We start from the raw sequence: 57,671 nt of genomic DNA on the forward strand, positions 1-57,671 counted from the left end.
ATGGTTGAGTGCGGGACTGAATATCAGTGCTGCAAACTCCAAACAGGATTATCCTCAATCTGAAGATACGCAAACATCCAATGTGATTAACTTCAGTCGTATAGTGGCCAATTTTTATCCGGTATACAAGAGAAACGCAGACGGATCATATCTGCTCGACCCGATAACCAATAACAGGGTTCTCGATTACGGAGAATACAGGCCTTCAGCTGCCAGTCCGCGCACCAACCTGGTCGGTACGGTAGGTCTTGACAAATCAGAGATTTCCAAAGATAACCTTTCAGGAAGGGCGTTCCTCGAAGCGACCTTTCTTCCCGAACTGAAGCTGCGTACTACCTACAGCGCTGATTTAACCAATCAGAATGACCACTATTACATCAACCCCTCTTTTGGCGAAGGAGCGGCAACGCAAGGGTCTGTTACAAGGAGTAATTACAGAACCCTCTCTTATACGATCAACAACATCCTGACTTACGATAAGCGGTTTAATGACGACCATCATTTGAATCTATTAGCCGGACAGGAGTTCTATAGCTTCAACAGAAAACAGATCTCCGGATCCCGCGCCAGGTTTGCGTTCCCCGATTTTTATGAACCCGACGCAGCCTCTCAGCTGAACTCCTTCAACGGTTATTCCGATCAGTATGCTTTGCTGAGTTTCCTGGGTCGTGCTGAATACGATTACAAAAACCGCTATTTCTTCTCAGGTTCATTAAGAACCGACGGATCATCACGCTTTTCACCATCAGCGCGCTGGGGTACGTTCTGGTCGCTGGGTGCCTCCTGGAAAGCCTCAGAGGAAGCGTTCCTTAAGAACCAGTCATGGCTTGATCTCCTGACCCTCCGGGCAAGTTACGGTGGCCAGGGTAATGACAATCTGGGTATTTATTACGCATACGAAGGTCTCTACGCCGTATCCAATAATCTGGGTGAAAACGGAGTCGTGACTTCCCGTTTGGCTACTCCTGACCTGAAGTGGGAAACCAACCTGAACCTCAATGTAGGTCTCGATATCTCCGTTCTGAACAACCGCTTGGGTGCAACCTTCGAATTCTTCAGCAGACGCTCGAAAGACTTGCTGTTCAAACAGCCCAAGGCGCCTTCAATCGGCTACAGCTCAATTGATGCCAATATCGGATCGCTTCAAAACAACGGGTTTGAGGTACAATTGAACACGGTTCCGGTTTTGTCCAAGAACTTCAGATGGGGGCTTGATGTAAATCTTACACACTACAAAAATAAGATCACAGCTCTTCCGCAGCAATTTGTCGACAATGGCAACAAGCGCCTTACCGTAGGCGGCTCCATCTACGACTTTTACCTGAAAGAATGGGCGGGCGTCAATCCCGAAACCGGAAGTCCGCAGTGGTACTTTACTGATGCGAATAACAATAAGGTGGTCACCACACAATACGGTATGGCAACCAGCTATATCGGTAAAAGTGCACTTCCCGATTTCTTTGGCGGTATCACCAATACCTTCAGGCTGTTCGATTTTGAACTTTCTGCCCTCCTTGCGTATAGTGTTGGCGGATATGTGCTCGACCGCGATTACGTATTGGTCCTGCACAACGGTAATTCTCCCGGCAGAGCCTGGGGTAAGGAGATGTTGAACCGCTGGACACCGGAAAACCGGAACACCGATGTGCCCGCACTCTCTACGACGGCCAATAACTGGAACTCGCTTTCCACACGATTCCTCTACGACGCTTCCTATGCCAGGCTAAAGAACGTTTCTTTACGCTATCATTTGCCTAAGTCGATTATAGATCGTCTGAACATCAGCGACCTGAGCGTATCACTGATCGGGGAGAACTTGCTTACCTTCTACGGACACCAGGGTATGGATCCTGAGCAGGTAGTAGACGGTACAACTTATTTCAGATACCCGGCAATCAAATCGGTATCCGCAGGCATACAGTTAACATTTTAATATTAGGAATTACAAGATGACAAGGATCTTTAAAAAATACATCGCCCTTTTCTCCATACCCTTTTTCCTCTTCGCATCCTGTGAAAAGGAACTATCCACATCGCCCACATCTTCAGTTTCTGAGGATAAGCTCTTCAGCACCGTAGAAAATATCGAAACAGTATTGAACGGGACCTGGAGCTACATGAACGATACCTATTTCACCTACGCGAATCCGGGATACGGGGCTATCTTGCGCACAAGTGATGCAATGGGCAGCGACGCGGTGATTAACCCCTCGAAATACGGATTTCCCGCAGCATACTCCTTCACCCAGATGCAGATCAATAACGATACACGGGTTTCGGCGTTCTGGACGCTTCTATACAAAGTGATTGATAACTGCAATAATATCATCACCAAAATAGATGCTTCCGTTGGATCTCAGGAAAAGAAGGACCAGATTAAAGGACAAGCCCTGGCCCTGAGAGCCAACAGTTACCTCACGCTCGCCACCTTCTATCAGTTCACCTATCTGAAAGATCCTGAAGCGAAGGCGGTACCGATCTACACGGAGCCTGCAAAGCCAACTTCCGAGGGTAACCCCAAAGCGAGTTTGAAAGAAGTGTATAACCGCATACTGACCGACCTGAAGGAGTCACAAACTCTGTTGTCTAAATACAGCCGTGCTTCTTCAGCGAAATACAAGATCAATACAGATGTCGTCAATGGACTTCTTGCCAGGGCTTATCTGAACACGGGAAACTGGACGGAAGCAGCCCTGCACGCCGCAGAAGCACGCAAAGCATATCCATTGATGAGTGCTTCTGAATACACAGCCGGATTCAACAGCCTCAGTAACAGCGAATGGATCTGGGGTCATGGTCAAACTACTGATCAGAGTAACGCCAGCTATAATTTTCACTTTCTCGATGTGAGTTCGGCCTCTTCTTATTACTACAGCTTTATGGCCGATCCTTACTTTAAAGATCTGTTTGACGCCAATGATATCCGCACTCAGTTGTTTTTATGGGATGGACTCAAAGGTCGCGAAGGCTCTTTGAGATACCAGAAGTTCAAGTTCAGACAAAACCAGACGGCAGATATCGTTCTGATGAGATCCTCTGAAATGGTCCTCATAGAAGCCGAGGCAAAAGCGCGTGGAGGTCTTCTTACAGAAGCCGCGCAGCGTTTAAATGAATTGCGAACCATTCGTAAGGCTTCCCTCCTGGACGTGGCAGGTAAAGGCGCGGCCGATGTTATTGATGCTATCCTGATAGAGCGGCGGAAGGAACTCTGGGGAGAAGGCTTTGCACTATCTGATATCTTGCGTACTCAAGGGAAAGTAACCCGGAAAGCATTTAATACAGGCGGCGCAAACCCCGCGCCGGTTTATGTTACGATTACTACTCCTGAGGGTACTACGGGACAGGTTCCCGGCATCGGACACACTGTCCTGGTGTTCCCGGATAAAACGCCTTTCGTAGCAAATAGTCCTTACTATCTGTTTACGATTCCTCAGCTCGAAGTGATCAATAATCCCAATCTAAACAATTGATATGGCTATAAATATGCAAACGATAAGTAGCAGTATTGCAAAAACTGCTGTGCTGGCCCTGTTTTTAACAAGTGGATCCAGCATGGCACAGGACAAGCTTAGCGCTGTCAGTATCAGCGGGAAAGCGACGGATACGGGTTCCGGGTATGTTTATTTACAGCGTTTTGATGATAAGGTGTTCTTTACTGTCGACTCTGCGAAAATTCAGAATGGACAGTTCCGGCTCAGTACCAACATCAAACTTCCGGAGCTGTATGGACTTACACTCGATAAGGCGCAAAATCCTTTGTATATCTTCATCGATTCAGAACGTGTTTCAGTGGATCTTATCCCCGATGCGAATTACAGCAACTCGAAAGTTACGGGCTCAAAGGCACAAGATCTGTTCAATGAATACAAAAAGCTGGATAATGAAAGCCTGAAGATAGACAGTTTCATCAACGCGAATCCCCGGTCTATTGTATCTGCTTACGTGCTCTACCGCAATTTCTCCTATCGTCTGTCCCCCGATGAAATTGACCGGAACCTCAGCCTTCTTGACCCCTCGCTCCGGCAGACTCAATACGCCAACGAGTTGAGAAAGCTCAGCGATATCCTGCGTACGGTAGAGCCTGGCAAAAAAGCGCCTGACTTTACGTTGAACGATCCGCAGGGCCAACCCGTTAAATTGTCTGATCATAAAGGCAAGTATCTGCTGGTCGACTTCTGGGCGTCCTGGTGCGGTCCATGTCGTCGCGAAAATCCCAACCTGGTGAAGGCATGGCAGAAATATAAAGACAAGGGCTTCGACGTATTCGGTGTTTCTCTTGACCGGAAGAAAGAAAATTGGGTTAAAGCAATAAAGGATGATCAGTTAACCTGGACGCAGGTGTCCGATCTGAAGTTTTGGAATAGTGAGGCTGCAAAATTATACGGTGTCCGTGCTATCCCATCCAACGTCCTGCTGAGTCCCGACGGCACTATTATCGCTAAGAATCTGACAGGGGAGACGCTTCACTCGAAACTGGAACAACTTCTTGGGAGTAAAAACTAGGGAAAAAAAATAAGCACCTGATGGGCAGGTGCTCAAACTAACCAATTATAAACCTATCAATCAATATACAAAGGGCGTGCCAAAGTATCGACTAACTGATAATATGTGCGTTATTTGTGAAATAATATTGTAGAGAGGGCGTGTTTATTCCACAAAACGTGGCATTTCGTGTATATAAAGGCTTATTGCTGCTGTTTTTTCATGGCTCATGCGGGAAACTTCTTCTCGCGTTCTTATACTGGTTTTAACGTGTTTTATACCTGTATTTAAAACATCTTTTCATCTCGGCATCTTAGTGTCTGAGAAGCTATGGAAGAATTTAGAAATGTCATTGTCTTGGGCGCGTCCGCAGGCGGTATAGCTGCCCTTTCCTCACTTATCAGCGGATTGCCCGATGATCTGGACGCTGCTGTACTGGTGGTGCTGCATCTGTCGAGAAAATCTAACGCTGACATCATCATTACAGGCTTTAAGAAGCAGACCACGTTAAATTGTCAGGTCGCTTCCGAGGGGGCAAAGATTAGAAAAAGACATCTCTACCTCGCGCCCCCCGAGCATCATATCATCGTCAGGAACGGTCAGATTCACTTGACGCAGGGACCACATGAAAACAAGTACCGCCCATCCATTGATGTCTTGTTCCGCTCAGCAGCGGTACATTACGGACATCGTACGATCGGTGTTGTTTTAACCGGACTCTTGGATGACGGGACTTCGGGAATGTCGGCCATCAAGAAAGCCGGAGGCATTTGCATCGTGCAGGATCCTTCAGACGCCGAGTATGGCGATATGCCGCAGAGCGTTCTGAATAATACGGAGGTCGATTATAAGGTCAGCCTCGCCATGATCCCCTCTATCATAGAGGTGCTGATGAGCCGGCCTCTTCCTCCTGAGCAGGCCGTTCCGGTAGAACTCCAAATTGAAGCTGACATAACACAAAACCTGATGTCCGATCTAAATCAACTAAAAAAGATCGCTGATCGCAGCGACTTTATATGCCCGGACTGCGGCGGCGGACTCTGGGCTGTTAAAGATGACCCCATTCATCGTTACAGGTGTCATACCGGGCATGTATATACCGAGCGACTGCTGGCTGAAGAACAGGTACAGGGTATCGAAGAATCTTTATGGGTGTCGATTCGCATGCTGGAAGAAAGGCGTAACTTGCTGCTGCTGATGCGTACGCATGACGACCAGGCCGGTAACCTGCAATTGGCAGAAGCTAATCAGGGGAGGGCTATAGAGATCGACCGCCATATAAAAAGGCTGAAGCAGGTTCTCACAAAGCTGGTATCGGACGTCCGGGACTCTGAACAGGAGAATTCCTGAATCAATGTGAAACAATAAGGTTCTTTTGCATATTGACTGTAGTAATCTACAACATCAATCTTTATGAACCAGACAAAAGTAAGAGCCTACGGTACCGAATCAGCCGAAGCGCCATTGAACCAACTGAGCATCAGTCGGCGGGCTGCTACGCCGCACGATGTCGAAATTGAAATAGCCTATTGCGGAGTATGTCACTCGGATCTGCATACGGCGCGGAATGAGTGGCATGGAACGGTTTATCCTTGTGTACCCGGACATGAGATCGTCGGTAAGATTGTCAGTCTGGGCGATCATGTTAGCAAGTTCAAGCTGGGTGACATGGTTGGAGTAGGCTGTATGGTAGACTCCTGTCGCGAATGTCAATACTGTAAAGAAGGGCTGGAGCAGTATTGCGAGCCCGGCGCTACTCAAACGTACAACTCGCCGGATAAGCATCTTGGTACGCAAACTTACGGCGGTTACTCGGAGCGTATAGTCGTGGACGAAAGCTTCGTACTTCGTATTCCTGCAAACCTCGACTTGGCCGCAACTGCACCACTTTTGTGCGCCGGTATAACCACGTATTCTCCTTTAAAGCACTGGAAAGTCGGTCCTGGCATGAAGGTAGGGATTGTAGGTATCGGCGGTCTTGGTCACATGGGAATTAAGATTGCCAGGGCTATGGGCGCGCATGTAGTGGCCTTCACTACTTCCGAATCAAAATTCGCAGAGGCAAAACGTCTGGGTGCCGACGAGGTCGTACTGTCAAAAGACGATAAGCAAATGGCAGCCTTTCATGGCAAACTGCACTTTATCCTCGACGCAGTATCCGCTCAGCACGATATCAACGCGTATCTTGCCTTGCTGAGGGTAGACGGTTCCCTGGCCCTGGTAGGAGCTCCGGAATACCCTTTACCTGTATCCGCATTCAGTCTGATCCCCGGCCGCAAAAGCCTGGCAGGATCCATGATCGGCGGCATCGCCGAGACTCAGGAGATGCTTGACTTCTGCGGAGAGCATAACATCACTTCCGACATCGAAATGATCGACATTGAACAGATCAACGAAGCCTACGAACGCTTACTGAAGGGGGATGTGAGATACCGCTTCGTAATTGATATGAGTGCCTTCAGAAATGAAAAATCCGAAGTGTAATGAAACATCTCCTACGGCAGAATTTACTCCACTAAATCGAAGGCCTCGGCAAACCTGAGTAGCTGTGTGATAGAGCGTATTTCCAGCTTGCTCAGGATATTCTTCCGATGGTTGTTGACGGTGTGGATGGAGATGAAAAGCCTGTCGCTGATCTCATAGCTGCTCAGGCCCCTGGTAATGAGCGTGATTATTTCCTTCTCTCTCTTGCTGAGGCGTGTGAACTTGAGGTAGTTTTTCACCATAAACGAGTTGTCGTCGCAGAGCTTGCAAATCTTTTTTCCGGCAAATCCCATGCTGCTAACGTCTAAAGCAATATTCATCAGGCTTGGGCTGCCTCCCGGCTGATCGGGAGGGCACAGGTGAGATGTCGTGTAATACCACTTATAGTCGGCATCGCAGCCGGGTCTCACCCTCTGAAAAAAGCCATAAACGTCTGTATAGTCCTGGGCTTTGATAAATTTTCCTAATTCCATGCTGAGACAGGCAATTTCCTCTGCTGGAAAGAAATTGCTAAAATACGCGGCACCCATATTCTGGAGCTCTTCTTTGCTGCGCCTCAAAATATCGCAGCCCTGTTTATTCATATACCGGTTAGTCATCAGTAACAGACTTTGCTCCATAACACATCCGGGAATATAGTCGCCGATGTCTTCTAAACTGAACCGGTTATGATTTATCAGGTTCCCCAAATGCAGGAGCGATGCCGCAATGGGCACAGTAGTATGATCAAGGATCGGTACCATGGCGTTTCATAGGTTTACTTATTAAATCTACCGATTAAAACTTGAAGTTTTTGCGCAATTTTATTACGATCTTACGTAGTGTATAAAAACAAATTCCCATGTTAGATATCGTCATCGAATCCCGAAGTGCTATTCTCAGTCCCGCTGTCAAAGTGAAACGTATTCTTCCGTTTCGCCTGCGGAGAATGATCGGGCCTTTTATTTTCATGGATCATGCGGGCCCCATTTCCGCTATGCCGCAGCAGCCCTCGACGCTCGATGTCCTTCCGCACCCGCATATCGGCCTGTCGACGGTTAGCTATCTGTTCGGGGGACAGGTTACTCACCGTGACAGCCTGGGCGTAGAACAGATCATTCGTCCCGGAGAAGTCAACTGGATGACCGCCGGAAGCGGCATCTCCCATTCAGAACGGTTTGAAGACCCCGCTTCTCTTGCCGGGGGACTGGAGATGATCCAGACCTGGGTTGCACTGCCAGAGCGCGACGAAGAAGCTGCGCCCTCCTTTAATAACTATACCCCGGAACAGCTTCCTGTCTATACAGATAAGGGTGTTTGGATGCGACTCATCGCAGGGGATGCGTACGGACTGAAGAATGGTGTCAAGACGAATTCGCCCCTGTTTTACCTCCATGTGGTCCTGCAGAAAGGGGCAGCATTCGGCTTGCCTCGGGAGCATTCAGAAAGAGGCTTTTACATCGTGAAGGGAAGCATGGAAATTTCCGGCATCACCTACACAGCCGGAAAGATGCTGGTGTTCAGCAAAGGCGTCGATCCCTTGCTGATAGCGAAAGAGGATACCACCCTGATGCTTCTCGGCGGTGAGCCCTTAGGCGAACGCTTTATCTGGTGGAACTTTGTCTCTTCCAGGAAAGAACGTATCGAACAGGCCAAAGAAGACTGGAAGCAGGGGAGGATTATCCTGCCCCCAAACGACGATAAGGAGTTTATCCCCCTGCCCGATGATAAATTCAGACCCGCCGGAAGTAGCCCGAGACCCGAGCCGCTTTCCTAACGGCAAAAAAAACACTTCCGGGCAAGGTATTATCTATTAGCACGAATGCTACATTGTTTCATTACATGAAATATCGTTGCTCGCTTTTCGAGAAAAACAGCTCATTTTGGTAATTTCCTACAAAAGATTGGTAAGAAATAGGAGATATTCCTTTTGACAAATCGAAAAATAAGTCAGTATCTTAGATTTATATCCAATTGAGACCGACTCATTCTTTGAGAAAGCGAGCGATTGATAAAGAGTTCGACTGAAAATGAAAACGTTTTCATAAAGCTGATAGCCATTTAAACGTTCAAATCCGGTGCTTACTTAACTAACTACGACAAACCAAATAAACCAAATATGAAGCAGTCTTTACTTACCTCCTTTTATTGTTGTTCCCAATCAACTTATAGGATCTGGCAGATCTCCTGACCGAAGAGCGTTATGGATGCGCTCCCTCAGTCTTTACGTAAAAGCGACTGAATGACTTTCGCAAGCTGAAAGCCTGTGAAGGATTTTTCAATTAACCAGTGATAGAAAATTATGGACTCAACATGTATTAAAAACCGCAGTATGCGGCCGATGGGCTTGCGACTAATTACCAGGGTACTCTCCCTTGCATTAGTAGCAGGACCATTGCAACTAGCAGCTAAAAACCATTTAAAAAAACCCGCCGGCAAAGAGTTACACACTGTAGCTGCTGCTCCCATCAAAGGCATCGTCCGCGATGAACAGAACGAGCCGCTTCCCGGAGCAACAGTTAGATTAAAGGGAGGTTCTGCCTCTGCAATTACCGGTGTGAACGGTGCTTTTACCATCAACGCCAACAGAGGTGATATCCTCGTTATCAGTTTCATAGGATTCGGTGATAAGGAAGTTAAAATTGCAAATGAAACATCCACCCTGAACATTACACTGGAGCCGACTGACCGTACCTTGAATGAAGTAGTGGTAGTCGGTTATGGTACCGTCAAAAGACGTGATCTTACCGGATCTGTTTCATCGGTTAAAGCGGAGGAAATTACCGCTAGACCAGGGCCTAACCCCATGGAGTCGCTCCAGGGAAGGGTAGCGGGTCTGGACATTACGCGATCATCCGGACAGCCGGGGGCTCCTGTCAACCTGCAGCTTCGTGGTACCCGCTCCTTTACCGCAAGCGGCAATCCATTGTTCATTATTAATGGTCTTCCGGGCGACTACGAAACCTTAAACCCCTACGATATCGAATCCATTGAAGTATTGAAAGATGCCTCTTCGACTGCCGTCTATGGTTCGGCAGGTGCGAACGGGGTAATTATCATTACTACGAAAGGTGGAAAAGCTGGTAAAATAAGTGTTGATTTTAACTCGTTCTACGGCTACAATGGCTGGTCTGTCACTCCCGAAGTTCGTAAAGGCGACGATTACTTACAAGCCAAGCGTGATGCCTTCAAGTATGTGTTCGATGCCACCGCTAATAAGTGGACCACTACCGGAGCCCTGTGGCAGTCGCCCGCAGACGACGAAACGATCTTCGGTCCTCAACGATACGAGACCTTTAAGCGAGGCCAATTTGTAGACTGGGCAGATGAATTTCTTCGTGATAATGCAGGCACGCAGAACTATAGCCTGGGTGTATCCGGGGGAACTGACCGGACTAAGGCATATATATCCTTCAATCATGCAGACGAGAAGGGTCAGTACAACGGAGACCAGTATAAGCTGTATTCGACCAGTATGCGCATCGACCATAAAATAAGAGATTGGATCTCCGTGGGAGGTAACCTCCAGGCATCTTATGTCGACAGGGATAAAGCTCAGGACAAACTCGAGAATGCGCTGGTAACCGACCCGCTGGTAAGACCTTACAGGGAAGATGGCACACTGAATCCGGATCTTGGAAACAACGTGTACAACCTTCTTTTGGATTATCAGCCCGGGGTTTACGGAAACGTGGATAACAATTCCAAGATTTTCTTAAATCCATACATTGAGTTAAAGCCGCTGAAGGGGCTTACCTTTCTGACCCGTGCCGGTGTTCATATGAACTATCTGAACACCTATCGCTTTGATGGTGTGGGTTCTGTAAATTATACGTATGTCAACGCAGGTATCGCTAAAGCGCAGGTCACACAAAACCGCGTGCAGGAGCTGCAATGGGAAAATATTCTGACGTACAACTTCAAGGTGGCTAAAGATCATGACTTTACGCTTACCGGTGTGACCTCCTGGATCGATAATCAGAAAACGAATACAGAAATGGTCCAGAATAACGTAGCGTCCAATAACTTCAAATGGTATAAGTTCAGCGGTGATGAGAATACCAGAGCGACGTCAAGTTATGAAATGTATAAGACCCTGGGCTTAATGGCGCGTGTTAATTACTCGTATTTGGGTAAGTACCTATTTTCCGCTTCCATACGTCGCGATGGATCATCGGTGTTGTACACGGAAAACCAATGGGATAACTTCCCTGCATTATCGGCAGGCTGGAGGATCTCCGACGAGAATTTCATGGCCGGAACCAAAGACTGGCTTGACAATTTGAAACTCCGCGCAAGCTGGGGTATTGCAGGAACGGCTAAAATACTTCCCTATAGCTCCGTCTCCATTATGGAAAGCAATAATATGTCGCTGGGGGGTGTAACACAGCCCATCTTCCGTAACTCGCAGTTTCTCACCAATCCCAATCTTGGATGGGAGAAATCCAGAAATCTGAATTTTGGTTTAGATGCCTCCTTCTTCAAGAACCGTATTGATTTGGCATTAGACTATTACACCACGAACACCGACGGCGTAATTTACAGCGTTAACTCACCGGTCATTTACGGATCATACAGACCAGGTGTCCTCTATCAGACTAATATTAATATCGCCGAGACCAGAAATAAAGGTTTTGAGCTTACGCTGAATACCCGCAATATCGTTAGCCGGAACTTTGAATGGACCACTTCAGCGGCGTTCGCAGTAAACAGAGATAAAATCCTGAACTTAACAGGCGGAACAGCGAATAACATCGTGAACGGAAACTATTCCCTTACACTGGGCGAACCAATAAATTCCTTCCGTAACTATAAACTTGACGGCGTATGGCAGATCGGAGAAGAGGTTGATGCCGCAGTCTTTGGCAAACGTCCCGGTGATATAAAGGTTAACGTTCCTGGAATGGAGCAGCTCGCACCGGGTGTATTTACCAAACAAGCTGTGAACGGCACACCAATGTATTATTACACCGACCTTGCAGAAGCTCAAAAATATAATCCGGAATTGACTGCAGCGAATTCACGGTATAATTACAGTGCCAATGACTATCAGATCGTGGGACATAACAATCCCGATTGGTCACTCGGTCTGCAAAATCAGTTTAAATTCAAAGGCTTTGACCTGGGTGTCTATACCTACTTCAGATTCGGACAAACTATTTCCTATAACATGATGGGATGGTATCAGCCTAGTGCTTTCGCCATAAATGCAAGTCCCCCAAGAACATTCCCTACCCATTTCAACTACTGGACGCCTGAAAATCCATCAAACGATTTTCCGGTCATGAATAATCTGGCCTCTCCATCAACCATGACAGGATTCTCAGGTCTGAACTACGTAGACGGTTCGTTCTTTAAAATTAAGAATATCACCCTGGGATATACATTGCCGACAAATATCCTGCAGAAGATCTCCATGCAGAGAGTGCGTTTTTATGGCACGATTACCAATCCTTTGGTTGTCGCCAAGAGCCCGCTGCTGAAACAGTATGACCCGGAGATGAATGGAGAGTTGGATTATCCATTAACCAAGCAGGTAGTACTCGGATTGAACGTCACTTTTTAATCAGGCCAAAAAATTTATACACATGAATACTCAAAATATAAGAAGCATATTATATAAATGTGGGGTCGGTCTGATGATCGCACTAGCTGTGCCATCATGCAAGCTCGACGAATACAATCCCACTTCTTTATCGGAAGAGAATGTCCTGAGGGATTTTAACGGCTGGAAAGCTTTCCAGTCAAACTGTTATACCGGGCTCTGGGGCTCGCTTATCGGGATGCCTTACGGATTGGTTTCAGAAGCCGGTACCGACCTCTGGACCTTCCCGTATAATAACCACAATCAGTTCAGGGACATCCTCGCTTACGAAGAGTTTACCAACAGTTCGGGGGTGGTAAGAAACGTCTGGGATTTTGCATACGGCTCTATAAATGCCTGCAACAAGACGATCCAGTTAGCCACTGAGTTAGAGGATGGCGATGCCAATGATATCAAGGTACTGGTTGCAGAAGCCCAGTTCCTGAGAGCCTATTACTACTCGGTTCTGGTAACCCAGTTCGGTAGTGTTCCGCTGATCATAGTCGATACTCCTGAAAAAAGCCTGACTCCACAGCGCAACCCTGTTCCGGAGATCTATACGCAGATCGTAGCCGATTTAACAGCTGCCTCACAAAACCTGCCGGTACAGCCGTATGAAAATAATGCTCAGCGTGCGACCAAAAAAGCTGCACTCGGACTCCTTGCCCGCGTCTATGCGCAGGGAGCGGGCGAAGGCTTAAGTGAGAACGGCAAAACGTACTGGCAGCGCGCCAAAGAAGTTGCGGATGACCTGATCAACAACCAGGCTCAGTACAATGCTGCGTTGTACACAGATTTCTCGCAGGTTTTCGCTTCCGCCAACAACCGCAATAATGCGGAATCTTTGTTCTCCGCTTACGGAGTTGATCCTTATAACCCATCATACGATGTGTTTACAGGTAATACAAGACCCAATCTGTACCTTCATTTTTATCCTAAATTTGACGATGCTTTCAGCACTTCAGACGTATTTAAAAGAGGCGTAAACTCCAATACCTCCAACGCTTATTACGGGCGTTTAAATCAGCAGTTTTTTGCGCCTACCAAATATCTGATCAATTGCTTCGACGCCCGCTATGATAAACGTTGGGAAAATACGTTTGCTACAGCATTCGCCAATTATTCCGGAGAGCAGGCCAGAGCTAGTTTAGGAACCTCCGTTCCCGCACCGGCAAACGTGGCTTACAGTGCGGCTACCGTTACACTAACGGCGGCTATGTGCACCAAATACGGTATCGATCCTTCACATATCGGGAAAAAGATCTATCCGTATGCCGACGTAAACGCACGTAATGCTTCTCAGAATGCGACCTGGCAGTATATTCCTAAGATATGGAAAAAGGGTGCTTATACAGGTGCGACTTCCGAACTGGAGACCGTAGCCAATGCCAATGTGCATCCTTATCCGCTGGCTGCCGATGAAGACCGGTTTTTCGCCTACCTGAGTAAAGACAGACTGAGCGCCGAAGACAAAAAAGCCCGCGGGTATGTTACAGTGAATATTGACGACCTGTTTGACGCTTCAGACCCTTCGGGCAGCACCTACAAAACGGTTAGTCCGAATAACGGATTAACACCGTCGAGCCTGGCCAACCTGTTCCCTGCGATGATGAAGTTTAACCACAACTTCGACGGTGCATGGTTAGGTTCAAACTTCCAGCAAAAGCTGGGTAATATCATGGTGATGCGTATGGCAGAAGTGTATCTGCTTGCTGCGGAGGCTACTCTGCAGGCCAATGGTAACGGGGCCGCGGCCGCCGGATATCTGAATGAATTACGTAAACGCGCCTGCAGAAATGCCGCTGACTTCAACACCGCAACAGGGATGCAGCTTACATCCGCTACCATGAACGATGTGTTCGATGAGTACGCACGTGAACTTTGCGGCGAGTTTAACCGTTGGGCCCTCTTGAAACGTAATAAGGCGTTTGAAACCAGGCTGCCAACTTACAACAAAACAGCGGCTGCGAATTTCGCACCTGCCAAGCACTATAACCGGCCAATTCCGTTTAACTTCCTCAATACGATCAATAATGCGGATGAATTCGGTAACAACGGTTACTAGAAAATAAAAATTTGATTGCCTTTAGTTTAGCAGGGGCGTACCGCTGAGGTCGTCCCTGCTATCTGCGTAATAAAATATGAAGCCCCTATTTCACAAAGTTTCCTTACAGCTCGAGAGTTCGTACAATATTCGTCACGACAGAAAACCTCATTTTGTCGGTATCTGGCATTATCATCCCGAGCTGGAACTTCACTATGTTATCAAGGGGGAGGGCTTAAGTTTTATCGGCAATACGATCCGGAATTTCTCTCCCGGTGATATCGTTTTGCTGGGCGAGAATCTTCCGCATACCTTCCGTTGTAAGGAAGAATACCATCAGAATAACCCTGACCTCGAGATAGAGGTCATTGTGATGCACTTTTTGCCCGACTGCCTGGGCCCGCAGTTTCTAAGCCTTCCGGATGCCCATCACCTGAATAAACTTTTCGAGAAGGCCAGAAGCGGATTAAGCTTTACCGGTACGACCGCCAAAAAATTGGCCGTACTGATGCGCCAGATATTGCAAGTCTCGGGACTGGAGAGGATCATTACCGTTTTATCAATTTTACGGACGATGGCAGAGAGTGAGGAGTTCGATATCATATCTTCAGGCTCGGGGATCTTCTACCGCTCCAGCGAAGCGGATAATATTAAGTTGAACAAAATCTACAATTACACGCTGGCCAACTATCGCAAAGATCTCACTCTGACGGAGATCGCTTCGGTTAGTAATCTGAGCGTTACCTCATTTTGCAGGTATTTCAAACTCATGACCCGAAAAACCTACTACCACTTCTTAATCGAGATCCGGATCAGCCATGCCTGTCGCGCCCTGGTCGAAGATAAGGCGCCAACCGAACAGATCTGTTCTGATTGTGGCTTCAATAACGTGTCCAATTTCTACCGCCATTTCAAGAGAGTAACCGGAATGACGCCTTTCGATTATAAGCGGAAGTACCTGAACAAGGTAATGGTGCATTGAGAGCGCGGTGGATAACCTATAGTTCAAACCAATCGAAGTTGAATTTGACGCCTAGCAGACCGAATAATTTTCCACGATCGGGATCGTATTGAATATCTAAGGGCAGAGAAATTTCATTGTTTAGCCGAAAGCGGAGGGTACCGTTCAGCGTAAGGAATTCATCCTTTTCATTTGAATAGATCACCTTTGAGCGTTTATTATAAGTGGAGCTTAGCTTTATTTCCAATATCGATTTGTCATTGTTTCTGTCCCGGAAGACGCAGTTTAAACCCCCTTCCAAACTGATAATTCGTCTGTTGAGATCCCGGCCGTTTGAAAGTGAGTCGTCAAGTAAACTATACTGTGCCTTGATGTCAAATTCAAGGCTGCTCTTCCTGCCGATTTTCATAAAGCCGGAGGTGGCTCTTGTACTCAGATTAATATCCTCAATCTCGCCATTGGAAAAGGTGGAAGCTTCTGAACCCACAGTCCATAATAGCTTGTATTTATAACTATCGACAAGCTCCTCGTAGATGTCTTTGACGTTTTGGGCAAAACTAAAGTCCCCGCTGATAGTATCCTGGTTTAAGGGCAGACCGGTAATTAAGTCCTGTGATTCTTGACTGAGAGAACGAAATTTAATATTGGCGTCATTAAGAAAGCCGTTTAGTTCGTTATTCATTTCCTGAAGCTTTTTAATGTCGTGACCATATTGCTCACTCAGGGCTTGTTCTACCGCATTAAAAAAAATCGTTGATCTGTTTAATTTGTGGGATAACAACAGCGAAAAGTCTTTAGCGACTGAGAAGTCGCGTTTGTTAATGATTGCGTAGCGATACCCGAAGCTGGCACCGTTAAATCTGTACTTTTCATCCATCTTCAAGTCAAAATCGAGGTTGGAGTTTCTCCAGAACGACTGGGATTTATACAATGAATCTATATTTAAATCCGGATTGACCTTCAGGCGAAGAGCGAACAGATTGGATGAAAACCGGAACCTCTTCTCCTCGCCGGACAGATCCGTCAGTGCCAGCTGAAAGAAGTCTGTCAAGACATCCCGAAAGTTTCCGCTTCGGATATCCCCATCTGACTTGATAACGGACAGAGTATCCGCCTGGCTGCTTTGACAAAAAGCATGATGAAAGGATACGATAAGTGTGAGGAATATTGCTATTTTTTTCATCCTAAATGATCTCCATAACGTAGCCTTTGTAGATCGGGCCTTCAGGAAAACTGTCAGGGGTAGAGGGATTTGTCGGCTCGCTGATAGTAAACGCAGTCCCCCCGGAGGGCGATACGCCATTTATAGATACTAAATATAGCCCTGCGTCTGTATCCAGTGACTTTACACCTGATCCCTTGACGGCAAACGTGCTGTAAACAAGTCCGTTCCTTCTTAATTTAACTTCAATAAAGCCAAATGTTCCACCTTGAAACTCCGCGGAAAAATTGATTGTTTTCATGTCAGGCTGAATGATGCAATAACTGGCAATGGTTGCTTGTATCCTAAAGAATTTTAGCGATCTCAAAGTGCATTCCGTCTTTTCTTGAGAAATGCCCTCCCCAGTAAAAGCCATGTTTGTTCGCAATGCTCACCAGAGTCCGTACTGAGCCTTTTTGAGTGGTCAGGGCGGGGAGTGTACCAATACCATTCCAGGCAGCATTGATATCAAAGGCAGAACCAAAGGCATGATTGCTTAGGGTTTTGGTACTTCCTCTGACATATCTGGGGACAAAAGATCCGTCCCAGGTAATGATCCTGGACATTAAACCCGCTGTTTCCCATTCCTTCCATAATGCCACAAGCTGGTTCGCGCCCAGCTTATGGAATCTGACCTTTTCGTCTCCCTTGATACGGGTCAATTGCGGGATGGAAAGCGTTTTAATGTTGTTCCTTTCCCAATCGTCTGTAATCACGATGTTTTCCGGATTTCGGGGCAGGGGTTTTGAAATAAATTGGAAATGACCGAAAACGTTTTGGCGATCCAGATTCGATACGAGCGGCCCGAATGGAGGTGGTGGGGGAAAGGAAGCTCCCAGCTCATCCCTGCGTTCGTCTATAGTGCCCTCAAAGCCCAGTCTCATAGCGACGCCATAGGATTTATTGCCTACTATCCCGTCAGGCTCCAGACGGTGCTTGTTCTGAAATTTGATTGTCGCAGCCTTCGTTCTCGGCCCGAAATCTCCGTCTATGAGCCCAAAATAATACCCTTTTCCTCTTAAAAAAGCTTGCCAGAGCTCGACAGAAGGACCGCTACTTCCGATCTGAATTACTTTTAATTCCATGTCTGTATATTATTTTCCGCTATTACTTAATCAAATCCCTTTCCTTCAGATCTTTTATTACATAGTCGAGTGCTTTGTCTGCAATCTTGTCATCGAGAATTTTAGACACAGCGTTGATGGCGACGTCAATAGGCCACCTGCCGTCGATAAGACTATTGATAATCTTTCGGATCCTGGATTTCAGCAGGTCCCGGTAGTCGGCAAAAAAGTGTTCGTCCAGCTTATCCAGTTTGTACAAAGGCAAGGGATTCGGATCTCTATACCGTATGGTCTTCGTTCCATCGGCGTTCTGAGTCTTTTCCAAACGGATAGGTTCTTTAATAGTTATATCAGGAATAATCGGCACCAATGTCCGGCCTTGCTCATCAGTGTATGAATATTTCGCTATTCTGTCCGGATGGTTTTTATAGCCGCGTATGACCGATTCCACACATTTGTAGTTTTCAGAAGAGTCAGGCTCATTCAAGTCAACGACAAAGTATTTTCTTAAAAAACTTTGACAATTGTGGCGCCCGAGAAAAAAGTCGTGGATTCTAAACTCCTTTTTGAAAAAGCCGCCGAAGCCGCCCAAGGACCCGCAGGCTATCGCATGATCAGGCCTGGCGACCCCATCCTTTGAAGGGGCGATGATATGCAGCCCGTAGTTGTTTATATCATACGCTTCGAAGGCGTCTTTTGCGTCAAATATCAGTTGGGAGTTCAGCGCAGAAACAAATTTAGGTATATAGTCAAGCAAGTTAGCTGAGCGATCGTCTGGCACCTTCAAATCGTAATCCAGAGAGGGGAAGGGGTCAATCAGGATGACGGAGCTATCCGTCAACTTTCTTTTTTGGAGGGTTTTTTCCGCGTCATTGCTGTTGTCGAGATCGACGTCGGTTTGTATGTCTTTATAATGCTTGATCCGGATATTCAGAAGCAACTCTTTGCAAAGCTCAATGGGCTCATTGTTAGCCGTACCACCATCACCGTTTACCGTCTTGTAGATATGGTCCTCCTTCGAAATGCCATTTCCAAGATTAATGCTCTCCCGATCGAATTTGCCGTTTTTTTTGAAATAGGGATTGTCCCAAATGTATTTTGCCTCCCGTTCGACGATTCTGGCTTTCAATCCGACAGGAAAGGCGCCCGTAGCCTTTGCTGAATCCAATAAGGCTTGTAGATTTTTCCGGTTCTCCGATGAGATCTCCATTCGTCCGTCGTTCTCATATTTATCCGACCATCGGAAATGCGATATGTCGCGGTGTTCAGAAATAAATTGTTCGGTTGTTGCCGGTGATTTGCTTCTCAATTTGTACTTAATACCGGTAATATTGAAGAGCGTCAAAAAGAGTTCTGCCTCTGCGTTTAAAAAGGTCGGAATAGTTGATTTGGGATTGTTGTTTTGAATATAGCGCTTAAACGTTTCCGCGACTTCGTCAACGAAGCCGGCATTCAAAAGCGAGGGAATGAATCCTTCCTGAATATCCTGTTCTGCGAGAAGCTCATTCAATACGTCCGTTTGGGTCATCTCAACCCATGTTCTCCAATAAATGTTTTGCTCTTTGTCGACGTGATAATCCTTTCCGTCTGGTCCAAGCGAAGCGTGAGGAACGTCGTTCCGGAGACCGAAAAAGGCAAGGGCCGCAGTAATACCGCCGCCTGAAGCCCCGCCCAAAAGATCTATCACCACATCATGATCGGGTACGGAGGGGTTCCCGTTATCTTTCTCCTTCTGCCAGTTTTCGAGAGCCTCGTGTAAATAGTCAATAACTCCTGCTGTGTACGCACCGGCTGATATAGATCCAGCCATACAAAGAGCCAGATGAAATACGTTTTTCTCCATAGTCTCAGTAAAAGTCTGTTATGTCCTTATTAAAGACAATAGCTACTCCTAGCCATTTTTAAGCCCGCTCTTTCAGGCGGAATTGTTACGTAAAGTTTCTTTGGGTTTATTCTATATTTATCGGTTAAGCGGGTTAATCCCGGCGATAAGAAAGAATGAGGTCGAAACTGAAAAGAGCACTGGGGATTTTCTCTCTGGTAGTATTAATATTATTGGTTGCTGTAGCATGGCATGTGAACGATCAGATAGGAGAGCGATACTCCCATGACGAAAGCAAGACGAAGTTCGCAGCAATTCCCTATTATAATTCCGCGCTAAATGAGTTTGTGAGTCCGCAGAAGCTGGTCTATGCAAAGGATAGCACCACGGGCGGAGATCCCGGATTCATGAGATTTTTTAAAAGATCGCCTAACGCACCTCAAACCGCGCTTCCGACAATGCCGCTCAGCAAATCAGACTTTCCGAGAGTTCCTGAGGACCTGGCCTTTTATTGGTTCGGACATTCCACCGTCCTTATTGAGCTGGACGGCCGGCGACTTCTGATAGATCCCGTCTTTGAAAACGCAGGACCTCTGCCTTTTATAGCGCAGCGGTTTGCCAATCCTCCCCTGAAAAGGGAAGACCTGCCCGAAATCGATGTCTTAATGATTACCCACGATCATTACGATCACCTGGAAACCAATACCATCAAATATTTTGCTGATAAGAATGTGAACTTTGTGGTTCCCTTAGGAGTAGGGGCGAGGTTGAAGGGATGGGGAGTGCCGGAAAATAAGATAACCGAACTGGCCTGGCATCAAAGCTATCAACACGACAGCATCGATATCACAGCAACACCTGGGGTGCATTATTCCGGCAGAAGCAATAAGGATAGGAACAAGACGCTTTGGGCGTCCTATGTAATCAAGGGCGGGTACAAGAATATTTTCTGGAGCGGTGACACAGGCTATAGCAACCATTTTAAAGAGATCGGCGCGCAGTACGGTCCATTTGACGTTGCCTTCGTCGAGATCGACGCCTGGAACAAAGGTTGGCCTAATACGCACCTCTTTCCTGAAGAGGTGATAAATGTTATCTCGGATGTAAAGGCTGAATACCTGGTTCCCATTCACCTGGCAACGTTTGATCTGGCATTGCATCCCTGGAAGGAATCCATCCGGATGGTATCTGATCTGGCCGGGAAAACGAATACAAAGATCCTGACGCCTGTCATGGGACAAAAGACAGTGCCGGGAGTTACCAGCACGGGAAAGTGGTGGGAAATGCGCTGATTGACAAATGCTAAACTTTTCCATGGAAGCTTTGTAGACTATAGAAAGTGTCTATGGAAAAACTACTGTTCAAAGATTGGGAAAGTTTATGGCATATTTTATTCTGTGCCGTCATATCGTATCTAAGCCTTTTCCTCTTCATTCGCATATCAGGAAAAAGAACGCTCGCCAAACTAAACGCTTTTGATTTCGTGGTGACGGTTACTCTCGGCTCGACCTTGTCTTCCATGATTCTAGCCAAGGTAACAATCGCGGAAGGCGCTGTTGCCTTGATCGTGATCATCGTTTTACAATATCTCCTGGCATGGCTGGCCAAAGAGTCGCCAATCATGGAAAAAGCGATAAACTCTTCTCCGACGCTTTTATTCTATGACGGAAAATTTCTTGAAGAACCAATGAAGAAAGAGGTTATCACCCGCGAAGAAATTTATGCAGAGATCAGAAAGTTCCGCATAGAGCGCATGGAGGATGTTAAGGCTGTCGTGATGGAACTGAATGGTGAAATTACGGTAGTGAAAAGAACTCCCCCTGGAAGCGATCACACCTCATTGGAAGACCTTGATGTAGAAGAGAAATAATCGTCAACTGAATTTTCGTCAGGGGCAAAAAAAAACCAGATGCCGGCAGCGCATCTGGTTTCAGAACTAAAAACTAACGATTGTATTAGTAGACCCCAATATAACGGTTGCCGGGCTTGTTCGCCAGCTTAGCGCCAACACTCATTTCTCCGGTTTTTCTGTTAAAGATGTAGACGTTTCCATCCTGGCCAACTGGCGTTACCGCAACAAAGACATCGTCTCCATGCGTTGCAATAGACTGAATCTGACCGAAGTCAAGCGTTGCTTCAGACGGTATCGAATATTTGGTGGCGGTTTTGGCATTTAAGTCAACCCGCGCGATATAGCCACCTGCACGTTCGGTTCCTTTTCCGGTGTATTTGCTGTAAACAACAAAGCCTATTCCGTCGCCCGCATATTTCCAGGTCTCGATGTAAGTATCTTTTTCCCCCAGGGCCTGATCCAGACTGAACACGTAGCCATTATCATAATCATTCGTGGCCGAACTCAAACGCAGGATCTTAGACCCCTCGTTACCGGGTCCTTCACCCGAAGTCGCCTGATAGACATGACCGTCAGAACCAATATACTGCATGGTGCTTCTGTATCCGTTGGTATTACCCCTGGTTTGTGTAGAAGTCAGCAGCTTCGGATTTTCAAGAGAAGGATAGTCGAGCACCAGGGTTCTTGCCCAGCTTTTCGGACTCTTATTATCCGCCGCAAATACAGGAATTCCGTCTTCACCGATCTCAAAAGAAGTCGTATTCGTTTTCGACACCTGGACCCCAATGAACACCTTATTGCCAGCTTTATTCACAACAGGAACATCGATACGGCTCACATGGTATCCGGCTGCTATTTCTTCAGCCGACAGGGGTAGCCTGAAGTCAGTAATTTTAGTGATCCTCGGATTGTTCAGGTCAAGTGTGATCACATCCACATCCGCTATTCTTTCCTTGAAAGTAAAATTCGGACTTACCCCTTCGTACACCACGTTGGCTTCTGCTTTCACTGCTACGCCAACACCTTCCGTGGCTTTCAGCCAACGCGGAGAGGCGCTCACATAGGGCTCTGTATCCACTTCCGCGCCATCGGCTCTGAAGTCCTTTCCGCCATGTACACTATATTTATTGAAAATTCCCCCGTCTTCTCCAACATACTGAATGTTGTACAGGAATTTGCCGTCTGCTGAAGCTTGCAGACGCGCAGTACGCTGTGATTTAACATGCATACCCTGGTCAAAAACGTTTATTGTTACCCCCGGATTTTTAACGTCTTCCACCGATAAGCTATACACCATCGTTCCGGCATTACCGTCAGCAACCGTTGTATTGGAAGGGTCGTCCATAGCACCCGACACGGTGATCCAGCGATCAGCTTCACTTATGTTTTCTCCGTTACTGTCGTCTTTCTGGCAACTTGATAATGTAAAGGCAGTTACTGCTGCACCTAACACTATGGTCTTCAATAGATCTGTTTTCATGAGTTATTGTTTGATATATGGTATTAAAAACTGTTGATGGTGTAATTTAACTTGACATAGAATGCCCGTCCGGGCTTCTGCACCCCGAAATTGTCATAGATCTCGGAGTTGAATATATTCTTTGCATCCAGGCTAAGCACAATTTTTCTGTCCGGGAACCTGTAATTCATGCCCAGGTCATGAGAAAACTGGGTAGGCGTAGTGAACCATTCCGACTCAGGCCAAACCGTTCTGAAAGGTGCAACATAACCGAAGTTGTAAAACAGATGAACGATAGACTTTTTCTGAATCAGGTTGTCTAACCGGTACTGCGCATTCCCGTTCATGGTGAAGAATGGTTCGTTGGGAAGCTGCTTATTCTCATACTGCGACAGACGCTGTCCGGTTGCCGAAGCATCTCCCTGTTTAAATACAGAGTTAAACTTCGAGAGCGAGAACATGGTATGCAGGCGGTTATTGTACGAATAGCTCAGTTCTCCTTCAAACCCGATCGATTTGGCGCGGCCCAGGTTCATATAGGGCGAAGTTTCCACCTCCTGGTCCGATAAGGTCGTGTTCACCTGACGTACGATCCTGTCCTTTACATTCCTGGAGAAGAAGTTCCCCGAAACGGAGACCCGGTGCTTCGTTAATTCAAAAGTACCCAGTCTGAATCCCAGGTTGTAATTCTTGCTTACTTCCGGACGAATGGAGAAGTTAGACAGGATATTTTCATTGGGATCTCCCATGATCTCCGTATCGCCGGGCATCCTCACCGCCTGCTCGGCAGAACCGATCAGAACAACCCGTGGAACTGCTGTGAAAGATGCCGCCAGTCCGTAACCCGTAGCGTCGACCTCCGCATCGGCGCGCTCCATGCTCAGCACATTATTTCCACCGACCACGGTTATGATGGGTGTGATGCGGCTTAAGTTCTGCTGGTAGTACTTTACAAAAGCGTTCGTCTTCAGTCTGTTCTCAAATACCTGCGTTTCATAGTTGAAAGCCGTAACGTTCTTGGCCAGGTCACTGATGGTTTTTAAGGAGCCGTTCTCTATAGGTCTCAGAAGATCCGCATCATCACGGTCAACGGTATAATACACATGGTTTACCGAAAGCTTGTGTCCGGAGAAGATCTCATAACTCAGGTTAGAACGCAGCGTGGTAATCTTCCGGGTGATGTCGGTCATCACGTCAAGACCCTGCTGGCCGCGTCCCTCGCGGTACATCGGCCTGTTATAAAAATCCAGGCGGTAGTTTCCGTCCCAGTTATACACATACCCTACGGTATCCTGCAAATAGGTGCTGCGGTTACTGTAAACCCCGTTGAAACTCAGGTCCAGCCCCTTCACAAGAAGATTGCGTTTATTATAGATCAGGTTGAAGACATGTGCCTGCGACTCGCTGGTTCTTCCCACGTAAGGCTTTGACATGACCTGGCCGTGCGGTATTTCATTATCCGTTGCTGAGCCGTTATATCCCAGCAGGAGCGCGTCTGCCCATTTAACGTTCGTAAACCCGGCCTCGAAGCGACCGCCTGCAGACTGGTAAGAATCGTTAAAGCGCTTCGCCCTGTAAAATCGCTCCACCTGTCCGTCGGGAGCAATAAACTTGGAGAACTTTCCCCAGGTTTCATAACTGTTATCCGTATAGGTGTAGAAGCCCGAAGCCTTGGCCGTGAAACCATTCTTTGGATTTCGATACATGCCGCTGCCGTCGGCCTGATAGGTGTTGAAAGAGCCGTAAGACATGGAGGCTGTGACCGTATTCTGAGCGACGTCCTTTTTTAGTATGACGTTGATCGCTCCGCCCATATAATCACCCGAAAGATGCGAAGGCAGAACACCCTTATAAACTTCGATCCGCTCGATCATAGAAGGAGGGATGTTGTTCAGATTAAAGGAAGATCCATAGGTAGATATCTCAATGCCGTCGATGAAGATTCCCACTGATCTGCCCGACATACCGTTCAGATTGTATTCCACAGCTGAACCCAGACCACCATTCTGGCGGATCCTGACCCCAACCGTGCGATCCAGCAGTTCATTCGTTTGTACGTTCCGCAGCGATGCTTCCTTGGTCTCCACCACATTCACCGCGAAGCCCGAGGTTTCGATAAGTCTCTTCTCCGATTTTACTTCCACCGATACCTGATTCAGCATCTTTTCCCCCGAAGCCTTTACTTTTACATTCGCTACCGTCTGCGCATCCTTGATCTGTATGCTGAGGCTTTTCTTTTCGATCAAAATGGAGCTGACGATGAGCGTGAAGTTTCCCGGCCTGACAGCCTTTATTTCATACCTCCCTTTCGGATCGGTCATGGTCGACTGGCCCAATTCTTTCAGCGTCACGGTCGCACCGTCAACAGCCTTGCCCTGCTCATCGCTCACAACACCCGACAGAGATCCTGTCTGAGCATTTGTCGCCTGATGCAAGAGTATGAATAGAACGATCAGTAGAATTTTGTGCATATAATAAGTATATCTATATTCGTGTTCTTTAGAAATGATCTTAATAAGAATAATTTCACGCAAATATAGAAGACACGAATGACGCAATCGGGAGAAGAATTAACGCTAAAGGGAGAAATTAGATCCGTAGAAATCACGTACTCCCGAACTGGTGTTGATCAGGCTGAACCGGAGATGCCGCTTCCTCCATCAGAAAAACCAGGGGGATGGATCTACCAGATGATCTTCGTACTGAAAGGAGAAGCCCTGTTTTTTAAGAGAGGTGCAACAAGCGAATCTGCCCGTATTGGCTCTCAGCTGCATAACCTATGCTGCATAAAACCCGGGTCCCTGACCATGGCTTTGAGCAGTCCGGGGGATGAAATCATCTGCATCAATCTGAGCGCTGCCTTCCTGGACCGGTATCTGTACAACGATCCTGCCTGGCAGAAGATCAGGACAGCATCAAAACGTCCGGCTTTGGTTACGCTTGCAAAATCCAATATGCATATTACCCCCGAGATCAGCGCCGTCCTGCATCGGCTTGACCAGAGCTCCGGCGATCCGGTTTGCGACCGGCTCCTGCTAGAGTCGAAAGTGATGGAACTTCTCGCTTTACAGATCTCGCAACGCGGACAGCTGCAGAACGCATCCCGGTCGCTTAACCTGAAAAAAGAAGAGATGGACAAAATGGTGGCAGCCCGGGATATCCTGATAAATGCTGACGGAGAACAGCTGTCATTAAGGTCATTGGCGCATCTGGTGGGTACCAACGAATTCAATCTGAAGCGCGATTTCAAGATCGCTTTTGGCAGCACCGTCTACAACTATCTGACCCGGCATAAAATGGAACAAGCGAAGAGGATGCTCGAAGAGGAAGACATCAGCGTTGCCGAAGTTGCCTCCAAACTGAATTACAAATATGCCACCCATTTCAGTGTAGCCTTTAAAAAGTATTTCGGCTACCTGCCCAGCCGTCTGAAATCGGCAAAGCCCTAGCCCGCCTGATGTAGCATATTGCAGCCTGCGTACGTATTTGCATGATAACTAGAAATTATGACCAGAAGACTTTACGTTTTGACCCTATTGATTGCCGCGCTCCTTTCTTCATGTAAAAAAAGCGATTTCGAATATGAGAACAGTTTTGAAAAAAGTCATCGCGCCTGGCTCGACTACAAAAAAGCAAGCGATAACTCCTATTCCTATACCGTGACAGGTGGCAGCTGGACAGGTATATCCTGGGAAACTAACCTGCTCGTTTTCAAGGGAGAGGTTATCTCACGCCGCTTTCGATATACCCGTGTCGACGACCTTATTAAGAAAAATATTCCCGCAGAACAACTGGAATGGGCGGAGATGGAAGGCGAGCTTAACTCACATCAGACGACACCTGCCGCAGAGGTCATCACAGTGGATGAGGTATATAAGCGGGCAAAAAGCGACTGGCTGAAAAAGCGGGAAGGGGTCAAAGTGATTTTCGAGGCCAACAACAACGGGTTGATATCTTCCTGTGGATATATCCCTGATGGCTGTCAGGATGACTGCTTCTCCGGAATAACCATTTCGAAGATAGAACCTGTTGCGGTTCTATTCGGCCCGCATTAGAAACAATTTCGCCCTACGATTGTATTATAAGCAAATCGTTCATTGATGAAAATTGCTTACATATCAACTTACCCCCCAAGGGAATGCGGCCTCGCTACGTTTAATCAGAATCTCATTCAGGCTATATCCTCCAACCAGAAAGAAAACGTATCAACAAAAAACGGGTACGTCATCGCACTAAATGATTCCGAAAGTCTTGATGAATACAACTATCCCGAAGAAGTAAAAGTAATTATCAGACAACAGCATATCGAAGATTATAATCAGGCTGCTGAGTATATCAATAAAGGCGATACAGACTGTTGTATCCTGCAGCATGAATTTGGAATCTTCGGCGGAGATTGCGGAGTATATGTACTTCCCTTCATTAAGAAGATTGATAAACCCATCATCTCCATCTTCCACACGGTACTGAAAAGTCCCTCATATCTGCAAAAAATGATCATCCAGGAAATTGCGCGGGTATCCGCCAAGGTTGTGGTGATGGGCAGATGCGCCGTCGGATTTCTTAAAGACATCTATGACGTGCCGGAGGAAAAAATAGAATTTATAGAGCACGGTGTACCCGACCTGGAAGCTCCTGTGCTAAATCAGGTAAAGGCCTCGCCCATGTTCGCTGGCAGGAAAGTGCTGCTCACATTCGGCTTGTTGAGCAGGAACAAAGGTCTGGAAACGGTGGTCAGGGCGTTGCCCGCAATAGCGGCCGTTCATCCCGAGATACTGTACGTCATCCTTGGAAACACACATCCCGGAATCCGAAAGAGCTCAGGTGAAGAGTATCGCGAATCGCTGATCAGTCTGGCCGAGGAACTTGGTGTGAGGGATAATCTGGCCTTCATCAACAAGTTTGTGACTGAAGAAGACCTCATTCAATATCTTACCGCCACCGATATATATGTAACACCTTATCTGAATGAAGCGCAAATCACCAGCGGTACCCTGTCTTACGCCGTGGGTGCCGGTGCAGCAGTCCTTTCTACGCCTTACTGGCATGCAACCGAGCTGCTGGATGAGGACCGCGGACGTTTGTTCAATTTCAAAGACCATACCCGGCTTTCTGATCTCGTACTTGAACTCCTGGAAGATCCGGAAAAGCTTAAAGCCATAAAGAGCAATGCCTACAACTATGGTCTGGGACTAAGATGGCCGGTTATCGGAAAAAGATACATCTCCATCGCGAAAGATGCTATCGAGAATCCTGATCTGAGTGATAAGATATTCAGTCAGATTATGGATGCAGAAGTGCTGCCTCCGTTTAGCTTGAAATACATAAAACTGCTTACAGACAGTACGGGTATTATTCAGCATGCCAAATACGGAATTCCGAACTGGAAAGAGGGCTATTGTCTCGATGATAATGCCAGAGCGCTTGTCATGGCCTTGATGTCTTACCAGCTCGACGGCAATGAGGATGCATTAAAATTGATGAATCCTTACATGAGCTTTATTCATTACATGCAGAATGAAGATGGCAGCTTCAGAAACTTTCTGAGTTACGGAAGGGAGTACCTGGATGAGCTTGGCTCCGAAGATGCATTTGGACGGGCTGTTTGGGCCCTGGGATACCTGGTGCGCTACTCTCCCGGTAACAGTTATGCGGAGTTTGGCGAAGAATTGCTCTGGAAAGCACTACCTCAGGCAGAAAACCTGAGATACCTGAGAGGGATCGCCAATTCCATCATTGGTATCTGCCATTATCTGAAAACGCATTCATCCGATAAGGAGATGATGAAGGTAATGCTCAGTCTCACAAAGAAATTAACCGACGCTTACGATACTACAAGCGGAGAAAACTGGCACTGGTTTGAAAATTACCTGACCTACGACAATGCCATACTTCCCCTTGCATTATATCATTCTGCCGAAATAACCGCTGATAAGAAGGTACTGGAGATCGCTATAAAGACGACGGACTTCCTTGAACTCCATACGGTAAACGATAAATATCTCAACCCGATCGGCAACGACGGCTGGTATTTCAGAGAAGGAGAGAAACCTTTAAATGATCAGCAGGCCATCGAAACCATGGCTATGGTGCTGATGTATTCACAGGCATTTTCCGTCACCGGAAAAGAAGAGTACATGAAAAAAATGACCCTGAGCTACCTATGGTTCCTGGGTGAGAATTCATTACGTACCCCGCTTTACGATCAGGAGACCGGCGGCTGCTGCGATGGTTTGCAGATGCATGGCGTCAACCGTAATCAGGGTGCCGAAAGTACGCTGGCCTATCTCATCTCACATCTCAGCGTGATGCTGGCCTTTAAACAAAACTATAAAAACAGCCAGGATGTCGGCAAGCTAGAGAAAGTGATGTTGAAATGAAGATAGCTGTACTTGCTCCGGTAGCCTGGAGAACCCCACCAAGACATTATGGGCCCTGGGAACAGGTTTCTTCTAATATCGCCGAGGGCCTGCTGAAAGAAGGCTTCGATGTAACCTTGTTCGCAACGGGAGATTCTCTTACCGATGGGAGCCTGGAATGGGTAACTGAAAGGGGTTATGAAGAAGATAAAGGCGTCGATGCCAAGGTGGTAGAATGCCTGCACATCAGCCATTTGATGGAGCGTGCAGATCAGTTCGATCTCATACACAACAACTTCGACTTTCTGCCTCTCACATATTCATCCCTGGTGAAAACCCCTTTTCTAACCACGATACACGGGTTTTCGTCTGAAAAAATAGTCCCTGTTTACAAGAAATATAACCGCTCTACCAGCTATGTATCCATCAGCAATGCCAACCGGCATGCTGATCTGGATTATCTGGGTACAGTTTATAACGGTCTGCAAACCGAACAATTCTCATTCAACGCTCATCCGGAAGATTACCTGCTTTTTTTTGGCAGGATTCATCCCGACAAGGGAACAGCAGAGGCGATACAGATTGCGCAAAGATCTAACCGCCGACTCATTATAGCCGGGATCATTCAGGATGCTGAATATTTCAGGGAGAGGGTGGAGCCATTCCTCAGCGATACCATTGTATTTGTTGGGGATGCCGGTCCGGAAAAACGCAACGACCTGCTGGGTAAAGCGTCAGCCCTGCTGCATCCGATCAGTTTTGAAGAGCCTTTCGGATTAAGCGTTGCCGAATCGATGCTTTGTGGCACTCCCGTAATAGCCTTCAACCGGGGTTCCATGCCTGAACTGATCAGACATGGAGAAACCGGATTTCTTGTCGCTTCACCAGACGAAGCCGTTGAAGCGGTAGAATTGCTCAATGATATCAGCCGGCAAGAATGCCGTGACTGGTCGTTTAGTCAATTCTCTAAAGAAAAGATGGTCAAAGACTATATACTGCTTTATCGAAAAATCCTATCCGGCTTTTGAGTCGCTGATGATTTTTTCAATTAAGGCATTTACATTAACAGAAGCGAAGGCCGATCCGTAGTCAGACAATCCGTAAGGGAATATCAGTTCGCCGTTATTGATGATAGCACCGCAGGAATAAACAACATTTGGCACATATCCTTCGCGCTCATCATGATTAGGAGCCAGCAAAGGATGCTTCAATCGGCCGATCTCAACCGAAGGGTCGTCCAGTTGAAGCAAGCTTGCTCCCAGGCAGTATTTCCTCATCGGGCCCACGCCGTGCGTGATCACCAGCCAGCCATGTTCGGTTTCCAATGGAGATCCGCAATTGCCTATCTGTGTGAATTCCCATGAATGCTGAGGCTGCTGCAGCATTTGAGGCTCCTCCCAGAAATTAATATCATGCGAGTACATGATGTAATTATTCCATCCGTCAATTCGCGACAGCATAGCGTATTTGCCATTAATCTTACGGGGGAACAGCGCAAGGTTTTTATTCTGAGCGCCTGCGCCATGCAGAGGTCTCATTTTGAAGTTGTAAAAGTCCGACGTCTGCAGCAGTTTAGGCATGATCATAGATCCATCGTATGCCGTATAAGTGGCGTAATATATTGCACTTCCGCTATCATTTACAAATTTTACAAAGCGTGCGTCTTCAATGCCTTTGCGTTCCAGCTCCGAAATAGGAAATATCACCCGGTCAGACAGGTCGGTGTCCAGTGAAAACGTAATCTCGTTATAAGAGTCAGACAGCCAGAGGATTTTTTCATACGCCAGCTTCTTCAGATCATCGGTCTCCAGACGCTGTGAGTCGAGTACAATTCTTCTGAGGGCAACATAGTCAAACTCTTCGTTTAACTTGTCCGACAGCTCTCCCAGGATGGTTGCGTCAATACGCGAAACTGCCGCCTTTTCAAAAAACAGCTCCTTCTTATAAACAGCACTTCTTATAATCTCTGCTTCATCTACGTAATTTCCCACCGGCAATACCTGGATGTTCTGATTACTGTCGATAATCGCTTTCCTGAACGCGATGGAAGATATATGGCCCTCACCTACAGCCCTGAAACTGATGATTAGTCGCTTTTGACCTTCCTCCAGATCAGACTGGTCGGGGTCTTCCACGATAGACGGGTTGAAAAATGCAGCCGACTCAATGGAATATTCATGCGTAAAATAGGCGCCCAGCAGCAAACGTCTGTTTTGCTGCAGCTCATCAAAGTCGAGGCCCATTCCCACGACAATGGGTTTGAGTCTGTTGCAGTGGCGGTACCATACCTTGGTTATATTTCTGTGCCTGCGGGAGTATTCTTGCAAAAGAGGAGAAAGGATCGCGAAAACCTCATCCTCGCTAAGATTCATGACTCGTTGTACGACATCCCTCGCACGCACTTCTCCATTGAAAAAGAAGCGTGCGATCACGCGTTTAGAATCCGGATAAACTTTAATTTGATGTCTTTTTATAGGAATGCGCATAAAAAAATAATGTATTTCTGAAAATGTGATAATAAGGAAAAGGAAGCTTAAGAAAGAATTTAGTCTGCAGAATTTTCGTCGTCCAAAACAAAATAGACGCTTCCGATATAAATGTCGTTATCTGCAGCAATTTTTATTCGCATTCTTTCGAGCTCGTTATCGTTGGCGGATGAGCTTTCCGGTAGGGATAAAAAATAAATAACGTTTCCCGTCTCACTGTTAATAAATTTGTAATGCTTAAGCTTGTCCATAGTTCTATATTTTTGGAGAGAGGGGGGAGTATATCTATAATACAGATAAGAGCGCCGTATAGTTTTTTATTTCCGTTCCGTCTCCGCAGGTTGCAGCATGTAAAAGCAAATTCTAATAAATATGTTCAGGCATCATGGTAAAGGTCGCACCTATTTGCACAATCTAAAACTGGCTTCTCTTCTTTCCTGCGTGGCCGGTATTGTCAATATCACCGGTGTGCTTTCCTTAGGCACACTGACCACAAATGTTACGGGTCATTTCGCCTTTTTTTCTGAATCGTTCTTTCTCAAGGACTATAGAATGGCCTGCATTTATCTGATTTATACCTTGCTTTTTCTTTTGGGAGCTTTTGTTTCCAACACGCTTTTGGAACTGGCATTAAAATACAGGCCTGATACTTCCTATATGTTTCCCATAGCCTTAGAAATCGGCGTGCTTTTCCTGGTAGCTTGCTCTAACCTACTGGGATTTAATCATTGGGCAATGAGTTCCGTGATCCTCTCATGCGCCCTGCTTTTTGCCATGGGACTTCAAAATGCACTGGTAACAACCGTATCCAGGTCAGTCGTAAGGACAACCCATCTGACCGGCTTATTCACCGATCTGGGTATTGAATTGTCACAATTATTCTTTTACAAAGGGCCTGCCGAACGAAAGAAGCTTCATAAAGCGATATCCTTAAAGGGGGCCATTATCGGCTGTTTTTTCTCAGGAGGATTAATCGGAGGATTTACTTTTCTGCTTATCGGACAGATTACGCTGTTTATCCCTATCGGAATCCTGTTTTTTAGTTTGTGGTATGATAGGTTGCTGCTCCGCTTTTATCATGTAAAAAGAAAGCTGAGACACCATCCAGCCCACAAATAGAAAAGAAACCGATCCGTCCTCCCTGTTATCTCGCCGTCATATTTCTTGACAAAAGTAACAGGCTCATCCTGACAGCCCCCCTCTCAATTCATTTTATTCTGATTACGGTAATGCACCGGAGAAACCCCCATGAGCTTCTTGAAAAAGCGCGAGAAATAGAAAGGGTCTCCAAAGCCCAGTTCGCGGCAGATCTCTTTAATGCTCTTGTCCGTAAAATACAGGTACTGACAGGCTGATTGCACCTTAATCTCCATGAAATACTGGTTGGGAGAGCTTCCCGTCTTCGCGCGGAAAAGCCTGGAGTAATGCGTAACCGAGAGATTTTGCTGAGAAGCCAGTTCCTGAACCGAATACAGGGCACGCGGATTCTTTTTCATGAATTGAATAGACCGGCTGATTTTATCCCCCGGAGGCGTTAAAAGGTCTACTTCACGTGGATACAGCAGGCTGGATATAAATTCCAGGTATTTAATATTGACGATTTCCAGGTTCCGTTCTTCAAAGCTGTTTTCCATCATGCTGAAGATGCGCTCGAAGTTTTCAATCCTGTTTGCGTCATAAGCGAGGAAAACGGGTTCCTGCTGCAGCTCTGCATACTTTTGAAACAAATGATCAGCATACTCTCCAATAAAATGCAGCCAGTAGATCGTCCATGGATCTACCAGAGAACTCTTGTAGTGATGAGCAAGATCTTTAGGTAAAATCACGAAGTGATTCGGCCCCAGCTCGACGGTTTTGTCGCCAATGCTGACCGTTCCGGTTCCCGCCGTGCAGTAAAGGAGGATATATTCGCTGCATCCCGACTTCCTTTCCCGGTCATGATAGGCCGCATGTGGAAAGTAGCCGCTAGCCACCACATGGAAGCGGCTGATCAGGTCGTTTTTTAAAATATTACGCCTGATGTTGGGTGGCAAGACAATCATCTTTTGCCCAACGAAACCGTCTTTAATTTTCTTCTGTGCTGATTTCATCTGGCGGCATCTTCGTGCGGAGCTAAGATAAAACAGTTTTCGTTTCCTTTACCTGTAAAATGGTATGATAATCCATTTCTTGAAATGAAAATTCCATTCAAAATAATGTGTTGTCACATTATTTTTGATATACTAACTGAAACCAGAAACCAATCAATTACAACATTCTTTCATAAACGTAAAATCCCATGAAAAGAAAACTAACTTTTAGGTCTTTCATTATACTCATGACCATTCCGGCCATGTGTCCGCTTTACGGCTATTCGAACAATAATCTGGTCGGAGCGGCAGGCGCGGGTGGCAGGCAGGTGCGGGCTGAGCAACGTTCCGGTGTCCTCCCACAGCAAGTCGTGGTCGCAGGTACCGTCAGAGATGAAAAGGGCGAGTCACTGCCCGGAGTAAGCGTAAAGATCAAGAACGCTCCGGGAGGTGTCAGCACCGACGTCAACGGAAGGTTCAGCATCTCCGTTCCCAATTCCAACAGCACCCTGGTCTTTAGCTATGTCGGCTATACCCCCCTCGAAGTAGCCGTAGGAGGAAGAAGCAGCCTGAACGTGGTGCTGAAAGAATCTTCCACCGCGCTGACCGAAGTGGTCGTCATCGGTTACGGAACCCAGTCAAAGGGAAATAATACCGGCTCTATCGCCAAGATCACGTCCGAAAGTATTGAAGAACGCCCCATCGCGAGAATTGAACAGGCTTTGCAGGGACAAATGGCAGGTGTCGCCATCAGGAACACCTCCGGAGCGCCCGGCAGCGATATCTCCATACGCGTCCGCGGTGCTTCCTCCATTTCCGGAGATGCTACCCCGCTTTATGTGGTCGACGGCGTTCCGCTGGATAATTTATCGGGTATTAACCCCGCCGACATTCAGTCCATCGACGTCTTAAAAGATGCCGCTTCTGCCGCCATCTATGGCTCCAGGGGCTCCAACGGGGTTGTACTGGTAACTACCAAAAGAGGGAAGACCGGCACGCCTGTTATTACCGCGTCGGCATATACTGCCGTATCCAACATCGAAAGAAAAGTAGATGTTCTGGATTCCGACCAATGGATAGAGTTCAATCAGAAATGGCTCGACAGACAATGGCAGATTAATAATCCTACCCAGGATCCAAACGCTACACAGGAGCAGCGTATCGCGTACGCGCAGAGCCGGGCTCCTCAGGGAACAGTTTACAACACGCGTCAATCACTGGTGCCTATCCGCGCCAGCTACGGGATCTATGACCCTTATTGGGGAACCGATGCGCTGGAGCCTATCGACTGGCAGGATGAGCTCTTCCGTTCCGCTCCCAGCAGAGATATTCAGCTGAATGCCTCCGGAGCGACAGAGGCCCTTTCCTACGCCATCTCCGCAGGCGTGTTCCAGCAGGATGGGGTGGTTCACGCTTCTTCATTTGACAGGTATTCCCTTCGCGCGAACCTCGATGCGAAGATCAATAAGTTCATCCGCGTGGGCCTGGTGCTCGCACCCTCTCTCGGCCTGAGGGAAGGAGCGAACGTAGACGGAAAGGATAACGCCGTTTCCCGCTCGCTGAGTTATGCAGGATGGGCATTAGCGGGCTCAGGAAGAATGGCTGGCGCAGATCCATACAAGTTTTATGGCGAGTGGGGCGCAGGAGCAAATAACGTAAGTCCCTATGTCCAGGCAGTCTACAACGAACGCCTGAACCGCGATGTGCGGATGAACAGTTCCTTTAATGCCACCATCGATATCGCGAATGGTTTGAATGTCAACGCCCTGGTTGGCTGGAACTACAGAGGCAACAGAGAGCGTTCCTACAGCCCTACATGGATCCAGGGAACCTGGGATACATCGGTACCGGGCGAAAGGTCTTCTTCCCGATATACCACCGTGCAGGGACATTCGCTCCTGACTCAGGCCACGATGAACTACGACAAAACCTTTGGCGATCATAACTTCAACGCTTTGCTGGGTATCGCCCGGGAGACCTATAATCAGGAAAATACCGATCAGGGACTAAGCGGTTTCCCTAACGACAAGACCTGGGTGTTCAACAAAGAGCGGGCAACCACCGTTAATTTTAACACCATAGGAGCCTCAGAAAACGCCCTGCTTTCCTACTTCAGCCGGCTGCAATACAACTATAAAAGCAAATACCTGTTCGCCGCCTCCCTTCGTAGTGACGGTTCATCTAAATTCGGAGAGAAAAACCGCTGGGGCCTATTCCCGGCTCTTTCCGCAGGATGGCGAATTGATCAGGAAGATTTCCTGAGTAGCATGGACTGGCTGAGCACCACGAAGCTGAGCGCCAGCTGGGGACAAACAGGAAACGACCGCATCGGTAACTCCACATTCGTTTCGAATATGGCTGCCCTGAACTACGTCTTCGGAGATAACCAGGCAATCAGCAACGGATACGTGGTAGGCAATATTTCCAACTCCCTGCTCAGATGGGAAAAAACAGATAGCTATAACCTGGGTCTTGACCTCGGATTCCTGCGCGATCGCTTCACCTTATCCGCAGCCTACTATTACAAAAAGACCAGCGACCTGCTGCTCAGCGCGCCTGTTTCACTTACAACCGGCTTTTCCAATATGATGGACAATATCGGTAACGTGGAAAATAAGGGTTTTGAGCTCGAGCTGAGAACCTTCAATACCGTTGGAGCCTTCAAATGGAACAGCGGCCTGAACGTAACCATCAACAGAAACAAGATCACCAAGCTGGGTTCAGGCGATGCCGACATCCGTATCGGTCAGGGAAATACCATCATTCAGCGCGTGGGTCACGCCATCAATTCCTATTATCTGCTCGATGCAGTCGGCGTCTTGCGTGAGGCAGACTTCGACCGCGACGCCAGCGGAACCTGGCTTGCGAAGGTGCCGGTCTGGTCAGGTCAGAAACCGGGTGACACCAGGTACCGCGATGCAAACGGCGACGGCAGGATCAACGCTTCCGACTATATCGTAGCCGGTAATTATCAGCCCGACTTCGAATGGGGATTCACCAACAACTTTAGCTACAAAAGCTTCGACCTGTCCATCCTGCTCCAGGGACGAGTGGGAGGAGATCTTCTTGCTATCGGTTCAAGAGGCTGGAACAGGCCAACGAACGATCCGAAGTGGTTGTACATGGAGCAATGGCTTACGAAAGCCTACTGGTCAGAAGAAGAGCCGGGCAACGGTAAGGTTCCTGCATTCTTCTCCGCCGTTACCAGCGAATACGATACCAACTGGATGTACGATGCAGGTTACCTGAGAATCAAGAACATCAATCTGGGATACAACCTGCCCCTAAAAGCCAAATTCATCAACCGGGCACGCTTGTATGTATCCTGCGACAATGTGTATATGTGGGATAACTACTATCCGGGCTTCTCTCCCGAAGGCGCATCGCAGGATAACGCCTCTGCCGATTGGGGATCCTATCCGCAGGCACGCACATTATCTTTAGGTTTTACCGCAACATTTTAACGATCAATCTATCAGGACATGAAACCATTTAGAAATCATATAGTCACTGTAATGACCATGATGTCGGCTCTTTTAGTAAGCTGCGATAAGGACATTATAGATATCGATCCCATCGAGAACAATACCGCAAATGCCTTTTATCAAAATGAGATAGAGGCCAGGCAGGCCATCACCGGCATCTATGCGCGTCTCGGCAGAAACGGAACCAATACCGATTTCGCCACCGACTACTACTGGCTGGCTTCCGAGAACCGTTCAGACCTGCTCTACTTGTCCGAAGGAACTTCCGCACAGAACGACCAGCTGGAGCTCCGGAAATACCTCATCTCTGCCAACTCAGGAACCGTTTCCGGTATCTTCGGAAGGCTTTACAGCCTGATCAAAGACGCAAACAGTTTATTGTTCAGAACCAAGGAAGGGGAGTACACCCGCTACAGGGCCGAAGCCAGATTCTTGAGAGCATTCGCTTACTTTGAACTGCTCCGCTCATTCGGTCCGGTTGCCCTCATCACCGAACCCATTGAAAACCGCGATGCCGTTGCTTTACCCCGGGAAGAACCGCAGGTCATCTATGCGCAGATCATCGCCGACCTGGAGTACGCAGCCGCGAACCTGAATAAATTCTATACAGGAGCCGATGCCGGAAGAATCGGCAGTGTGGCAGCCAATGCGCTGCTGGGCCAGGTGTACATGACAATGGCGGGATATCCCCTGAATGATGCAACCGCATACGCTAAGGCGGAAAGCGTGTACGCCGGGATCATCGCCGACGTGGACACCCGCTTCAATCCCGACTATACCAAGCTTTTTATCCTCGCAAACGAGAACAAGAACGATATCTTCTCTATTCAGTTTGCCTCCGGCGGATCTAACGTAGGCTCCAGCCTTCCCGGTTTCATCACCAACTCGCCCTCCTCCGGCTCTCCGTTCCCGGAGTGGACCTATGCCACTTACAATCTGCAGGGGCAGGACGTACGCGTGGATACCATGCTCGTCAACCGCATGAAGGCAAGAGGCGACAAGCGCCTGATGGCCAGCATCGATACGGGCTACTGGAACAGCACCAATGCCGCTACACGCAGCTGGGTAACACGTAATATCGTGACCAAGTTCCTCGAAAAGGATAATACCAATACCACGATCAAAGCCTGGAATGACTTTCCGCGAAATTTTACGATCATCCGTCCAGCCGACGTATATCTGTATTATGCCGAGGCCCTCATCGCCAATGGAAAAGCCGCTGCGGCCAAACCCTATGTGGATAAGCTGAGAACGCGTGCGGGTCTAACGCCCCTGGCTGCTGCTCCTACACTGGAGAATATCAAAGAAGAACGGAAATACGAGTTCATCGGAGAGGGAAGACGTTACTTTGACCTGGTCAGATGGGGACAGACAGAAGCCATCAATACGCTGAGCGCTTTTGCAAGGCATTACCATTCCAATACGAACGGACAGCTGCCATCCGCAAAAGACCTGCTGCTGCCTATTCCTCAGAATGAGCTGAACACCCGCAATAACTGGATCCAGAATCCCGATTATTAACAACATGACTATGAGCATAAAACTGCCCACCATCTGCATGCTATTCATCGCCCTGCTGGCGATGAATAGCCTTAAGGCGGATGTCATCCCTTTGCAAGGTACCTGGAAGTTTGAGATCGACCGGGAAGATAAAGGCGTCGACGGTAAATGGTTTAGCCGGAACCTCGCCGATCAGATCAAACTACCCGGTTCTATGGCCGAAAACCGGAAGGGCGATCCCATAACGCTGGAGACAAAGTGGACGGGCAGCATTTACGACAGCTCCTTTTATTTCAATCCGCGGCTCGAAAAATACCGCCAGCCCGGCAATATCCATATCCCTTTCTGGCTCACTCCCGCAACGCATTATGTAGGTGCCGCCTGGTACCAGAAAGAGGTGACCATTCCCGAGGACTGGAAGAACAAGCACATCATCCTCAACCTCGAAAGGGCACATACCGAAACCAGGGTCTGGATTGACGATCAGGAAGCAGGAACACGAAACTCCCTTGCCGCAGCGCATGTTTATGAGCTCAGTTCCCTGCTTAAACCCGGCAAACACCGCATCACCATCCGCGTCGATAATCGCATCAAAGAAGTCAACGTGGGTCCCGATTCACACAGTATCAGCGACCATACCCAGGGTAACTGGAATGGAATCGTCGGGAGTATGTTCCTGGAAAGTACGCCACAGGTCTTTATTCAGGACATCCGCATCTTTCCCGACGTGGCCAACCGTAAGGCCCGGATAAAGATGCTCATCGCCAACCGCTCCGGCGCAAAAGTCAGCGGCGAGGTCAGACTGAGTGCCAAAAGCTTCAACGTAGCCGAAAATCATGAAACCGTTCCGCTCAGCGCCCGCTTTACGGCAGCACAATCAGACAGCACCGAACTGGATCTGGAACTCCCCTTCGGAGAAGGCATGCTGACCTGGGACGAGTTCGAACCGGCCCTGTACAGGCTTAAGGCGACACTCCTCAGCAAGGGACTCAGCACAGAAAAGCAGGTACAGTTTGGTATGCGCGATTTCAAAATCAAGGGAAAGCAGTTCCTCCTCAACGGCAGACCGGTGTTCCTGCGGGGCACCCTGCATAATGCGGAAGCACCCTTGACCGGCTACCCGGAAATGAAAGCCGAAGGATGGGAGAAACTCTTCCGTACCGCGAAGCAATATGGCCTTAACCATGTCAGGTTTCACTCCTGGTGCCCGCCTGAAGCCGCGTTTATCGCTGCCGACATCGTAGGGATCTTCCTGCAGCCCGAAGCGCCGAGCTGGCCGAACCACGGACCGAAGATCGGCCTGGGGCAGCCTATCGACAAATACCTCTACGAGGAGACCGAGCGCATGATCCGCTCCTATGGCAACTACGCTTCCTATACCATGCATTCCGCCGGCAATGAGCCTGCGGGTAACCAGGTGAAGTATCTGAACGATTTCGTGGACTTCTGGAAAAAACAAGACCCGCGCCGGGTATATACCGGTATGTCGGTCGGCGGCAGCTGGCCCGTTGTCCCTAATGCCGAGTTTCAGGTACGCGGCGGCGTAAGAGGCCTCCCCTGGAACAAAAGACCGGAAAGTATCACCGATTTCCGGGAGGGTATAGCGCCCTTCAGCGTCCCTTTTATCGCACATGAAATGGGGCAGTGGTGCGTCTTCCCCAACTTTGAAGAGATCAAAAAATACACGGGCGTCTACCGCGCCAAAAACATGGAGATGTTCCGGCAGGATCTCCGCGACCAGGGCATGGGAGAGCAGGGACGCGACTTCTTTATGGCCTCCGGTAAATTGCAGGCGCTGTCCTATAAGCACGAAATGGAGAAGGCATTGCGGACACCCGGTTACGCCGGGTTCCAGCTACTGGGACTGCAGGACTTCCCCGGACAGGGAACCGCACTCGTCGGCCTCATTGACGCCTTCTGGGAGCCTAAAGATTATATCTCTGCCGAAGAGTTTTCGCGCTTCTGCAATTCCACCGTCCCTCTGGCGCGACTCTCCAAATTCGTGTTTACCAACAACGAGAACTTCCAGGCACAAATCGACCTCTTCCGTTCCGAGAAGAACGAGCTGCAAAACGGCCTTCTGCGCTGGAAGATAAAAGATGCTGCCGGCAAGGAGCTGAAAAGCGGAAGCTTCAGTCCCAAAACCTACGGCAACGGAAACGGCATGCCCGTTGGCAATATCGACTTCTCATTAGCAGAAATAACACAGCCATCCCAACTGAACCTCGAAGTATCCCTGGATCAGACAGCCTTCGTTAACGACTGGAACTTCTGGGTGTATCCCGCTAAAACTCCCGAACCATCCCCGGCGGTCCATTACACCACCGAGCTGGATCAGAAAGCCAAAGATGTACTGAAGCGCGGAGGGAAGGTCTTCCTGAACGCCGCAGGCAAGGTAGTGAAAGGCAAGGAAGTGCAGATGTATTTCCAGCCCGTCTTCTGGAACACCTCCTGGTTCAAGATGCGCCCGCCTCACGTAACCGGAATGCTCATTCAGGAAAAGAGCCCCGCATTCGCGGATTTCCCAACCAGCTATCACAGCGATCTGCAGTGGTGGGACATCCAGCACAACGCCCAGCCCATGATCCTCGAAGATTTCCCGGCAGGCTTTAAGCCGCTGATCCAGCCCATCGATACCTGGTTCCTGAACCGGCGACTGGCTTTGGTCTACGAAGCCAAAGTAGGCAAAGGAAAGCTTATGGTGAGCAGTGCCGATCTGCGTAAAGACACCGACGACCGCCCTGCAGCCAAACAGTTATTCTATTCACTGCAGAAATACATGGCTTCCGACAAGTTTAACCCGGCACAGGAAATCGATATCAAGGTCATCGAAGATGTATTCCGTACACCATCCCGGCAACAGTTCGATACCTACACGAAGGACAGTCCGGATGAGCTGAAGCCCAATTCCAACAAGAACAAGGTAAAATAAATGGCATACAGCCCTAAGCATCACATGAAAGAAACGTATAATAGTCGTTATATTCTCGGTATATCGTTTATCTCCGCTCTTGGAGGATATCTATTCGGCTTTGACTTCGCGGTCATCTCCGGCGCGCTCCCCTTTCTGCGGGAGCAGTTTCAGCTCAACGCCTACTGGGAAGGCTTCCTGGCCGGCTCGCTGGGACTCGGATGTATGCTCGGCTGCCTCATTGCCGGAAAGCTGGCAGAAAAATACGGCCGTAAACCCGGACTAGCGCTAGCCGCAGTAATCTTCGCCCTCTCATCTCTGGGCATGGCCTTATCCACCGGACTGAACGTCTTCATCCTGATGCGCTTTGTCGCCGGCATAGGGGTCGGCATGGCCTCCATCCTGAGTCCGCTCTACATCGCCGAAATTTCCCCCGCCTCCGTAAGAGGGCGCAACGTCGCCATTAACCAGCTCACCATTGTTTTCGGGATCCTCATCACCAACCTGGTCAATTATAAGCTGGCAGGCTATGGCGATCAGGCCTGGCGACTGATGTTCGGCTTTGGCTTCATCCCTTCCGTGCTCTTTCTGATCGGCGTGGCCTTTCTGCCCGAAAGTCCCCGCTGGCTGATGGCCCATGCGCGGGAAGCACAGGCAGCAGCCATTCTGCAAAAGATCGGTAGTCGCGACTATGCAGTAAAAGCCGTTTCCGACTTCAAACAAAGTTTCAACAGCGGGCAGGCCCAAACCTTTTCCGCCGTATTCTCCAAAGCCGTTCGTCCCGCCATCACGATCGGTATTATTCTGGCCGTATTTCAGCAGCTATGCGGTATCAACGTCGTCTTTAATTTCACCTCTACCATCTTCGAATCCGTCGGTGCCGATCTCGACAGGCAACTCTCCGAAACCGTAGCCATCGGCATTGTCAACACCCTGTTTACCCTGCTGGCCATGTGGCAGGTCGACAAGCTGGGCAGAAGGCCGCTGATGCTGGCCGGCTCACTCGGCCTGGCCATCGCCTATCTGGTTCTGGCAGCACTGCTGCAGGGCCAGGCCGCCCCAATATGGATCAGCCTGGTCGTATTGATCGCCATAGCCCTGTATGCCACCTCCCTGGCGCCCGTTACCTGGGTGCTCATCAGCGAGATCTTTCCCAACCACATCCGGGGCCTGGCCTCTTCGGTCGCCATCGTATGCCTCTGGGGAGCGTATTTCGTACTCGTCTTCACCTTCCCGATCCTGGCCGAGCTATTGGGTACCTACGGTCCCTTTTATCTCTACGCAGTGATTTGCCTGGCGGGATTTATTTTCATCAAAGCCCGGGTCAGGGAAACCAAGGGACAGACCCTCGAAGAACTGGAGAATAATTTCGTCGCACACTAACAAGCATTTTCATGAATCCTCCTATAGTAAAAGTATGGACCGAAAAGGTCACCATCCCGACGTATGAAACAGGCGCAGCGGACAAAAACCCGATGTTCTTCGAAAAAAGGATCTATCAGGGAAGCAGTGGCGTGGTATATCCCAACCCCATTATCGAAAAGATATGCGACGAAAAAATCGACCGCGACTATCAGGCTGTCTTTCTCGAAAACGAATATATCAAGATCATGATCCTTCCCGAGCTGGGAGGGAGGGTGCAAATGGCCTGGGACAAAATCAAGGAAAGACATTTCATCTATTACAACCAGGTCATCAAGCCCGCACTGGTCGGCTTATGCGGACCCTGGATCTCCGGAGGCATCGAGTTCAACTGGCCACAGCACCATCGCCCCAGCACCTTTGAGCCTGTAGACTTCAGCATAGAAGAAAATGCCGATGGCAGCAAAACCCTATGGGTTAACGAAGTGGAGAAGATGTTCCGCACCAAGGGCATGGCCGGCTTTACGCTGCATCCGGGCAAAGCCTACCTGGAGATCAAGGCGAAGTTGTACAACCGCACAGATCTGCCCCAGACCTTCCTGTGGTGGGCCAACCCCGCCGTCGCCGTGAACGACCACTACCAGTCGGTATTCCCACCCGACGTCAATGCGGTCTTCGACCACGGTAAGCGCGATGTGTCGACCTTTCCGATAGCCACCGGAACGTATTACAAAGTCGATTACTCCCCCGGCACCGATATATCCCGCTACAAGAACATACCCGTGCCCACATCCTATATGGCTGTGAACTCCCGCTACAACTTTGTGGGCGGCTACGAACACGATACCCAATCCGGTTTATTACACGTAGCCGATCACCATGTCTCGCCCGGAAAGAAACAGTGGACCTGGGGAAACGGCGACTTCGGCAAAGCCTGGGACCGTAACCTGACCGACGAAGACGGACCCTACATCGAACTGATGACCGGCGTCTTTACCGATAATCAGCCCGACTTCAGCTGGCTGATGCCCTACGAAGAAAAGTCCTTTACCCAGTACTTTTTACCCTACAGGGAGCTGGGAATGGTCAGGAATGCCAGCGAAGATCTCCTCTTGAGCCTGGATCTGGAAGGGCGGCAGCTGAGCCTCCGGATCTTTGCCACCAGCAAAATGAGCATTCAGGCCATCGTGCAGGTAAAAGGCTCCCCATTCATCCGGCAGGAAATCACGCTGAGTCCCGAAAAGTCATACGAAAATGCCTTTGAACTCTGCATCGACGCAACAGAGCAGGATCTCCTCGTTCGCCTCCTGGACGTAAACGGAGCAGAGCTGTTACGCTACGAACCCGCAGCAGATGTGGAAAGACCCATACCTGAAGCCGCCAAAGCAGCCAGGACGCCCGAAGAAACCGAAAATTGCGAGCAGCTCTTTCTAACCGGGCAGCATCTCGAGCAGTACCGCCACGCCACATTCAGTCCGGTTCCCTATTATACCGAAGCGCTGAGACGGGATGCAGGCGATATCCGCAACAACAACGCCCTTGGAGCATGGTATTTACGCAGGGGGCAGTTTAAGAAATCGGAAGCCTTTTTCCGCAAGGCCATCGAAACCATCACCCAAAGAAATCCCAATCCCTACGACGGCGAGCCCTATTACAACCTGGGCTTAAGCCTGAAATATCAGGGTCGGATGGACGAAGCCTACGAAGCCTTTTACAAAGCCAGCTGGAACAGCGCCTGGCAAGACGCCGCCTTTTTCTCGCTGGCCCAGATCAGCTTCCAGCGCTCAGAATATTCTTCCGCCCTCGGGCATATCCATGCATCCCTGGACCGTAACGCCCGCAATGCGAAAGCCTACGTGCTCAAAGCCCTTGTTCTGCGCAGCACAGGCCGTCCCGATGAAGCGCTACAGGTAGCCGAAACCGGCTTGCAACGCGATCCCTTCAATATCGGCCTGCTCTTTCAGAAATCAGGCAGCCTATCCGGTTCCGGTCAGCACGAGCATGCCGGGGAAGTCCTTCAAACCCTTCAATCACGGAGTCGCGGGTCGGCAAACACCCTGATCGAATACGCCGCCGACCTGGCTTGCTGCGGCGAATATGCGCAGGCCATTCAGCTCCTGTCGCATGTGCGGCCGGAAGAGCATCAAAATCCGATGCTGCTATACTACCTGGCTTACTATCATGAGCGCTCTGCCCAACACGAGGCGGCACAGCAATACCAGGAGAAAGCCCAAAAGGCAGACCCCGCTTATTGCTTCCCCAATAAGCTCGAAGACATCCCGGTGCTGCAAATGGCCCTGCGCCTGAATCCCCGCGACGCGATGGCTTCCTATTACCTCGGCAACCTGTGGTACGACAAACGCCAATACCGGGAAGCCATAAAAGCCTGGGAGCATTCTGCCGCTTTGCAGCCCCGCTTCCCTACGGTATGGAGAAATCTCGGTATCGCACAGTTCAACCATTTGCAAAATCCGAAAAACGCCTTGCAATGCTTTGAGCGGGCCTATACGCTGAACAAAAACGATCACCGCGTCTTGATGGAGCTCGACCAGTTGTATAAGCGCTTGAATTACCCGCCCGCCAAACGGCTGGCCTTCCTCACCGAGCAGCTCGAAGTAGCCACGCAGCGGGACGACCTGTACCTGGAGATCGCAGCCCTGTATAACTTTCAGGGGCAATATGACCAGGCACATGCGCTGATCACCTCACGCAAGTTCCATCCCTGGGAAGGAGGAGAGGGGAAAGTGCCCGGACAATATCTCTACAGTCTGACCGGGATGGCCAAGCAACACCTCGGCAGTAACGCGCCCCAGTCGGCTATCGACTGCCTGATGGCAGCGCAAACCTACCCCGAAAACCTCGGCGAAGGGAAACTCTTCGGTGCGCGGGAGAACGATATCCATTACTGGCTCGGACGGGCCTATGAAAACCTGGGGCAGACGGCAGAAGCAACACAGTGGTATCAGCAGGCAGCAGTTGGAGCGTCAGAGCCCGGCGCCGCCATATTTTACAACGACCAGCAGCCCGACAAAATCTTCTATCAGGGGCTGGCCCGCTACAAGCTGGGTGACAAAGCCGGCGCGGAACAGTTGTTTCATCATCTGATCCGTTACGCTAAGGAGCATCAGGACGATGAGGTAAAGATGGATTATTTTGCGGTGTCTTTACCCAACCTGCTCGTGTTCGACGACGATCTGAGCCTTCGCAACCGGATTCATTGCCTGTACCTGCAGGGACTGGGCGAACTCGGTTTGTTCCGGAAGGAGGAGGCAGCAAAAACCTTCAATACGATACTGCAAATGGATGCCATGCACTTCGGAGCCAGGACCCACCAGCAAATGCTGGAGAGGAATGAGCCTTAGAAATGATGACCCCGAAAGATCATAAACTGACAGAACTATTTCACATACCGCTTGTTTATCAATAACTTAAAACAAGAATATGTATTCGTCCAAGTCCAGGTTTGCAGGGTCATCCATAGCAGCCGCCCTCTTTATCTTCAGCGCCTTCCTGTATCCCGCAGTATTGAGCGCACAGACAGATTCCCCGGCTCCCTCTCCGCAGGTTAGCGCACTGGAAGCGCAGATCCAGACAGGCGCCACCGCGGTGGAGAAAAAGCTGATCGCCTGGAGAAGGGACATACATCAGCATCCCGAACTGGGCGACTTTGAAAAGCGCACTGCGGACCTGGTGGCCAGGCACCTTAAGGCTCTTGGCCTGGAAGTTACGACCGGCGTTGCCCGCACCGGCGTGATCGGGATTCTGAAGGGAGGTAAAGCCGGCAAAGTAGTGGCACTCCGCGCCGATATGGACGCGCTGCCTGTCACCGAGCCTGAGGGACTGCCCTTTGCTTCCAAAGCCAGGGGAATATCCCAGGGAAAGGAAGTCAGCCTGATGCATGCCTGCGGACATGATGCGCATACCGCCATGCTGATGGCGACCGCAGAAGTGCTCTCCGGCATGAAGAAAGATATACCCGGTACGGTGATGTTCATTTTTCAACCCGCAGAAGAAGGCTCCCATACACCCGGCGCCACAACCTGGGGTGCGAAGATGATGCTCGAAGAAGGGATTTTTAAGAAACATAAGCCCGATGGTGTTTTTGGCTTACACGTCATGATGGGTCAGCCCGGCGAGATCTTCTATAAGCGGGGCGCCACTACCGCGAGCAGTGACATCCTGAAGATCGAGGTCAGCGGCAAGGGCGGTCATGGCGGCATGCCCTGGAGCACCCTGGACCCCGTTCCTACAGCGGCCACCATTATATCCGGACTGCAAACCGTCGTCAGTCGTAAAGCAGACCTTACCGCATCGCCTGCGGTGATCAGCATCGGCACCATTCAGGGCGGCACTAGTCAGAACATCATCTCCGAATCCGTTGAAATGACCGGCACCATCCGTGCCTACGACGAAAAGCTCCAGAAGCAGCTGCACGAGAACATTACGCGTATGGCCACCGGTATTGCGGCAGGCTCCGGTCAAACAGCGAAAGTGACCATCACGCCCAACTATCCCGTGACGATCAATGACGATAAACTTGCCGCCGAGATGATGCCCGTTCTGCGTCGCGTAACCAACGATAAAGTCAGTGAAGCCCTGTTGCAGGGAGCTTCCGAAGACTTCTCTTTTTACGCCAAAGAAGTGCCCGGCCTGTTCGTTTTCCTGGGAGTCACCAAAAAGGGCGAGGACCCCGCTACGGCAGCACCCAATCATAATCCCCGGTTTTTCGTGGAGGAGAGTGCCCTGATCGTCGGCGTTCGTGCCATGTCATCCATGGCCATGAATTTTCTGGCAGCGCGGAGCAAATAGTTATTCTTTCTTCTCCTCCGCAGAAAAAGAAAAGCTGTATTTACAGGAAAACTGGATCCTCGTGGCCGATGAACTGAAATCGTCCCGGAAATTGTTCCGCTTTCCCCACTGCAATTCCAGCCCCGCCTGAAGCTGCGGGATGGGCATGTACAGTAAATTGCCGGTCGCATAATGTCCGCTTTTAAACGCATCATCCGCCTGCGCATCCGAGTTATCGATCCGAATGTTGGAGTAGCCTGCCGTGCTGCTCCACTTATCGCTCCAGTTATGCTCGAGGAAGGCAAGTCCACCCATAACCGGCAGGGAAACACCCAGCAAAGGCGTGCTGGCACTGCCAAAATTGGTTTGTATGCCGATATCCGGACCACCATCCGTCAGGTAGTTCTCCATACCCTTGCCCGTAACCACCTGCCCTTTAAAACTGGTTTTATCACCCAGACGCTGAGTCGTGCTCAGATACAGGCCCCAGCCTACTTCATCACCGCTCAGATCGATGGAGCTGGGGGCAGTATTTTCCCACTTGATCCATTTCAACACGCCCGCCGCTTCCAGATAACCGTTCCCCATGATGCGGCGGTACTGTGCGGTGAGATCCGGCAGCTGGAAATGAGGCCTTACATTTTCGAGCTCTATCCTGTCCCGATAGATGCCGTCATCCGAAATAGCACCCGGCTGTTCCAGGGCAAGGCCCCAGCGGAACTTCTCGGCGGTGACCATATAGCGCAGCTGCACCGAGCGCAGAAAAGCCCTGCTGGGCGGCGCACCGAAATCCAGCGTGTTGGGAGTTACATCAGCATCAGTAAAAAGGCTTTCCGTCTGTCCCACCGTAAATCTCCCAAGCTCAATAAAAGCCCGGCGGAAGTGGAAGGTCGTCTGCCCCACATCCGCTCCCACGCCAAAAAGATCAAATTCAAAATTGAGTTTCAGCCGGCCCAGGGAAGTAGGGGTCCAGCTGTTGAATCCCATTCTCGTCTGACGGACCCCAAAGTAGATCTTCCCGTCCGGCGCGAACTCGTCCTCATAGCTGGGGAGCTTGGTAACCCGTAAAACGTCAAACCAGTCAGGATCACTCTGATCAAAGTTATAACCCGCGTCAGCCTTGACAAAGCCGTAGACTTCAAAACCCTTTCTTTGTTCCTGTTCCTGGGCCAGGGCAGATTCCATAGCCATCAGCGTCAACGGCAGCAACAAAACCTGCCGGTATTTCCAGTTTAGCAGCGGGAGAGCATCCATTCGATATGGTTTTAAACGTGTTGGATAAGAAGATTTTATAAATCGGGTGCGCAGTTAATTGACCAGAAATGGTACTACAATTTACATCTATTTTAATTAACTTTCTTATAAGATGACTGCAGATAAAAAAGAACTGATGCAGCAAATTGTAGGATGGGATGTGGAGAACTGGTCGAAGGCTGTAGATTATTGGGAGAAGAACGCAGCCGTAAAGGGCAGGGAACTGGAATGTCTGGAGCTCGGCTCCGCCATGGGCGGTATGTCGCTCTGGCTGGCCCTGAATCAAAACAAGGTATTGTGCACAGATCTGAACGGTCCCGAGCCCTGGGCCCATGAGCTTCACCGAAAGTACGATTGCCATACCCGGGTATCCTATGAGGCCCTCAACGCGATGAATATTCCCTATGAAAATGCGTTCGATCTCGTACTCTTTAAATCCATCATGGGCGGGATCTGTGCGGATGACGATAGCAAGAAACGTTTGATCGACCAGATGCATAAGGCGCTGAAACCCGGAGGCACGTTATTATTCGCCGAAAACCTCGAGGCAACTGCCCTGCACCAGGCAGCACGAAAGCGTTTCGGTACGAAGGGTTGGAACTATCTGCGGCTGAGCGAGATGGATCAGGTGTTTGCTTCATTCAGGAGCGTTCAGTATTCCACGGCAGGATTCCTGGGTTGTTTTGGGAGAACAGAACGCCAGCGGGCGCTGCTTGGAAAAGCAGACGCCCTGTTGGATAAACTGATCCCCGCCACCAGTAAATACATCGTATTTGGGATAGCCGTAAAATAAATCATTCTATCATATCGCCGGATCTTCAGGGGTATTCGGATTGTTCAAACGCTCCTGATCCGGATAAGGGTAAAAAATCCTGTTACGCTCAGATAAGTCTGCCGGAGGCGCCGGGCGGTTAAATCTGCGGGTATCTTCCCATTTAAGACCGCTTAAGTATAATTCGGCACAGCGCTGTTTGTAAACCTCAAGCAACAACGCGTCGCTTGTTACTTCGCCGGCGTAAGGTGGCAGTCCCGCGTTCACACCAAAAGGATCCCCGCTGATTTGCGTTCGCACGGCATTGATTTGCGCCAGCGCATCGCTCAGTGACCCGTTTAACCGTAAGATCGCCTCAGCCTTGATGAGCTTGATTTCATCGGTCAGGTAAACCGGAATAGGAGTGGTTTGCGATGCAGCAAAGCCAGTCAAACCCACCGTAACCTCGCCGCCAACAACTGTTTTTATGCCGTTAAAGTAAAAATTATAACGCTGGTCTCCGGCGTAATAAAGATTGGCAGGCAGTCCGAAGTTATCGCGTGGCACATACGATTTCGTAACATTAAAAAGCGTATAAAGCGGATTCGGGCTTTGTGTAGTATAGGCAAACCGGGATGTTTTCGCCAGATCTACCAGGTTGGCATTGTCCAGCGCTTTCTGATAATTTCCTGCCATCAGATTAATGCGGGCCTCCATAGCGTAAAGGGTGTTGACCAGGTCGAAATCCGGTCCCGCTATCGCCGAAGTAAAACTTGCGTCAGGCGGGGTAGCGGTTACCGCAGAAACGCCCAGATCCAAAAGCCGGATGGCCTCCGCAAAAACCTGCGGACGGGCTACGAACTGTACCGGTGCCGATACATCGGTACTGATGTTCGCCTGGGGGAAAGCCATTGCCAGCTCGGCTAAGGCCATTGCTTTAAAAAGATAAGCTTGTCCCATTATACCGCTTAAAAGCGCCGGCTCAATGGACGTAATTTGCGGGGCATTGTCAATCACATCTTCACACATGGTCATTACACGTTGCATAGCCGACCAGTAATTCAAAATACCCGCATTGGCCGTTGGTAGATCCGCGCCCCCGGCTTCCAGCTCCAGCACCGTAGTAAAAGTGGCAAATCCCTTCATTTCACGTGCAGTTGTACTCGATGCCAGAATCACGCTGCTTAAACCCGTTGTCGAGTAGTATTGTCTTAATCCAATGCTCAGGGCGACAATACCTTCCCTGGTACCTATTACCTGCTCACCGGCAGCAGCGTTTGGATTTACCTGGTCGAGCTCGCATGAAGAAGTCAGGGCCAGCATCACGACGGTTAGAATTGTATATCTGATTTTCATAACATTCAAATAATTAGGTTAAAAGCTGTAGTTGAATCCCAAAGCAATCGTTCTAGGAATCGGCACCTCAACGAAGTCGAAGCCTCTCACAGCACCACTTTGTCCCGCTGCATTGGTTTCAGGGTCCCAGCCCTTATAATTATCAATAGACAGCAGGTTACGTCCCGAGAGGGTAACCCTTACCGGTTTATTCATTAAGGATTTGAGACGAAGGTTATAAGATGCAGACAGCTCACGGAGTTTCAGATACGAGCCATCTTCTATCCAGTTTTCCATGATGGAGAATAGTGCCGCCGACGTGCCTTTAGCCACTTCGCCCCGTAGCTCCGGCTCATAACCGGCCAGACCTCCATACAGGTCGCGGTCGCCCACCCGCCTGGTAAAGTTAAATACATCAGCACCATAAGAAGCGTCCCATTGAACCCTGAAGGAGAGATCTTTGCCTACAATAAGTTCGTTAATAAAAGATCCCGTCCATTTCGGGTTAGGATCACCGATGACCCGGTTTACAATAGTACCGGAAGGTTGTCCCGCGGCATTACGGCCGGCAGTTTCCCGTTGCGGAAAACCAGCAGGGGTCAACAGTAACGATCCATCCGGATTCCGCGCAAAAGAAGTGGCGTAGAAGGCACCCAGAGGGTATCCTTCAACGGCCGCTACCTGTCCGAAGCCGCCGGGGAAGGTCAGCAGGCCCCCTGGAATATCAAAGACCTTATTCTTGTTTTTCGAAAAGATAAGCGATGCATTCCATTTCAGCCGCTCGCGTTGAACCGGGATACCGCGTACCATCAGCTCAAAACCTTTATTGGTCATGTTGCCGATATTCTGAAACTGGGTCGTGTAGCCGGTAGAAGGCCTCAGGTTCACCCCCAGCAGCAGGTCTTCGACAGATTTATCATAATACGAAAACTCGAAACCAAAGCGATCATTCAGGAAACTGGCGTCAACCCCCACTTCCTTTTCCGTTTGGCGCTCCGGCTTCACAGAGGCATTTCCCAGCAGGGGCGCGGGAGAAACACCCGGCAAACCCGACAGCGATACGGGGTTGTAATTCGTGAAACGATCGTAGGCCCCTATGGCGGTTAAGTTACCTGACTGGCCATAGGAGGCCCTGAATTTGAGGGTCGACACAGCAGAGCCGATGGATGAATTTTTCCAGAAACCTTCTTCAGAAAGCAGATAGGTGCCGCTTATCTTCGGATAATACTGCCAGCGGTTGTCCTGACCAAAAGACGAAGCCACATCATTACGCAATGCGCCGGTTAAGTATATTTTATTCTTAAAGCCGATCGTTTCCTGCGCATAGAAGCCCAGGATGTTCAGGGTTGACCGGGTGTCTGTAACGACCAGGCCGGCACCGCTCGAAGCGACCTGGCTCACCGGACTTAACTGAGTGCCGGTAATTCCCGAAGAACGGATACGCTCCGTCTGCGCTGTGGCGCCTGCTGAGGTAGAGAATTCAAAAGCACCCACTGCAGCCTTGTAATTTACGTTGAGATCATTATTCATCAGCAGCGCATTCCTGTCAGCCCTCCGTGCATAACCCGTGCTGTAAGAAGGAGAAGTATTGCCGACGGGAATAAAACCGGTAGCCAGTTGAGTGGAATTGTCATATCCCAGCGTATAGTTGACCGAAAGGTTTTTAACCGGCGTTATGCTCAGCTGGAAATCACCTATAAGCCTGCTGGTTTTCTGGCCAAAGTCGAACCTGTTAATAGCTTCCAGGGGGTTGGTACGCAGCAAACCGGCAGGTGCCAGGCTTGGGTAGATGCCGGTGGTCTGGTTAGCATGAGGGTTTGCAAAATTATTACCGAAAATGAAGCCTGTTAATGCGCCGTAAGCCTCGTTGATACCCCCGTTGGGTATCTCGTTGCTGCCACTTAGCGTATAATTTAAGCCCAGCGATACTTTGAACAAGTTATTGAACCGCTGGTCAAGCCTTAAACGTGCCGTACCTCTTTGAAAATCCGACCGGTCAATAATACCCTGATTACCCAGGTAACTACCGCTCATATAATACTGCGTATTATCGCTCCCGCCAGATACCGACACATTCGTTTCGTTGCCGTAGGCATCCCGGAAGATGAGGTCCTGCAGGTCATAACGTTCAACAGGCACCTGTGTTAAGTCCGTCGCTATATTGTTGGCAAACCGGAAAGGATAGTCATTAAATTCAAGTTTCTTACGGATAGAATTGGATCTGAACTGGCTGGATAAGCTAACGACAGGTGCGCCCGACCTACCCCTTTTGGTAAAGATCTGCACCACACCATTGCTCGCCCTTGATCCGTAGATGGCTGCTCCGGCGGCACCTTTTATGATCTCAATGCGATCAATGTCCGCCGGGTTAATGTCCACAAGCCGGTTTTGCGAGTATCCGCCCAGGTCAATCAGTTCACTTGAGCTATTGTTGACGATCACGCCGTCAATAATGTATAAAGGATCGCTCGACCCCGAAATGGTACTGTTGCCACGCAAGCGCACGCTGATACCACCGGCAGGATTGCCCGAGTTTTGTGATATCTGCGCCCCGGCGATCTTCCCCGCCAACGCCTGATCGACAGACGTAGCCGTACTGTTTTCCAATTCTCTGGCCGACACTGTCGATATCGCATTACCCAGCTGCTTTTTAGTGATCGCAGCTCCCGTACCGGTTACCACCACTTCGTCCAGACTCAACGCATCTTCAGACAGCTCCGCATTTACCGTAACCGGATTCTGATTCAAGGTAACCTGTCTGCTAAAGGGTCTGTAGCCAACATAAGTAATGCTCAGGGTATAATTACCGTTGGCAACACGGGCATTCAGGGTGTAGTCGCCGTTAGCACCTGTCGCCGTAGCGGTTGTCGTGCCGCTCAGCCTGACCACGGCACCTATAATCGCTTGTTTATTCCGGGCGTCTCTTATTACACCCTTGATCGTTTGCGTGTTTTGAGCCAGAGCAGCCTGCCCGAAACACAAAATAAGAAGAGCTGCCAGGACTCTTACTTCTTTCAGATGTGGTAAAAAGTACTTCATATCAGGGTGAATAAATTGGTTACACGTGGAGTTTATCGCGGAAAGCTGATTTTTCCCATAAATACCTGAGGAATGCCAACTATACCTTTCAAAGTCTCCGCATTACCTGCAACCGCTTCATTGGCTAGCAGGGCGAAAAGTACAGCTTCCTTTGCGTCGGGGTTTATACCCAGATGCGTTGTTGATTTGATGGTCCGCGAAAAATGCTTTTCGATATGAGCGATCAGAAGCGGGTTGTACATGCCGCCGCCGCTTACGTAGATCTCAAAATCTTCCGTCCGTTTGACCGTAGTCTCTATGGCATCGATGATGGTCTTTGCAGAAAACCAGGCCAGTGTTGCCAGAATATCATTTGCTGAGAGATCATGCTGCGCCGAGGCTTTCATCGCAGTATCCAGGTACGCCATATTAAACAGCTCCGGTCCGGTTGTTTTAGGGAAAGGAGCGCTGAAGAACACGTTGTCGAGCAGCGCATTTAACAGCGCTGTATTCACGGTTCCTTTCGACGCCATTGCCGAATCCCGGTCATAGTACAAACCCGGAAAGTGCGCCTGCACATACTGATCCATGAGGGTATTGCCAGGCCCTGTGTCGGTGGAGAAGAACTGCTCAGTCCTGCCTGCGGGTAAGCAGGTAAAGTTGGCGATACCACCGATATTGAGCATGATACGGCTTTCGGCAGGATCCGAAAAAATCAGGTAATCTCCGTAAACGGCCAGTGGCGCACCTTCACCGCCTGCTGCAATATGTTTCTGACGGAAATCACTTAAGGTTATAATACCACTTTTTACCGCGAGATGATCGGCGTCGCCGATTTGCAACGTGGCATTACCGTAGGCATCATCCGGACGATGGTGTTTGGGGGCATGAAAGATCGTTTGTCCGTGGCTGGCAATCAGGTCAACCTCTTCATTACTCACCTTCCATTCTGTAAGGCACTCCTGAATAAGCCCGGCGTAGTAATTTCCGATGAAAGCATTCAGCAGGGTGACCTTCTCCAGATCGGCGTCTTTCCTGGCAAAAACAGATTTGATTTCTTCCTTAAACGCCGGCTCGTATTCTTTCGTAACGAAGTGTTTTACGTGTACAGAAGTATGGGTTCCTGTTCCGCGGAATTCGCACAAGGCCACGTCCAGGCCATCGAATGAGGTGCCCGACATGAGGCCGATGATCGTACGAAGCGGTTGATTGGCGATTTTATAAAGTGTTCCAATATTGGAATTCATAATGCAGGTGTTACACCAGGTTGACTTAGTTAATTTAATATGTTATTAACTAACTAGCAAGCCTTTGCACCCACTATGTATAGGATGACACCAAATTGTGTCAAAAAAGTCACAGGTTGTTGCCCTGGCATCAGCAAAGTGCTGAGCTAGTCGTTCCAAACCTGGTCGCGATGCCCATCCAGATACCTGGAGAGATCAACCAGCAGTTTGACGTTGCAATCCTTGCTTGACAGCAGGGCGTAGGTTTCCTCCGTCGGGAAGAAGAAGTCATGATGAAGTTCCTCACCGCCATCCTTCCCATGGATCATCCAATAAGCGCTGGAATTGCAAAAGAACATGATATCGCTAAAGCTAACATAGATCCCCGATTTAAACTCTTCGAACGATATCTCTTCATCCGTAGACATTTCATGCTCCGGCTCCCCGAAGCAGTCAAGCAGTGGCTGCCGGTCGACTATTTCCTCATTGGAGAACTTATTGATATTCCGCAGGGAAAAGCTGATTTCCCTGATCAGGAGAATAGCCTGACCAACCGTTCTAACCGCAGGAATATCCGAAGCTTCGAAGACATCCACATACACGGGAATTTCATCTCCGTCTTCAAAAGGAACCAGTCCGTTTCGTTTATCCTCATACATGATCAGTTCCATGCCGAGAACCAAAAGTCTTTGATAGTTGTCTTCGATGACGATCAGGGCATCGATGAGTGCGTCGCGATAAGATTTTTCTGTGTTCATGTATGAATGATGTTAGCGATCAAATGTAGCAGTCGGAAACAGAAAAAAAATTGAAAAGCAAATATTTTTTCCTCGAGGCTGCATCCGGAGCAGAATGAGAAATTGTTAAATGACGCACGATTGCGGCAGCTGTATTTTAATATTTTTATAGTTAAGGGTATTTAATTATAAAATATTCATAAAAGTTCAAATATAATTTGCATTTATTTAATTTGTGTCTACTTTTGTTATGAAAATAAAAACACACGTTATGAAAAAGATTTTACTCGCCTGCTTAATCACTGTTCTGTCTGCTACAGGCTTTGCTGCCGACAAGAATGACAAAAAGGATGCGGAAGTTTCTTATTTCGCTGAAAACAACTTTTTAAACAAATACTACGGTGCTGAAAACGTAAAGTGGACAGTAACCAGCAACTTCCAGAAAGCAGTATTTACGCTAGAGGGAAAAACCATGTCGGCTTTCTTTGACAGAAACGGAGAATACATTGCAACAACCCAGTATGTTGCTGCAGAGAAGATTCCAGCTGTTGGTAAGAAGAGACTGGCAAAGCTTTACGGAGACTACAAAGTAAATGAAGTGGTTCGTTACGACTACGATGGCCAGGCTGATGCTCATATGCAACTGCTGACCGGAAAAAGATTCTACAACACCAGCTACTTTGTGAATCTGAAGAACGAAAAAGAAAATGTACTGGTAAAGGTTACTCCGGACGGAGACGTATCTTACATCAGAAGTTTATAAAATACTGAAGGTAATAGGTGGAAGGTTAAAGAGCTTATTATCTGATAAAGATCCTTTCAATAATTTAGGTTTATAATTGGTTAGTTTGAGCTCCCGCCCATCGAGAGCTCTTTTTTTTTGTGCTATGCCTAATGCGGAATTGGTGCTTGTCTTGAAAAATTTGTAAAAATAGGTGGCTATGTCTTGAAAAATTTGTGTATAAGGGGATTTATTTCGTATTTAGCCTTAAATTTTTGTAGATATGGATAAGAATACTCCCTTGCATCTTCAGGAAATTATATTCTCCTCCAGCGATGCTGAGATAAGTCGCGCCATATCCACACTTTTCAGGAGCGGGAAATTAAAGAAACTGGCTCCAAGAATCTATTCTCCAAATCTGGACGAAGATAGCCGACGATTTCTTTTTTTCGCCCATAAGTAACCGCTATGCTTACCCCCGCTTTTACCTGTTCAAGTACGAATGTGTAAAATTTTGTGTAGTTTATTTCGAAACTACACACCAATCATAGACCTGTAATATCCTGGTTGCCTGAGGAAGAAGGGGAAAAAATCACCACCAATTGTCCACATTATTATCCTTGATTTTTTTCATCGCACCGACTTTGTGCTTCCCTGTTTTACGGCTCTTTTATTGCCTTATATATAAGACATACTTAAATTATGCCTCAAGCACACGAATCCCTTGTCACAAAAAT

The 57,671-nt window shown here is 48.7% G+C and carries 40 protein-coding genes (1 of these 40 running past the window's edge); 25 read left to right on the forward strand and 15 right to left on the reverse strand.

All coding sequences use genetic code 11. The features are described from left to right. The 5 genes from B0I27_RS00985 to B0I27_RS01005 all read left to right on the forward strand — a co-directional run. On the forward strand, positions 1 to 1,933 hold the 3' portion of the coding sequence (locus B0I27_RS00985) for a SusC/RagA family TonB-linked outer membrane protein (protein WP_245925392.1). The gene continues 1,184 nt to the left of window position 1, outside the view; only the last 1,933 of its 3,117 coding nucleotides appear in the window; the start codon falls outside the window, past its left edge; its stop codon occupies positions 1,931 to 1,933. 16 nt (positions 1,934 to 1,949) lie between these two features. Then, positions 1,950 to 3,470 carry a RagB/SusD family nutrient uptake outer membrane protein gene (locus B0I27_RS00990; protein ID WP_106290488.1) on the forward strand — a complete coding sequence of 507 codons (1,521 nt, stop codon included), beginning with the start codon at positions 1,950 to 1,952 and terminating at the stop codon, positions 3,468 to 3,470. Position 3,471: 1 nt separating this feature from the next. Continuing rightward, positions 3,472 to 4,503 (forward strand): TlpA disulfide reductase family protein, encoded by a 1,032-nt coding sequence (locus B0I27_RS00995; RefSeq protein WP_245925393.1) that lies wholly within the window; start codon positions 3,472 to 3,474, stop codon positions 4,501 to 4,503. A gap of 309 nt (positions 4,504 to 4,812) precedes the next feature. After that, the gene (locus B0I27_RS01000; RefSeq protein WP_106290490.1) at positions 4,813 to 5,832 is read left to right on the forward strand and encodes a chemotaxis protein CheB; all 1,020 of its coding nucleotides are present in this window, start codon (positions 4,813 to 4,815) and stop codon (positions 5,830 to 5,832) included. 63 nt (positions 5,833 to 5,895) lie between these two features. Further along, positions 5,896 to 6,966, forward strand: coding sequence for an NAD(P)-dependent alcohol dehydrogenase (locus tag B0I27_RS01005; protein WP_106290492.1), 1,071 nt, complete (start codon positions 5,896 to 5,898; stop codon positions 6,964 to 6,966). A gap of 23 nt (positions 6,967 to 6,989) precedes the next feature. On the opposite strand, the gene B0I27_RS01010 is transcribed toward B0I27_RS01005, so the two are convergent. After that, positions 6,990 to 7,709, reverse strand: coding sequence for a response regulator transcription factor (locus tag B0I27_RS01010; protein WP_106290494.1), 720 nt, complete (start codon positions 7,707 to 7,709; stop codon positions 6,990 to 6,992). A gap of 98 nt (positions 7,710 to 7,807) precedes the next feature. Here B0I27_RS01010 and B0I27_RS01015 point away from each other — a divergent pair, with 98 nt between their 5' ends. The 4 genes from B0I27_RS01015 to B0I27_RS01030 all read left to right on the forward strand — a co-directional run bounded on the left by B0I27_RS01015 (position 7,808) and on the right by B0I27_RS01030 (position 15,555). Beyond that, entirely contained in the window at positions 7,808 to 8,722 is a 915-nt protein-coding gene (locus B0I27_RS01015; protein WP_106290496.1) for a pirin family protein, read from the forward strand. A 525-nt stretch (positions 8,723 to 9,247) separates the two neighbouring features. Next, positions 9,248 to 12,511, forward strand: coding sequence for a SusC/RagA family TonB-linked outer membrane protein (locus B0I27_RS01020; RefSeq protein WP_106290498.1), 3,264 nt, complete (start codon positions 9,248 to 9,250; stop codon positions 12,509 to 12,511). A 22-nt stretch (positions 12,512 to 12,533) separates the two neighbouring features. Next, on the forward strand, positions 12,534 to 14,594 hold the full coding sequence (locus B0I27_RS01025; RefSeq protein WP_106290500.1) for a RagB/SusD family nutrient uptake outer membrane protein: 2,061 nt from the start codon (positions 12,534 to 12,536) through the stop codon (positions 14,592 to 14,594). A gap of 76 nt (positions 14,595 to 14,670) precedes the next feature. Continuing rightward, positions 14,671 to 15,555, forward strand: coding sequence for an AraC family transcriptional regulator (locus B0I27_RS01030; protein WP_106290502.1), 885 nt, complete (start codon positions 14,671 to 14,673; stop codon positions 15,553 to 15,555). Between the two features lie 16 nt (positions 15,556 to 15,571). Here B0I27_RS01030 and B0I27_RS01035 read toward each other — a convergent pair whose 3' ends face one another. The 4 genes from B0I27_RS01035 to B0I27_RS01050 are packed head-to-tail and all read right to left on the reverse strand — an operon-like array spanning position 15,572 to position 19,642. Beyond that, complete coding sequence (locus B0I27_RS01035; protein ID WP_106290504.1) at positions 15,572 to 16,717, reverse strand: hypothetical protein; 1,146 nt, start codon at positions 16,715 to 16,717, stop codon at positions 15,572 to 15,574. Position 16,718: 1 nt separating this feature from the next. After that, on the reverse strand, positions 16,719 to 16,997 hold the full coding sequence (locus B0I27_RS01040; protein ID WP_106290506.1) for a hypothetical protein: 279 nt from the start codon (positions 16,995 to 16,997) through the stop codon (positions 16,719 to 16,721). Positions 16,998 to 17,040: 43 nt separating this feature from the next. Continuing rightward, positions 17,041 to 17,820: a M15 family metallopeptidase gene (locus B0I27_RS01045; RefSeq protein ID WP_106290508.1), complete on the reverse strand. Its 780-nt coding sequence runs from the start codon at positions 17,818 to 17,820 to the stop codon at positions 17,041 to 17,043. 22 nt (positions 17,821 to 17,842) lie between these two features. Then, entirely contained in the window at positions 17,843 to 19,642 is a 1,800-nt protein-coding gene (locus tag B0I27_RS01050; RefSeq protein WP_106290510.1) for a patatin-like phospholipase family protein, read from the reverse strand. Between the two features lie 155 nt (positions 19,643 to 19,797). Here B0I27_RS01050 and B0I27_RS01055 point away from each other — a divergent pair, with 155 nt between their 5' ends. Continuing rightward, positions 19,798 to 20,913 carry an MBL fold metallo-hydrolase gene (locus tag B0I27_RS01055; RefSeq protein WP_106290512.1) on the forward strand — a complete coding sequence of 372 codons (1,116 nt, stop codon included), beginning with the start codon at positions 19,798 to 19,800 and terminating at the stop codon, positions 20,911 to 20,913. Between the two features lie 53 nt (positions 20,914 to 20,966). Next, positions 20,967 to 21,491 (forward strand): DUF421 domain-containing protein, encoded by a 525-nt coding sequence (locus B0I27_RS01060; RefSeq protein ID WP_106290514.1) that lies wholly within the window; start codon positions 20,967 to 20,969, stop codon positions 21,489 to 21,491. A gap of 85 nt (positions 21,492 to 21,576) precedes the next feature. On the opposite strand, the gene B0I27_RS01065 is transcribed toward B0I27_RS01060, so the two are convergent. Together B0I27_RS01065 and B0I27_RS01070 are read right to left on the reverse strand one after the other, a co-directional pair. Continuing rightward, entirely contained in the window at positions 21,577 to 22,953 is a 1,377-nt protein-coding gene (locus tag B0I27_RS01065; RefSeq protein ID WP_106290516.1) for a hypothetical protein, read from the reverse strand. Positions 22,954 to 22,976: 23 nt separating this feature from the next. Then, complete coding sequence (locus B0I27_RS01070) at positions 22,977 to 25,403, reverse strand: TonB-dependent receptor (RefSeq protein ID WP_106291193.1); 2,427 nt, start codon at positions 25,401 to 25,403, stop codon at positions 22,977 to 22,979. Positions 25,404 to 25,481: 78 nt separating this feature from the next. Here B0I27_RS01070 and B0I27_RS01075 point away from each other — a divergent pair, with 78 nt between their 5' ends. The 4 genes from B0I27_RS01075 to B0I27_RS01090 are packed head-to-tail and all read left to right on the forward strand — an operon-like array spanning position 25,482 to position 30,319. Next, positions 25,482 to 26,381 (forward strand): helix-turn-helix domain-containing protein, encoded by a 900-nt coding sequence (locus B0I27_RS01075; protein WP_106290518.1) that lies wholly within the window; start codon positions 25,482 to 25,484, stop codon positions 26,379 to 26,381. A 57-nt stretch (positions 26,382 to 26,438) separates the two neighbouring features. Further along, positions 26,439 to 26,987 carry a hypothetical protein gene (locus B0I27_RS01080; RefSeq protein ID WP_106290520.1) on the forward strand — a complete coding sequence of 183 codons (549 nt, stop codon included), beginning with the start codon at positions 26,439 to 26,441 and terminating at the stop codon, positions 26,985 to 26,987. A 45-nt stretch (positions 26,988 to 27,032) separates the two neighbouring features. Next, positions 27,033 to 29,312, forward strand: a complete 2,280-nt coding sequence (locus B0I27_RS01085; RefSeq protein ID WP_106290522.1) for a glycosyltransferase family 4 protein — start codon at positions 27,033 to 27,035, stop codon at positions 29,310 to 29,312. Beyond that, the gene (locus tag B0I27_RS01090) at positions 29,309 to 30,319 is read left to right on the forward strand and encodes a glycosyltransferase family 4 protein (RefSeq protein ID WP_106290524.1); all 1,011 of its coding nucleotides are present in this window, start codon (positions 29,309 to 29,311) and stop codon (positions 30,317 to 30,319) included. The genes B0I27_RS01085 and B0I27_RS01090 overlap by 4 nt, the downstream gene beginning before the upstream one ends. Here the strand turns inward: B0I27_RS01090 and B0I27_RS01095 are convergent. Together B0I27_RS01095 and B0I27_RS01100 are read right to left on the reverse strand one after the other, a co-directional pair. Next, complete coding sequence (locus B0I27_RS01095) at positions 30,305 to 31,777, reverse strand: glycoside hydrolase family 130 protein (RefSeq protein ID WP_106290526.1); 1,473 nt, start codon at positions 31,775 to 31,777, stop codon at positions 30,305 to 30,307. The genes B0I27_RS01090 and B0I27_RS01095 overlap by 15 nt on opposite strands. A gap of 59 nt (positions 31,778 to 31,836) precedes the next feature. Further along, a complete protein-coding gene (locus tag B0I27_RS01100) occupies positions 31,837 to 32,028 on the reverse strand; it encodes a hypothetical protein (RefSeq protein WP_106290528.1) in 192 nt (63 codons plus the stop codon). 121 nt (positions 32,029 to 32,149) lie between these two features. Between B0I27_RS01100 and B0I27_RS01105 the strand changes: the two genes are divergently transcribed. Then, positions 32,150 to 32,896: a YoaK family protein gene (locus B0I27_RS01105; RefSeq protein ID WP_106290530.1), complete on the forward strand. Its 747-nt coding sequence runs from the start codon at positions 32,150 to 32,152 to the stop codon at positions 32,894 to 32,896. An 83-nt stretch (positions 32,897 to 32,979) separates the two neighbouring features. On the opposite strand, the gene B0I27_RS01110 is transcribed toward B0I27_RS01105, so the two are convergent. Continuing rightward, the gene (locus B0I27_RS01110) at positions 32,980 to 33,867 is read right to left on the reverse strand and encodes an AraC family transcriptional regulator (protein WP_106290532.1); all 888 of its coding nucleotides are present in this window, start codon (positions 33,865 to 33,867) and stop codon (positions 32,980 to 32,982) included. A gap of 188 nt (positions 33,868 to 34,055) precedes the next feature. Here B0I27_RS01110 and B0I27_RS01115 point away from each other — a divergent pair, with 188 nt between their 5' ends. From B0I27_RS01115 to B0I27_RS01140, 6 genes are all read left to right on the forward strand, one after another. Then, complete coding sequence (locus B0I27_RS01115; protein WP_245925394.1) at positions 34,056 to 37,310, forward strand: SusC/RagA family TonB-linked outer membrane protein; 3,255 nt, start codon at positions 34,056 to 34,058, stop codon at positions 37,308 to 37,310. Positions 37,311 to 37,328: 18 nt separating this feature from the next. Continuing rightward, on the forward strand, positions 37,329 to 38,852 hold the full coding sequence (locus B0I27_RS01120) for a RagB/SusD family nutrient uptake outer membrane protein (protein ID WP_106290537.1): 1,524 nt from the start codon (positions 37,329 to 37,331) through the stop codon (positions 38,850 to 38,852). A 10-nt stretch (positions 38,853 to 38,862) separates the two neighbouring features. Then, positions 38,863 to 41,763, forward strand: coding sequence for an exo-beta-1,4-galactosidase (locus tag B0I27_RS01125; protein WP_106291195.1), 2,901 nt, complete (start codon positions 38,863 to 38,865; stop codon positions 41,761 to 41,763). A 24-nt stretch (positions 41,764 to 41,787) separates the two neighbouring features. Next, positions 41,788 to 43,125 (forward strand): sugar porter family MFS transporter, encoded by a 1,338-nt coding sequence (locus tag B0I27_RS01130; RefSeq protein ID WP_106290539.1) that lies wholly within the window; start codon positions 41,788 to 41,790, stop codon positions 43,123 to 43,125. A gap of 11 nt (positions 43,126 to 43,136) precedes the next feature. Then, positions 43,137 to 46,466 (forward strand): DUF5107 domain-containing protein, encoded by a 3,330-nt coding sequence (locus B0I27_RS01135; RefSeq protein WP_219904955.1) that lies wholly within the window; start codon positions 43,137 to 43,139, stop codon positions 46,464 to 46,466. Positions 46,467 to 46,545: 79 nt separating this feature from the next. Next, a complete protein-coding gene (locus B0I27_RS01140; protein ID WP_106290541.1) occupies positions 46,546 to 47,913 on the forward strand; it encodes an amidohydrolase in 1,368 nt (455 codons plus the stop codon). Here B0I27_RS01140 and B0I27_RS01145 read toward each other — a convergent pair whose 3' ends face one another. After that, positions 47,914 to 49,146, reverse strand: coding sequence for a DcaP family trimeric outer membrane transporter (locus tag B0I27_RS01145; protein ID WP_219904956.1), 1,233 nt, complete (start codon positions 49,144 to 49,146; stop codon positions 47,914 to 47,916). A 112-nt stretch (positions 49,147 to 49,258) separates the two neighbouring features. Here B0I27_RS01145 and B0I27_RS01150 point away from each other — a divergent pair, with 112 nt between their 5' ends. After that, complete coding sequence (locus B0I27_RS01150; RefSeq protein WP_106290543.1) at positions 49,259 to 49,939, forward strand: class I SAM-dependent methyltransferase; 681 nt, start codon at positions 49,259 to 49,261, stop codon at positions 49,937 to 49,939. A 9-nt stretch (positions 49,940 to 49,948) separates the two neighbouring features. Here B0I27_RS01150 and B0I27_RS01155 read toward each other — a convergent pair whose 3' ends face one another. The 4 genes from B0I27_RS01155 to B0I27_RS01170 form a co-directional block, all read right to left on the reverse strand. Continuing rightward, positions 49,949 to 51,253, reverse strand: coding sequence for a RagB/SusD family nutrient uptake outer membrane protein (locus B0I27_RS01155; protein ID WP_106290545.1), 1,305 nt, complete (start codon positions 51,251 to 51,253; stop codon positions 49,949 to 49,951). Positions 51,254 to 51,271: 18 nt separating this feature from the next. Beyond that, positions 51,272 to 54,271, reverse strand: coding sequence for a SusC/RagA family TonB-linked outer membrane protein (locus B0I27_RS01160; protein ID WP_106290547.1), 3,000 nt, complete (start codon positions 54,269 to 54,271; stop codon positions 51,272 to 51,274). 32 nt (positions 54,272 to 54,303) lie between these two features. Continuing rightward, positions 54,304 to 55,497, reverse strand: coding sequence for an anhydro-N-acetylmuramic acid kinase (locus B0I27_RS01165; RefSeq protein ID WP_106290549.1), 1,194 nt, complete (start codon positions 55,495 to 55,497; stop codon positions 54,304 to 54,306). 146 nt (positions 55,498 to 55,643) lie between these two features. Beyond that, positions 55,644 to 56,234 (reverse strand): hypothetical protein, encoded by a 591-nt coding sequence (locus B0I27_RS01170; RefSeq protein ID WP_106290551.1) that lies wholly within the window; start codon positions 56,232 to 56,234, stop codon positions 55,644 to 55,646. A 250-nt stretch (positions 56,235 to 56,484) separates the two neighbouring features. On the opposite strand from B0I27_RS01170, the gene B0I27_RS01175 reads away from it, so the two are divergent. Then, on the forward strand, positions 56,485 to 56,976 hold the full coding sequence (locus B0I27_RS01175) for a hypothetical protein (protein ID WP_146133071.1): 492 nt from the start codon (positions 56,485 to 56,487) through the stop codon (positions 56,974 to 56,976). Positions 56,977 to 57,217: 241 nt separating this feature from the next. Beyond that, positions 57,218 to 57,397 (forward strand): hypothetical protein, encoded by a 180-nt coding sequence (locus B0I27_RS17425; protein WP_181276642.1) that lies wholly within the window; start codon positions 57,218 to 57,220, stop codon positions 57,395 to 57,397. Positions 57,398 to 57,671 lie beyond the last annotated feature (274 nt).

It is taken from the genome of Arcticibacter pallidicorallinus (assembly GCF_003002875.1).
GTDB lineage: Bacteria > Bacteroidota > Bacteroidia > Sphingobacteriales > Sphingobacteriaceae > Arcticibacter > Arcticibacter pallidicorallinus.

Excerpts from the sequence above, each read along its gene's own strand:
- B0I27_RS01115 (WP_245925394.1), top strand. The coding sequence starts at position 34,056 with ATGAAAAGAAAACTAACTTTTAGGTCTTTCATTATACTCATGACCATT.
- B0I27_RS01085 (WP_106290522.1), top strand. The coding sequence starts at position 27,033 with ATGAAAATTGCTTACATATCAACTTACCCCCCAAGGGAATGCGGCCTC.
- B0I27_RS01105 (WP_106290530.1), top strand. The coding sequence starts at position 32,150 with ATGTTCAGGCATCATGGTAAAGGTCGCACCTATTTGCACAATCTAAAA.
- B0I27_RS01055 (WP_106290512.1), top strand. The coding sequence starts at position 19,798 with ATGAGGTCGAAACTGAAAAGAGCACTGGGGATTTTCTCTCTGGTAGTA.
- B0I27_RS01110 (WP_106290532.1), bottom strand. The coding sequence starts at position 33,867 with ATGAAATCAGCACAGAAGAAAATTAAAGACGGTTTCGTTGGGCAAAAG.
- B0I27_RS01120 (WP_106290537.1), top strand. The coding sequence starts at position 37,329 with ATGAAACCATTTAGAAATCATATAGTCACTGTAATGACCATGATGTCG.
- B0I27_RS01040 (WP_106290506.1), bottom strand. The coding sequence starts at position 16,997 with ATGAAAACAATCAATTTTTCCGCGGAGTTTCAAGGTGGAACATTTGGC.
- B0I27_RS01155 (WP_106290545.1), bottom strand. The coding sequence starts at position 51,253 with ATGAAAATCAGATATACAATTCTAACCGTCGTGATGCTGGCCCTGACT.
- B0I27_RS01075 (WP_106290518.1), top strand. The coding sequence starts at position 25,482 with ATGACGCAATCGGGAGAAGAATTAACGCTAAAGGGAGAAATTAGATCC.
- B0I27_RS01135 (WP_219904955.1), top strand. The coding sequence starts at position 43,137 with ATGAATCCTCCTATAGTAAAAGTATGGACCGAAAAGGTCACCATCCCG.
- B0I27_RS01045 (WP_106290508.1), bottom strand. The coding sequence starts at position 17,820 with ATGGAATTAAAAGTAATTCAGATCGGAAGTAGCGGTCCTTCTGTCGAG.
- B0I27_RS01000 (WP_106290490.1), top strand. The coding sequence starts at position 4,813 with ATGGAAGAATTTAGAAATGTCATTGTCTTGGGCGCGTCCGCAGGCGGT.
- B0I27_RS01170 (WP_106290551.1), bottom strand. The coding sequence starts at position 56,234 with ATGAACACAGAAAAATCTTATCGCGACGCACTCATCGATGCCCTGATC.
- B0I27_RS01130 (WP_106290539.1), top strand. The coding sequence starts at position 41,788 with ATGAAAGAAACGTATAATAGTCGTTATATTCTCGGTATATCGTTTATC.
- B0I27_RS17425 (WP_181276642.1), top strand. The coding sequence starts at position 57,218 with ATGGATAAGAATACTCCCTTGCATCTTCAGGAAATTATATTCTCCTCC.
- B0I27_RS01015 (WP_106290496.1), top strand. The coding sequence starts at position 7,808 with ATGTTAGATATCGTCATCGAATCCCGAAGTGCTATTCTCAGTCCCGCT.
- B0I27_RS01025 (WP_106290500.1), top strand. The coding sequence starts at position 12,534 with ATGAATACTCAAAATATAAGAAGCATATTATATAAATGTGGGGTCGGT.
- B0I27_RS01090 (WP_106290524.1), top strand. The coding sequence starts at position 29,309 with ATGAAGATAGCTGTACTTGCTCCGGTAGCCTGGAGAACCCCACCAAGA.
- B0I27_RS01175 (WP_146133071.1), top strand. The coding sequence starts at position 56,485 with ATGAAAAAGATTTTACTCGCCTGCTTAATCACTGTTCTGTCTGCTACA.
- B0I27_RS01065 (WP_106290516.1), bottom strand. The coding sequence starts at position 22,953 with ATGAAAACAGATCTATTGAAGACCATAGTGTTAGGTGCAGCAGTAACT.
- B0I27_RS01145 (WP_219904956.1), bottom strand. The coding sequence starts at position 49,146 with ATGGATGCTCTCCCGCTGCTAAACTGGAAATACCGGCAGGTTTTGTTG.
- B0I27_RS01060 (WP_106290514.1), top strand. The coding sequence starts at position 20,967 with ATGGAAAAACTACTGTTCAAAGATTGGGAAAGTTTATGGCATATTTTA.
- B0I27_RS01140 (WP_106290541.1), top strand. The coding sequence starts at position 46,546 with ATGTATTCGTCCAAGTCCAGGTTTGCAGGGTCATCCATAGCAGCCGCC.
- B0I27_RS01010 (WP_106290494.1), bottom strand. The coding sequence starts at position 7,709 with ATGGTACCGATCCTTGATCATACTACTGTGCCCATTGCGGCATCGCTC.
- B0I27_RS01050 (WP_106290510.1), bottom strand. The coding sequence starts at position 19,642 with ATGGAGAAAAACGTATTTCATCTGGCTCTTTGTATGGCTGGATCTATA.
- B0I27_RS00995 (WP_245925393.1), top strand. The coding sequence starts at position 3,472 with ATGGCTATAAATATGCAAACGATAAGTAGCAGTATTGCAAAAACTGCT.
- B0I27_RS00990 (WP_106290488.1), top strand. The coding sequence starts at position 1,950 with ATGACAAGGATCTTTAAAAAATACATCGCCCTTTTCTCCATACCCTTT.
- B0I27_RS01095 (WP_106290526.1), bottom strand. The coding sequence starts at position 31,777 with ATGCGCATTCCTATAAAAAGACATCAAATTAAAGTTTATCCGGATTCT.
- B0I27_RS01165 (WP_106290549.1), bottom strand. The coding sequence starts at position 55,497 with ATGAATTCCAATATTGGAACACTTTATAAAATCGCCAATCAACCGCTT.
- B0I27_RS01150 (WP_106290543.1), top strand. The coding sequence starts at position 49,259 with ATGACTGCAGATAAAAAAGAACTGATGCAGCAAATTGTAGGATGGGAT.
- B0I27_RS01100 (WP_106290528.1), bottom strand. The coding sequence starts at position 32,028 with ATGGACAAGCTTAAGCATTACAAATTTATTAACAGTGAGACGGGAAAC.
- B0I27_RS01020 (WP_106290498.1), top strand. The coding sequence starts at position 9,248 with ATGGACTCAACATGTATTAAAAACCGCAGTATGCGGCCGATGGGCTTG.
- B0I27_RS01030 (WP_106290502.1), top strand. The coding sequence starts at position 14,671 with ATGAAGCCCCTATTTCACAAAGTTTCCTTACAGCTCGAGAGTTCGTAC.
- B0I27_RS01125 (WP_106291195.1), top strand. The coding sequence starts at position 38,863 with ATGAGCATAAAACTGCCCACCATCTGCATGCTATTCATCGCCCTGCTG.
- B0I27_RS01080 (WP_106290520.1), top strand. The coding sequence starts at position 26,439 with ATGACCAGAAGACTTTACGTTTTGACCCTATTGATTGCCGCGCTCCTT.
- B0I27_RS01005 (WP_106290492.1), top strand. The coding sequence starts at position 5,896 with ATGAACCAGACAAAAGTAAGAGCCTACGGTACCGAATCAGCCGAAGCG.
- B0I27_RS01070 (WP_106291193.1), bottom strand. The coding sequence starts at position 25,403 with ATGCACAAAATTCTACTGATCGTTCTATTCATACTCTTGCATCAGGCG.
- B0I27_RS01035 (WP_106290504.1), bottom strand. The coding sequence starts at position 16,717 with ATGAAAAAAATAGCAATATTCCTCACACTTATCGTATCCTTTCATCAT.
- B0I27_RS01160 (WP_106290547.1), bottom strand. The coding sequence starts at position 54,271 with ATGAAGTACTTTTTACCACATCTGAAAGAAGTAAGAGTCCTGGCAGCT.